Source organism: Pseudomonas sp. NPDC099000, assembly GCF_044759925.1.
In the GTDB taxonomy this organism is placed as follows: Bacteria; Pseudomonadota; Gammaproteobacteria; order Pseudomonadales; family Pseudomonadaceae; genus Aquipseudomonas.
Window position 1 is genome coordinate 55,948 of the sequence record NZ_JBIWAF010000016.1, and the last position, 54,568, is coordinate 110,515.

56 protein-coding genes, 2 tRNA genes and 2 pseudogenes (2 of these 60 running past the window's edge) are annotated in these 54,568 nt (G+C 58.4%); 30 read left to right on the forward strand and 30 right to left on the reverse strand.

Annotated elements, in window-relative coordinates:
• The 6 genes in view from ACIQV9_RS18815 to rfbB are tightly spaced (at most 36 nt apart) and all read right to left on the reverse strand, a layout consistent with a single transcriptional unit that may run on beyond the window.
• On the reverse strand, positions 1–183 hold the beginning of the coding sequence (locus ACIQV9_RS18815) for a sigma-54-dependent transcriptional regulator (RefSeq protein ID WP_403104393.1). Its footprint begins 1,212 nt before the window's first position; only the first 183 of its 1,395 coding nucleotides appear in the window; its start codon is at positions 181–183; the stop codon falls past the left edge of the window.
• Positions 180–1,988 (reverse strand): ATP-binding protein, encoded by a 1,809-nt coding sequence (locus tag ACIQV9_RS18820; RefSeq protein WP_403104395.1) that lies wholly within the window; start codon positions 1,986–1,988, stop codon positions 180–182. Before ACIQV9_RS18820 ends, ACIQV9_RS18815 begins: the two co-directional genes overlap by 4 nt.
• A 36-nt stretch (positions 1,989–2,024) precedes the next feature.
• Positions 2,025–2,894 (reverse strand): dTDP-4-dehydrorhamnose reductase, encoded by an 870-nt coding sequence (rfbD, locus tag ACIQV9_RS18825; RefSeq protein ID WP_403104397.1) that lies wholly within the window; start codon positions 2,892–2,894, stop codon positions 2,025–2,027.
• Positions 2,891–3,436: a dTDP-4-dehydrorhamnose 3,5-epimerase gene (gene rfbC, locus ACIQV9_RS18830; RefSeq protein WP_403104399.1), complete on the reverse strand. Its 546-nt coding sequence runs from the start codon at positions 3,434–3,436 to the stop codon at positions 2,891–2,893. The genes rfbD and rfbC overlap by 4 nt, the downstream gene beginning before the upstream one ends.
• A complete protein-coding gene (gene rfbA, locus ACIQV9_RS18835; protein WP_109627386.1) occupies positions 3,433–4,308 on the reverse strand; it encodes a glucose-1-phosphate thymidylyltransferase RfbA in 876 nt (291 codons plus the stop codon). Before rfbA ends, rfbC begins: the two co-directional genes overlap by 4 nt.
• The gene (gene rfbB, locus ACIQV9_RS18840) at positions 4,305–5,387 is read right to left on the reverse strand and encodes a dTDP-glucose 4,6-dehydratase (RefSeq protein WP_403104401.1); all 1,083 of its coding nucleotides are present in this window, start codon (positions 5,385–5,387) and stop codon (positions 4,305–4,307) included. Before rfbB ends, rfbA begins: the two co-directional genes overlap by 4 nt.
• Positions 5,388–5,562: 175 nt before the next feature.
• Between rfbB and ACIQV9_RS18845 the strand changes: the two genes are divergently transcribed.
• The 4 genes from ACIQV9_RS18845 to ACIQV9_RS18860 all read left to right on the forward strand — a co-directional run bounded on the left by ACIQV9_RS18845 (position 5,563) and on the right by ACIQV9_RS18860 (position 11,236).
• Positions 5,563–8,475, forward strand: coding sequence for an aminotransferase (locus ACIQV9_RS18845; RefSeq protein ID WP_403104403.1), 2,913 nt, complete (start codon positions 5,563–5,565; stop codon positions 8,473–8,475).
• 313 nt (positions 8,476–8,788) lie between these two features.
• On the forward strand, positions 8,789–9,667 hold the full coding sequence (aguB, locus tag ACIQV9_RS18850) for an N-carbamoylputrescine amidase (protein WP_403104405.1): 879 nt from the start codon (positions 8,789–8,791) through the stop codon (positions 9,665–9,667).
• Positions 9,668–9,671: 4 nt separating this feature from the next.
• Entirely contained in the window at positions 9,672–10,778 is a 1,107-nt protein-coding gene (aguA, locus tag ACIQV9_RS18855; protein ID WP_403104407.1) for an agmatine deiminase, read from the forward strand.
• 245 nt (positions 10,779–11,023) lie between these two features.
• Positions 11,024–11,236 (forward strand): hypothetical protein, encoded by a 213-nt coding sequence (locus tag ACIQV9_RS18860; RefSeq protein ID WP_094469623.1) that lies wholly within the window; start codon positions 11,024–11,026, stop codon positions 11,234–11,236.
• A gap of 206 nt (positions 11,237–11,442) precedes the next feature.
• Here the strand turns inward: ACIQV9_RS18860 and ACIQV9_RS18865 are convergent, their stop codons facing one another.
• Positions 11,443–13,536: a TonB-dependent receptor gene (locus tag ACIQV9_RS18865; protein WP_403104409.1), complete on the reverse strand. Its 2,094-nt coding sequence runs from the start codon at positions 13,534–13,536 to the stop codon at positions 11,443–11,445.
• A gap of 243 nt (positions 13,537–13,779) precedes the next feature.
• On the opposite strand from ACIQV9_RS18865, the gene ACIQV9_RS18870 reads away from it, so the two are divergent.
• The 6 genes from ACIQV9_RS18870 (at position 13,780) to ACIQV9_RS18895 (ending at position 18,364) form a co-directional block, all read left to right on the forward strand.
• Positions 13,780–14,394: a DsbA family protein gene (locus ACIQV9_RS18870; RefSeq protein WP_403104411.1), complete on the forward strand. Its 615-nt coding sequence runs from the start codon at positions 13,780–13,782 to the stop codon at positions 14,392–14,394.
• Between the two features lie 232 nt (positions 14,395–14,626).
• Positions 14,627–15,913 (forward strand): OprD family porin, encoded by a 1,287-nt coding sequence (locus ACIQV9_RS18875; RefSeq protein ID WP_403104413.1) that lies wholly within the window; start codon positions 14,627–14,629, stop codon positions 15,911–15,913.
• A gap of 232 nt (positions 15,914–16,145) precedes the next feature.
• Positions 16,146–16,895 (forward strand): 2OG-Fe dioxygenase family protein, encoded by a 750-nt coding sequence (locus ACIQV9_RS18880; protein WP_403104414.1) that lies wholly within the window; start codon positions 16,146–16,148, stop codon positions 16,893–16,895.
• A gap of 46 nt (positions 16,896–16,941) precedes the next feature.
• Positions 16,942–17,355, forward strand: coding sequence for a GNAT family N-acetyltransferase (locus ACIQV9_RS18885; protein WP_403104506.1), 414 nt, complete (start codon positions 16,942–16,944; stop codon positions 17,353–17,355).
• Positions 17,352–18,068 carry an AzlC family ABC transporter permease gene (locus ACIQV9_RS18890; protein WP_403104416.1) on the forward strand — a complete coding sequence of 239 codons (717 nt, stop codon included), beginning with the start codon at positions 17,352–17,354 and terminating at the stop codon, positions 18,066–18,068. The genes ACIQV9_RS18885 and ACIQV9_RS18890 overlap by 4 nt, the downstream gene beginning before the upstream one ends.
• Positions 18,047–18,364, forward strand: a complete 318-nt coding sequence (locus ACIQV9_RS18895) for an AzlD domain-containing protein (protein WP_403104418.1) — start codon at positions 18,047–18,049, stop codon at positions 18,362–18,364. The genes ACIQV9_RS18890 and ACIQV9_RS18895 overlap by 22 nt, the downstream gene beginning before the upstream one ends.
• Here ACIQV9_RS18895 and ACIQV9_RS18900 read toward each other — a convergent pair.
• Together ACIQV9_RS18900 and ACIQV9_RS18905 are read right to left on the reverse strand one after the other, a co-directional pair.
• Complete coding sequence (locus ACIQV9_RS18900; RefSeq protein WP_042932449.1) at positions 18,281–19,207, reverse strand: LysR family transcriptional regulator; 927 nt, start codon at positions 19,205–19,207, stop codon at positions 18,281–18,283. The two genes, ACIQV9_RS18895 and ACIQV9_RS18900, sit on opposite strands and share 84 nt — an antisense overlap.
• Positions 19,208–19,717: 510 nt before the next feature.
• Complete coding sequence (locus ACIQV9_RS18905) at positions 19,718–19,924, reverse strand: hypothetical protein (protein WP_403104421.1); 207 nt, start codon at positions 19,922–19,924, stop codon at positions 19,718–19,720.
• A gap of 68 nt (positions 19,925–19,992) precedes the next feature.
• Between ACIQV9_RS18905 and ACIQV9_RS18910 the strand changes: the two genes are divergently transcribed.
• From ACIQV9_RS18910 to ACIQV9_RS18925, 4 genes are read left to right on the forward strand one after another with little or no spacing between them, the layout of a single operon-like run.
• Positions 19,993–21,006, forward strand: coding sequence for a 2-keto-3-deoxygluconate permease (locus ACIQV9_RS18910; RefSeq protein WP_077747522.1), 1,014 nt, complete (start codon positions 19,993–19,995; stop codon positions 21,004–21,006).
• Entirely contained in the window at positions 21,003–22,295 is a 1,293-nt protein-coding gene (locus ACIQV9_RS18915) for a four-carbon acid sugar kinase family protein (RefSeq protein ID WP_403104424.1), read from the forward strand. The genes ACIQV9_RS18910 and ACIQV9_RS18915 overlap by 4 nt, the downstream gene beginning before the upstream one ends.
• A 5-nt stretch (positions 22,296–22,300) precedes the next feature.
• A complete protein-coding gene (gene pdxA, locus ACIQV9_RS18920; protein WP_403104425.1) occupies positions 22,301–23,302 on the forward strand; it encodes a 4-hydroxythreonine-4-phosphate dehydrogenase PdxA in 1,002 nt (333 codons plus the stop codon).
• A 55-nt stretch (positions 23,303–23,357) separates the two neighbouring features.
• Positions 23,358–24,137 carry a DeoR/GlpR family DNA-binding transcription regulator gene (locus ACIQV9_RS18925; RefSeq protein WP_403104427.1) on the forward strand — a complete coding sequence of 260 codons (780 nt, stop codon included), beginning with the start codon at positions 23,358–23,360 and terminating at the stop codon, positions 24,135–24,137.
• 151 nt (positions 24,138–24,288) lie between these two features.
• Here ACIQV9_RS18925 and ACIQV9_RS18930 read toward each other — a convergent pair whose 3' ends face one another.
• Positions 24,289–24,582: a DUF3077 domain-containing protein gene (locus ACIQV9_RS18930; protein WP_403104428.1), complete on the reverse strand. Its 294-nt coding sequence runs from the start codon at positions 24,580–24,582 to the stop codon at positions 24,289–24,291.
• Between the two features lie 777 nt (positions 24,583–25,359).
• Here ACIQV9_RS18930 and ACIQV9_RS18935 point away from each other — a divergent pair.
• Positions 25,360–25,707, forward strand: coding sequence for a type II toxin-antitoxin system RelE/ParE family toxin (locus ACIQV9_RS18935; RefSeq protein ID WP_403104430.1), 348 nt, complete (start codon positions 25,360–25,362; stop codon positions 25,705–25,707).
• Here the strand turns inward: ACIQV9_RS18935 and ACIQV9_RS18940 are convergent.
• Entirely contained in the window at positions 25,704–26,027 is a 324-nt protein-coding gene (locus tag ACIQV9_RS18940) for a helix-turn-helix domain-containing protein (RefSeq protein WP_403104432.1), read from the reverse strand. The two genes, ACIQV9_RS18935 and ACIQV9_RS18940, sit on opposite strands and share 4 nt — an antisense overlap.
• 222 nt (positions 26,028–26,249) lie before the next feature.
• Between ACIQV9_RS18940 and ACIQV9_RS18945 the strand changes: the two genes are divergently transcribed.
• The 3 genes from ACIQV9_RS18945 to ACIQV9_RS18955 are packed head-to-tail and all read left to right on the forward strand — an operon-like array spanning position 26,250 to position 27,878.
• Positions 26,250–26,471 (forward strand): 4-oxalocrotonate tautomerase family protein, encoded by a 222-nt coding sequence (locus tag ACIQV9_RS18945; protein ID WP_077747530.1) that lies wholly within the window; start codon positions 26,250–26,252, stop codon positions 26,469–26,471.
• Positions 26,468–27,124: a DsbA family oxidoreductase gene (locus tag ACIQV9_RS18950; protein WP_403104434.1), complete on the forward strand. Its 657-nt coding sequence runs from the start codon at positions 26,468–26,470 to the stop codon at positions 27,122–27,124. The genes ACIQV9_RS18945 and ACIQV9_RS18950 overlap by 4 nt, the downstream gene beginning before the upstream one ends.
• Positions 27,125–27,167: 43 nt before the next feature.
• A complete protein-coding gene (locus ACIQV9_RS18955) occupies positions 27,168–27,878 on the forward strand; it encodes an SDR family NAD(P)-dependent oxidoreductase (RefSeq protein WP_403104436.1) in 711 nt (236 codons plus the stop codon).
• 151 nt (positions 27,879–28,029) lie between these two features.
• Here the strand turns inward: ACIQV9_RS18955 and ACIQV9_RS18960 are convergent, their stop codons facing one another.
• Together ACIQV9_RS18960 and ACIQV9_RS18965 are read right to left on the reverse strand one after the other, a co-directional pair.
• Entirely contained in the window at positions 28,030–28,242 is a 213-nt protein-coding gene (locus tag ACIQV9_RS18960; protein ID WP_403104438.1) for a hypothetical protein, read from the reverse strand.
• 559 nt (positions 28,243–28,801) lie between these two features.
• The gene (locus tag ACIQV9_RS18965; RefSeq protein ID WP_403104440.1) at positions 28,802–29,701 is read right to left on the reverse strand and encodes a LysR substrate-binding domain-containing protein; all 900 of its coding nucleotides are present in this window, start codon (positions 29,699–29,701) and stop codon (positions 28,802–28,804) included.
• 157 nt (positions 29,702–29,858) lie between these two features.
• Here ACIQV9_RS18965 and ACIQV9_RS18970 point away from each other — a divergent pair, with 157 nt between their 5' ends.
• The 3 genes and pseudogenes from ACIQV9_RS18970 to ACIQV9_RS18980 all read left to right on the forward strand — a co-directional run bounded on the left by ACIQV9_RS18970 (position 29,859) and on the right by ACIQV9_RS18980 (position 32,412).
• The gene (locus ACIQV9_RS18970; RefSeq protein ID WP_403104442.1) at positions 29,859–31,418 is read left to right on the forward strand and encodes an MFS transporter; all 1,560 of its coding nucleotides are present in this window, start codon (positions 29,859–29,861) and stop codon (positions 31,416–31,418) included.
• Positions 31,415–31,654: pseudogene (locus tag ACIQV9_RS18975) on the forward strand (LLM class flavin-dependent oxidoreductase); the annotation flags it as partial. The gene ACIQV9_RS18970 and the pseudogene ACIQV9_RS18975, both read left to right, overlap by 4 nt.
• Positions 31,655–31,770: 116 nt before the next feature.
• Entirely contained in the window at positions 31,771–32,412 is a 642-nt protein-coding gene (locus ACIQV9_RS18980) for a BRCT domain-containing protein (RefSeq protein ID WP_403104444.1), read from the forward strand.
• 178 nt (positions 32,413–32,590) lie between these two features.
• Here ACIQV9_RS18980 and ACIQV9_RS18985 read toward each other — a convergent pair.
• The 7 genes from ACIQV9_RS18985 to ACIQV9_RS19015 form a co-directional block, all read right to left on the reverse strand.
• A tRNA-Thr gene (locus ACIQV9_RS18985) sits at positions 32,591–32,666 on the reverse strand.
• Positions 32,667–32,744: 78 nt separating this feature from the next.
• The gene (locus tag ACIQV9_RS18990) at positions 32,745–33,569 is read right to left on the reverse strand and encodes an FkbM family methyltransferase (RefSeq protein ID WP_403104446.1); all 825 of its coding nucleotides are present in this window, start codon (positions 33,567–33,569) and stop codon (positions 32,745–32,747) included.
• Positions 33,570–33,913: 344 nt separating this feature from the next.
• A complete protein-coding gene (locus ACIQV9_RS18995) occupies positions 33,914–35,143 on the reverse strand; it encodes a methyltransferase (RefSeq protein ID WP_403104448.1) in 1,230 nt (409 codons plus the stop codon).
• A complete protein-coding gene (locus ACIQV9_RS19000; protein ID WP_008024975.1) occupies positions 35,124–35,813 on the reverse strand; it encodes an ABC transporter permease in 690 nt (229 codons plus the stop codon). The genes ACIQV9_RS18995 and ACIQV9_RS19000 overlap by 20 nt, the downstream gene beginning before the upstream one ends.
• Entirely contained in the window at positions 35,810–36,505 is a 696-nt protein-coding gene (locus ACIQV9_RS19005; protein WP_059406395.1) for an ABC transporter permease, read from the reverse strand. The genes ACIQV9_RS19000 and ACIQV9_RS19005 overlap by 4 nt, the downstream gene beginning before the upstream one ends.
• Before the next feature lie 78 nt (positions 36,506–36,583).
• Positions 36,584–37,330 (reverse strand): ABC transporter substrate-binding protein, encoded by a 747-nt coding sequence (locus ACIQV9_RS19010; protein ID WP_403104451.1) that lies wholly within the window; start codon positions 37,328–37,330, stop codon positions 36,584–36,586.
• 13 nt (positions 37,331–37,343) lie between these two features.
• Positions 37,344–38,117 (reverse strand): ABC transporter ATP-binding protein, encoded by a 774-nt coding sequence (locus ACIQV9_RS19015; protein ID WP_027922189.1) that lies wholly within the window; start codon positions 38,115–38,117, stop codon positions 37,344–37,346.
• Positions 38,118–38,670: 553 nt separating this feature from the next.
• Between ACIQV9_RS19015 and gabP the strand changes: the two genes are divergently transcribed.
• Together gabP and ACIQV9_RS19025 are read left to right on the forward strand one after the other, a co-directional pair.
• Positions 38,671–40,062 carry a GABA permease gene (gene gabP / locus ACIQV9_RS19020; protein WP_403104453.1) on the forward strand — a complete coding sequence of 464 codons (1,392 nt, stop codon included), beginning with the start codon at positions 38,671–38,673 and terminating at the stop codon, positions 40,060–40,062.
• A gap of 357 nt (positions 40,063–40,419) precedes the next feature.
• Entirely contained in the window at positions 40,420–40,746 is a 327-nt protein-coding gene (locus ACIQV9_RS19025) for a hypothetical protein (RefSeq protein WP_403104455.1), read from the forward strand.
• Positions 40,747–40,824: 78 nt separating this feature from the next.
• Here the strand turns inward: ACIQV9_RS19025 and ACIQV9_RS19030 are convergent, their stop codons facing one another.
• The 4 genes and pseudogenes from ACIQV9_RS19030 to ACIQV9_RS19045 form a co-directional block, all read right to left on the reverse strand.
• The gene (locus ACIQV9_RS19030; RefSeq protein WP_403104457.1) at positions 40,825–41,277 is read right to left on the reverse strand and encodes a hypothetical protein; all 453 of its coding nucleotides are present in this window, start codon (positions 41,275–41,277) and stop codon (positions 40,825–40,827) included.
• A 5-nt stretch (positions 41,278–41,282) separates the two neighbouring features.
• The gene (locus ACIQV9_RS19035; protein ID WP_403104458.1) at positions 41,283–41,699 is read right to left on the reverse strand and encodes a hypothetical protein; all 417 of its coding nucleotides are present in this window, start codon (positions 41,697–41,699) and stop codon (positions 41,283–41,285) included.
• Positions 41,700–41,737: 38 nt separating this feature from the next.
• Entirely contained in the window at positions 41,738–42,712 is a 975-nt protein-coding gene (locus ACIQV9_RS19040; protein ID WP_403104460.1) for an alpha/beta fold hydrolase, read from the reverse strand.
• A gap of 69 nt (positions 42,713–42,781) precedes the next feature.
• Positions 42,782–43,838 (reverse strand): annotated as a pseudogene (locus ACIQV9_RS19045) (YhcG family protein).
• A 264-nt stretch (positions 43,839–44,102) separates the two neighbouring features.
• Here ACIQV9_RS19045 and ACIQV9_RS19050 point away from each other — a divergent pair.
• Positions 44,103–44,552 (forward strand): carboxypeptidase regulatory-like domain-containing protein, encoded by a 450-nt coding sequence (locus tag ACIQV9_RS19050; RefSeq protein ID WP_403104462.1) that lies wholly within the window; start codon positions 44,103–44,105, stop codon positions 44,550–44,552.
• A 37-nt stretch (positions 44,553–44,589) separates the two neighbouring features.
• On the opposite strand, the gene ACIQV9_RS19055 is transcribed toward ACIQV9_RS19050, so the two are convergent.
• From ACIQV9_RS19055 to ACIQV9_RS19080, 6 genes are all read right to left on the reverse strand, one after another.
• On the reverse strand, positions 44,590–45,051 hold the full coding sequence (locus tag ACIQV9_RS19055) for a DUF4234 domain-containing protein (RefSeq protein ID WP_403104464.1): 462 nt from the start codon (positions 45,049–45,051) through the stop codon (positions 44,590–44,592).
• A 326-nt stretch (positions 45,052–45,377) separates the two neighbouring features.
• Positions 45,378–45,453 (reverse strand) — tRNA-Phe (locus tag ACIQV9_RS19060).
• A 103-nt stretch (positions 45,454–45,556) separates the two neighbouring features.
• The gene (locus tag ACIQV9_RS19065; protein WP_403104466.1) at positions 45,557–45,829 is read right to left on the reverse strand and encodes an oxidative damage protection protein; all 273 of its coding nucleotides are present in this window, start codon (positions 45,827–45,829) and stop codon (positions 45,557–45,559) included.
• The gene (mutY, locus tag ACIQV9_RS19070) at positions 45,826–46,893 is read right to left on the reverse strand and encodes an A/G-specific adenine glycosylase (protein ID WP_403104467.1); all 1,068 of its coding nucleotides are present in this window, start codon (positions 46,891–46,893) and stop codon (positions 45,826–45,828) included. Before mutY ends, ACIQV9_RS19065 begins: the two co-directional genes overlap by 4 nt.
• Positions 46,890–49,109, reverse strand: a complete 2,220-nt coding sequence (locus tag ACIQV9_RS19075) for an AsmA family protein (RefSeq protein WP_403104469.1) — start codon at positions 49,107–49,109, stop codon at positions 46,890–46,892. Before ACIQV9_RS19075 ends, mutY begins: the two co-directional genes overlap by 4 nt.
• Positions 49,110–49,187: 78 nt before the next feature.
• Positions 49,188–49,592 (reverse strand): acetyl-CoA sensor PanZ family protein, encoded by a 405-nt coding sequence (locus ACIQV9_RS19080; protein WP_403104471.1) that lies wholly within the window; start codon positions 49,590–49,592, stop codon positions 49,188–49,190.
• Positions 49,593–49,815: 223 nt separating this feature from the next.
• Between ACIQV9_RS19080 and ACIQV9_RS19085 the strand changes: the two genes are divergently transcribed.
• From ACIQV9_RS19085 to hisF, 6 genes are all read left to right on the forward strand, one after another.
• Positions 49,816–51,480, forward strand: coding sequence for an OFA family MFS transporter (locus tag ACIQV9_RS19085; protein ID WP_403104473.1), 1,665 nt, complete (start codon positions 49,816–49,818; stop codon positions 51,478–51,480).
• 262 nt (positions 51,481–51,742) lie between these two features.
• Complete coding sequence (hisB, locus tag ACIQV9_RS19090) at positions 51,743–52,336, forward strand: imidazoleglycerol-phosphate dehydratase HisB (RefSeq protein ID WP_003218037.1); 594 nt, start codon at positions 51,743–51,745, stop codon at positions 52,334–52,336.
• Complete coding sequence (gene hisH / locus ACIQV9_RS19095) at positions 52,336–52,974, forward strand: imidazole glycerol phosphate synthase subunit HisH (protein ID WP_403104475.1); 639 nt, start codon at positions 52,336–52,338, stop codon at positions 52,972–52,974. The genes hisB and hisH overlap by 1 nt, the downstream gene beginning before the upstream one ends.
• Positions 52,975–53,235 carry a DUF2164 domain-containing protein gene (locus ACIQV9_RS19100; protein ID WP_403104477.1) on the forward strand — a complete coding sequence of 87 codons (261 nt, stop codon included), beginning with the start codon at positions 52,975–52,977 and terminating at the stop codon, positions 53,233–53,235.
• Between the two features lie 42 nt (positions 53,236–53,277).
• Positions 53,278–54,015, forward strand: coding sequence for a 1-(5-phosphoribosyl)-5-[(5-phosphoribosylamino)methylideneamino]imidazole-4-carboxamide isomerase (gene hisA / locus ACIQV9_RS19105; protein WP_010464588.1), 738 nt, complete (start codon positions 53,278–53,280; stop codon positions 54,013–54,015).
• A 9-nt stretch (positions 54,016–54,024) separates the two neighbouring features.
• Positions 54,025–54,568 carry the 5' portion of an imidazole glycerol phosphate synthase subunit HisF gene (gene hisF, locus ACIQV9_RS19110; protein ID WP_007972752.1) on the forward strand. It continues 227 nt past the right edge of the window, so only the first 544 of its 771 coding nucleotides appear in the window; it begins with the start codon at positions 54,025–54,027; its stop codon lies off the right edge, out of view.

Consider the following 54,568-nt stretch of genomic DNA (forward strand, 5'->3'; position numbering starts at 1 on the left):
CGGCATGCGGATGTCGCTGACCACCACGCCGGGCCAGTCGCGCTCCAGTTGCCCGGCCAGGCCTTTGGCTTCGGCCAGTGGCAGAATTTTAAGGCCCGCCAGGTCCAGCGTCTGGCTCAAGGCCTGACGCAGGTGGGGATCGTCGTCGATCAGCACGACCTGGACACGGTTATCGATGGTCATGCACTTCGGTCCTCGGACGGTTGCAGGCTCACGCCCGGTGCGCCTGCGCGCAGTTTCAGGGTAATCAGAGCGCCGCCTTCCTTGTGATTGGAGAACGACAGTTCACCACCGAAGGCACGCATCAGGGTTTCGCAAATCGCCAGCCCCAGGCCAAGCCCCTGGGTGCGGGTCTTGGTGGTGTAGAAGGGCTCGCTGGCGCGACCAAGGGCTTCCATGCAAAAGCCGGGGCCGTTGTCGCGAATGTACAGAATGACGCCGTCCGCAGTGGATTGGGCACTCAACCAGAGTTTACGCGGCGGGCCTTTTTCGGTCAGCGCGTCGAGGGCGTTGGCCAACAGGTTGCCGAGCACCTGACGCAGACGGGTTTCCCCGGCCTCGACCCATAACGTGGCCGCCGGCAAATCGCGGATCAGCTCGACTTCCATGCTGCGCCGACGCTTGGCCAGCAACGCCAGCGCGTCATCCAGCGCCGGTTGCAGGGCGACGCTTTCCGGTGCATGGCGATCGCGCCGGGCGAAGGCGCGCAGATGAGCAATGATCGACGCCATGCGCCCGGTCAGTTCACTTATCAGCTTGAGGTTGCCGCGGGCATCGTCGGTGCGCTGATGATCGAGCAGCACTTCGGCGTTTTCCGCGTAGCTGCGAATGGCGGCGAGCGGTTGATTCAATTCGTGGCTGATGCTCGCCGACATCGTCCCCAGCGCTGACAACTTGCCGGCCTGCACCAGATCGTCCTGAGCGCGCACCAGTTCCTGCTGGGCGTGTTCGCGCTCCAGCACTTCCTGTTTCAGTCGACGGTTGAGGCCTTCGAGGTCGCTGGTCCGCTCGGCGACCCGGCCTTCCAGTTCGCGCCGGGCCTTGGCTTCGAAGGCGATGCGTTCGAGGTAATGGCGGCGGCGCTGCATCATCAGGCCGAGCAGCAACATCAAGACCAGCAACGTCGCGCCGCCAATGGCGACGACGGTGCGCACCGGGCGGTCGATCAGGGTGCGTGGGGCGAGAATACTGACGTTCCAGCCGGTTTCGGCGATCTGCTGGGTTTGGGTCAGCCAGGCGTTGGGGTTGAGCTTCAACGGTTTCGGATCGCGGGTCGGGTACGGTTGGATCGCGGTGATCGCTTTGCGTTCTTCTTCGCTCAAGGGCCGGGTCGAGCGGAATCGCCACTCAGGACGCGACGTGAGGATGACCACGCCGTTATGGTCGGTCAGCAGCAGTTGTTCCGGGGTTTTGCCCCACAGGCTTTCGGTGTGGTCCAGGTCGACCTTGACCACCAGCACGCCGATGATTTTTTCGCCGTTGCGCACGGCGGCGGCGAAGAAATAGCCACGTTTGGCTGACGTGGTGCCTAAGCCGAAAAAGCGCCCGAGCCGCCCGGCCATGGCTTCGCTGAAATACGGACGGAAGGAAAAATTGCGGCCGACGAAACTGTCGTGTTTGTCCCAGTTCGACGCCGCGAGGGTCTTGCCCGTGGTGTCCATCAGGTACATGACTTCGGCGCCGGTCTGGGCGCTGATGTTTTTCAGCAGGCGATTGGCATTGCCTTGGGTGACGCTGTCGTCCGGCGCCCCGAGCACCGCGCGCAGGGCCGGCAGGTCGCCGAGGATCTGTGGCAGTACTTCATAGCGGTGCAGCGTGCCCAGCAGGTTGGCGACGTACAGGTCGAGGGTCTGACGATTCTGCCCGGCCAGTTCGCTGCGGTAATAACGCTCGGCCAGATGCTCCAGCGGCCACAGCAACGGCGCCAGGCACAGCGCAAGTAGTGCGAGGCTGCGCCAGCGGGGTCTGCGGGGGAGGGTCGGAGTCATGAGCATCGGGCGCCTGTGGGTACAGGCGCATTATGCCTAGGCTTGCTCGGCAAGACACTCGCGCAGCGCGGTTTGCCAGTCAGGCTGACTGACGCCCCATTCGCGTTGCAGGCGACTGCAATCCAGGCGCGAGTTCAGCGGCCGGGCGGCCGGTGTCGGATAGTCGCTGGAAGGGATCGGCAGCAGGTTGGCGCAAGGCTTGCCCTGTTCCCGCAGCGCTTCGCCGATGGCCTGGGCGAAACCGAACCAGGAAGTCTCACCCTGAGCGGTCAGGTGATAAGTGCCCCAGGCACCGGCGTGTCCCGCTTGCCAGCGTTCGATCAGTGCGACAGTGCTGGCAGCGATGGTGCCGGCCCAGGTGGGCGCGCCGATCTGGTCAGCGACAATGCGCATTTGCGGCTTTTCTTGCAGCAGGCGTTGCATGGTCAGCAGGAAATTACGGCCGTGGGTCGAATAAACCCAACTGGTCCGCAGGATCAGATGCTGGCCTTGTACAGCGGTAATCGCTTGCTCGCCGGCCAGCTTACTGTTGCCATAAACGCCGAGCGGGTTGGGCACGTCGGCTTCGTTGTACGGCTCGGCTTTGCTGCCGTCGAACACATAATCGGTGGAGTAGTGAATCAGCGGGATTCCCAGCGCCAGCGCCTCTTCGGCCAGGATGCCCGGGCCGGTCGCGTTGATGGCAAACGCCAGTTCCGGCTCGCTTTCAGCTTGATCGACCGCAGTATGAGCGGCTGCGTTGATGATCAGGTCCGGGCGAACTCTTTGCACTTGCTGACGAATTTGCTGCGGCTGAGCCAGATCGAGCTGATCGCGACCCAATACCACCCACTCGCCAACAGCGCCCAAGCGGCGCTGCAACTCACGCGAAACCTGACCGTGCTGACCGCTGATAAGAATTCTCATGGAAACAGATCAGCCTCTTTCAAGCTTTTGCCATTTTGATCCTTGGCCGACAGCTTGGGCGCTTCCTCCAGTTGCCAGTCGATGGCCAGGGTCGGATCGTCCCAGCGAATGCAACGCTCGGCGGACGGCGTGTAATAGTCAGTGGTCTTGTAGAGAAATTCGGCAAAATCGCTGAGCACCACAAACCCATGGGCAAACCCTTCCGGCACCCAGAGTTGGCGATGGTTTTCTGCGGACAGGCGCACGGCTTCCCACTGACCGAAATTCGGCGAGCTGCGACGGATGTCCACCGCGACGTCGAGCACCTCACCGGCGGTTACCCGCACCAGTTTCCCCTGGGTATTTTCCAGCTGATAGTGCAGGCCGCGCAGCACACCTTTCTGTGAGCGGGAATGATTGTCCTGAACAAACTGCGTGTTCAGGCCTGTCGCTTCCTCAAACGCCTTGGCATTGAAGCTTTCGTAGAAAAAACCGCGCTCGTCACCGAACACCTTGGGTTCGATGATCAGCACGCCGGGTAGAGTGGTTTCAATCACATTCATTGTTCTTCCCCGGCCAGTTTGAACAGGTACTGGCCATAGCCGGTCTTGCCGAAATAGCTGGCGCGCTCCAGCAGCTGTTCGCGGTTGATCCAGCCATTTTCGTAGGCGATTTCTTCGAGGCAGGCGACTTTCAGGCCTTGGCGGTGCTCGATGGTCTGCACGTACTGCGAGGCTTCGAGCAGGCTGTCGTGGGTGCCGGTGTCGAGCCAGGCGAAACCGCGGCCGAAGCGTTCGACCTGCAGATCACCGCGTTGCAGATAGGCATTGTTAACGTCGGTGATCTCCAGCTCTCCGCGTGGCGAAGGCTTCACCGCTTTGGCGATCTCGATCACATCGTTGTCATAGAAATACAGGCCGGTCACGGCATAACTGGATTTCGGTTTTTTCGGCTTCTCTTCGATCGACAGGGCACGGCCTTCGCTGTCGAAATCAATCACGCCGAAGCGCTCAGGATCCTTGACCCAATAGCCGAACACGGTGGCGCCGGAAGGGCGTATGGCGGCGTTTTTCAGTTGGTCGCCAAAGTGCTGACCATGGAAGATGTTGTCGCCGAGGATCAGGCACACCGGGTCGTCGCCAATGAACTCTTCACCAATCAGGAACGCCTGGGCCAAACCGTCCGGCGACGGCTGCTCGGCGTAGCTGAAGTTGACGCCGAACTGACTGCCGTCCCCCAGCAGGTTGCGGTACTGCGGCAGATCCTGTGGCGTGGAAATCAGCAAAATGTCTTTGATGCCGGCCAGCATCAGGACCGAGATCGGGTAGTAGATCATCGGTTTGTCGTACACCGGCAACAGCTGTTTGGAGACGCCGAGCGTGATCGGGTGCAGACGCGTACCGGAGCCGCCGGCCAAAACGATACCTTTCATCATGCGAGCAGCTCCTTGGTATTGATGGCGCCCAGGCGTTCGCCCTGATAGCTGCCGTCCTGAACGCGACGGCACCACTCCAGGTTATCGAGGTACCACTGAACGGTTTTGCGCAGGCCGGTTTCGAAGGTTTCTTCGGGCACCCAGCCCAGTTCGCGCTCGATCTTGCTCGCGTCGATGGCGTAGCGCAGGTCGTGGCCCGGCCGGTCCTGGACGAAGGTAATGAGGTCGGCGAAGTGCGCCACACCGTCAGGCTTGTTCGGCGCCAGCTCTTCGAGCAGCGCGCAGATGCCACGCACCACGTCGATGTTCTTCTGTTCGTTGTGACCGCCGATGTTGTAGGTCTCGCCAACCACACCTTCGGTGACCACTTTGAGCAGCGCCCGAGCGTGATCTTCGACGAACAGCCAGTCGCGCACTTGCAGGCCGTTACCGTAGACAGGCAGATGCTTGCCGGCCAGGGCGTTGAGGATCACCAGCGGGATCAGTTTTTCCGGGAAGTGGAACGGCCCGTAGTTGTTCGAGCAATTGGTCAGCAACACCGGCAGGCCGTAGGTGCGTTGCCAGGCGCGCACCAGATGGTCGGACGCCGCTTTGCTCGCGGAATACGGCGAGCTCGGCGCGTAAGGCGTGGTTTCGGTGAACAGATCATCAACGCCGTGCAGGTCGCCGTAGACCTCATCGGTGGAGATGTGATGGAAGCGGAAGGCGCTTTTTTCCGGCTCAGCCAGGGTGTGCCAGTAGGCGCGAGTGGCCTCGAGCAGGCTGTAGGTGCCGACGATATTGGTCTGAATGAAATCCGATGGACCGTCGATGGAACGGTCGACATGGGATTCCGCCGCCAGGTGCATGATCGCGTGCGGCTGGAAACGTGCCAGTACCGCGCTCACGGCGGCCTGGTCGACGATATCGGCCTGGACGAACTCGTAGCGGGTGTCGGTGGCAATACTGGTCAGCGACTCGAGATTGCCGGCGTAGGTCAGTTTGTCCAGGTTGAGCACTTCATGCTCAGTGTGCCGAATCAGGTGGCGAATCAGGGCAGAGCCAATGAAACCGGCACCGCCGGTGATGAGAATACGCATGTTGGCCAGCCTTTTTCTGTAAGACGATAAAGCGAATGAGCATAGCTTGTCGGCAGGAGCAGGGCGGTGCAAGAGGGTTGTCGGTCGTATTTGGCATTTGCCGCGCCGTCGGGGGTTGATTATCGACCGATGCAGTGGCGATATAAGCGCCTAATAAAATTTCAGGGGTCGTTGTATGCCGCTCGCCACGTTGATTCACCGCGCCAGTTTGCCCAGCCCGCAAGTCTCTGCGGAGCAAGCGCTAGAGCTGCTGGAGGGGCATTACGGGTTGAGCGGCAGGTTGCAGGCTCTCGGTAGTCAGCAGGACCTCAACTTTCGGGTCGACAGCGGCCGGGGGCGTTTCGTCCTGAAAATCTGCCGTGGCGACTATTCGGCGCTGGAGCTGCAAGCCCAGCATGCCGGGCTCAAGCAGTTGGGTGAACACTCCGGCGTGCAAGTGCCGCGAGTGATTCCCTCCCTGAGCGGTGCAGACCTGCTCACGCTGGAAGTCGGTGGTCAGGCCGTACATGTGCGCTTGCTCGATTACATCGAAGGCCAGTCGCTGACGCACCTCGATCATTTGCCCGGTTCGGTGGTGGCTGGTTTCGGTCGGCTCTGCGGCGAAATGGACCTGGCGTTGGCCGCTTTCGAGCATCCGGGCCTTGAGCGCACGCTGCAGTGGGACGCCCGCCACGCCAGCGCGCTGATTGGCCATTTGCTGCCGGTGATCAAGGATGATGCGCAACGCAAATTGATCGCCGAGGCGGCGGAGCGGGCCGAGCGCCATTTGCAGCCGCTGGTGGACAAGCTGCCGGTGCAGGCAATTCACATGGACATCACGGACGACAACGTGGTCTGGCAGCGCGACTCGCAACGCCAATGGCAGTTGCAGGGCGTGATCGATTTCGGCGACCTGATCCGTACCTGGCGCATTACCGATCTGTCGGTCACCTGCGCGGCCTTGCTGCATCACGCCGATGGCGACCCTTTTTATATCTTGCCGGCGGTCCAGGCTTATCACGCCATCAATCCGCTAACCCATGAAGAACTGCTGGCGCTGTGGCCGATGATCGTCGCGCGCGCGGCGGTGCTGGTGCTCAGTGGCGAACAGCAAGTCAGCATCGATCCGGGCAATGATTACAGCCGCGACAACCTGACCCACGAGTGGGAGATTTTCCGCGTGGCCACGTCGCTGCCGCTGGAATTGATGGAAGCGGCGATCCTGACGTCGGTCGGCCAGACGCTGCCGAGCATTGGCAGCGAAGGTTTCGCGCCGTTGCTGCCGAGCCTGGTGGGGCGTGATTTTGCCTTGATCGATCTGGGCGTGCTGAGCCCGCATTTTGAGGCGGGTAACTGGGAGCAAGAGGGGATTGATCAGCGTTTGCTGACTGAGGCCGCAGCGGCTCACGGATTGGCGGCCAGTCGTTACGGTCAATACCGGCTGTCCCGTACTCGTCCAGATAGCTCAGGCGAACCCGACACTTGCCCGTTGCACGTGGAGTTGCGCGTGCCGCACGGCACAGCGGTCGAGTCGCCGTTTGCCGGCGTGGTGCATCAGCCGGCGGCGGGTGTGCTGCAACTGGACGGCCCGCAACTGAGCGTGCGGTTGTGGGGCATGACGCCGTCGCTGCACACCGGCGCGGCGCTGGTCAAAGGTCAGGTGCTGGGGGCGGTCAGCGGGCCGTTGATTGTGCAGTTGTGCCGAGGCACTTCGTTCGATGCGCCTTTGTTTTGCACGCCGTCTCGCGCTGCGGCCTGGCAAGCGTTGTGTCCTTCACCGGCGGCGTTGCTGGGGCTGGCTTGTGACGCCGAAGAGGAGCTCGATTCGCAGACGTTGCTGGCGCGCCGCGATGCCAGTTTCGCGCGCACGCAGAAGCACTATTACGTCGATCCGCCACGCATCGAGCGCGGCTGGCGCAATCACCTGATCGACATGCAGGGCCGCTCCTACCTCGACATGCTCAACAATGTCGCAGTGCTTGGTCACGGGCATCCGCGCATGGCGGCGGTGGCCAGCCGCCAGTGGTCGTTGCTCAATACCAACTCGCGCTTCAACTACGCCGCGGTGGCCGAGTTTTCCGAACGCTTGCTGAAGTTGTCGCCGGAAGGCATGGACCGGGTGTTTCTGGTCAACAGCGGCAGCGAGGCCAATGACTTGGCGATCCGCCTGGCATGGGCCTACAGCGGCGGTCGCGACATGCTCAGCGTGCTGGAGGCTTATCACGGCTGGACGGTGGGCGCGGACGCGGTCTCGACCTCGATTGCCGATAACCCGAAAGCCTTGAGCAGCCGCCCGGATTGGGTGCATCCGGTGATCGCGCCGAATACCTATCGCGGCGAATTCCGTGGCCCGGGCAGCGCGCCGGACTACGTGCGCAGCGTCGAACACAACCTGGCGAAAATCGCTGAGCAGAAACGCCAGTTGGCCGGTTTCATCTGCGAGCCGGTGTACGGCAATGCCGGCGGGATCTCGCTGCCACCGGGTTATCTGAAACAGGTTTATGCGCTGGTTCGCGCGCAGGGCGGTGTGTGTATCGCTGACGAAGTGCAGGTCGGCTACGGGCGCATGGGTCACTTCTTCTGGGGCTTCGAAGAGCAGGGCGTGGTGCCGGACATCATCACCATGGCCAAGGGCATGGGCAACGGCCAGCCGTTGGGTGCGGTCATCACCCGTCGGGAAATCGCCGAAGCGCTGGAAGCCGAGGGTTACTTCTTCTCGTCGGCGGGTGGCAGTCCTGTCAGTTGCCAGATCGGCATGGCGGTGCTGGATGTGATGGAGGAAGAAAAGCTCTGGGAAAACGCTCAGGTGGTGGGTGGGTATTTCAAGGAGCGGCTTGAAGCGCTGATCGATATTCATCCGTTGGTGGGCGCGGTGCATGGTTCCGGCTTCTATCTGGGGGTCGAATTGATTCGCGACCGTGAAACCCTGGAGCCGGCGACCGAGGAAACCACGGCGCTGTGTGACCGGTTGCGCGAGTTGGGGATTTTCATGCAGCCGACGGGGGATTATCTGAACGTGCTCAAGATCAAACCGCCGATGGTGACCTCGCGCCGGAGTGTGGATTTCTTTGTCGACATGCTGGCGAAGGTGTTGGATGAAGGGTTGTAAGGCTTGAGATCGCCTTCGCGGGCAAGCCACGCTCCCACAGGTCCGCGTCATACGCAGGGTTCGCGTACGACACGAAATCTGTGGGAGCGGGCTTGCCCGCGAAAGGGGCATCATGAATACCGACAAAACATCGATTATTATCGGTTTTAAGTGCGTAAAAATAGACAGGTGGAAGATTAATCGCTTCTAAAGCCGATTTTTATCGGCTATAAAGTCGCCACTGCCCACGGCGTGATTCATCGCGCCCGTGCTTCCCGTTTCTGTCATCGGTCGATCCCACGCTCGACCCACAGCACTTGCCCGGAGATGATTCATGAGCCGTATCGTTACCGTCGCCGCCACCCAGATGGCCTGTTCCTGGGACCTTGAAGCCAACCTCGAGACCGCAGAGAAACTGGTCCGTGAGGCTGCAGCCAAAGGCGCACAGATCATCCTGATCCAGGAACTGTTCGAGGCGCCGTACTTCTGCCAGAAACCGAACCCGGATTACCTGCAACTGGCCACGACGGTCGAAGACAACGTCGCCATCAAGCATTTCCAGAAAGTCGCCAAAGAACTGCAAGTGGTCCTGCCAATCAGCTTCTACGAACTGGCCGGTCGTGCGCGTTTCAACAGCATCGCGATCATCGATGCCGATGGCAGCAACCTCGGGATTTATCGTAAAAGCCACATCCCGGACGGCCCGGGTTACCACGAAAAGTATTACTTCAACCCGGGCGATACCGGTTTCAAAGTCTGGAACACCCGGTACGCGAAAATCGGCGTGGGCATCTGCTGGGACCAGTGGTTCCCGGAGTGCGCCCGCAGCATGGCGCTACTCGGAGCGGAAATCCTGTTCTACCCGACCGCCATCGGCAGCGAGCCGCACGACAAAACCATTTCCTCCCGTGACCACTGGCAGCGCGTGCAACAGGGCCATGCCGGCGCCAACCTGATGCCAGTGATCGCCAGCAACCGCATCGGCAATGAAGAACAGGACGGCTACGACATCACGTTCTATGGCTCATCGTTCATTGCCAACCAGTTCGGTGAGAAGGTCCAGGAACTCGACAAGACCGAAGAAGGCGTGCTGGTTCACAGCTTCGACCTCGACGAACTGGAGAACATTCGCAGTGCGTGGGGTTCGTTCCGTGATCGTCGCCCGAACCTATACAATGCGATCAAAACCCTCGACGGTTCCCTGGAGTCCTGATCGCATGACCACTTTAAACAGCACCCCGCGCGCCGACGGCTTCTACATGCCCGCCGAGTGGGCGCCACAAACCCAGACCTGGATGATCTGGCCCGAGCGCCCGGACAACTGGCGCCTGGGCGGCAAACCCGCACAAGCCGCGCACGTGGCCGTGGCCAAAGCCATCGCCCGTTTCGAACCGGTGACCGTGGCGGTCTCCGCCGGCCAATACGAAAACGCCCGTGCCCGCCTCGACGTGCCGAATATTCGTGTGGTCGAAATGTCCAGCGACGACGCTTGGGTTCGCGACACCGGCCCGACATTCGTCATCAATAACAGTGGCGAAGTCCGTGGTGTGAACTGGGACTTCAACTCGTGGGGCGGTTTCGATGGCGGTTTGTACTCGCCGTGGAACCGCGATTCGCAGGTGGGCGGCAAGATCCTCGAGATCGAGCGCAGCCAACGCTACCGCACCGAGGGTTTTGTGCTCGAGGGCGGTTCGATTCACGTCGATGGCGAAGGCACCCTGATCACCACCGAAGAATGCCTGCTCAACCGCAATCGCAACCCGCACCTTAACCGTGCAGACATCGAAGCGGTGCTCAGCGCCCATCTGGCGGTGGATAAAATCATCTGGCTGCCGGACGGTCTGTTCAACGACGAAACCGATGGCCATGTGGATAACTTCTGCTGCTATGTGCGTCCGGGTGAAGTTTTGCTGGCCTGGACCGATGATCCGCAGGACCCGAACTACCCGCGCTGCCAGGCGGCAATCAAAGTTCTGGAAAGCAGCACCGATGCCAAAGGTCGCCCATTCACGGTCCACAAGATGCCGATCCCGGGGCCGTTGTATGCGACCGAGGAAGAGTGCGCTGGCGTGGATCCGGTGGACGGGACTCAGGAACGTAATCCGACCGTCCGTCTGGCCGGTTCCTACGTGAACTTCCTGATCGTCAACGGCGGGATTATCGCGCCCAGTTTCGACGATCCGCTGGACGGTCCGGCGAAAGAGATTTTGCAGGCACTGTTCCCGCAGCACGAAGTGGTGATGGTGCCGGGCCGCGAACTGTTACTGGGGGGCGGCAATATCCACTGCCTTACCCAACAACAGCCGGCGCCGCACAAGGAGTGAGTGGGGTTGTAACAGCCTGAACCGGTTGAAAAACCACTGAGGCAAAGATTTCGCCCCGCCGTTCATCAAGAAGCCCGCAGCCCGAAAGGACTGCGGGCTTCTTTGTATCCGCTTGTCGACACTTGAGAAATATTGGCACAGCTCTTGTATCTGGTATGGGGTGAAACAGGGAGGGGGAGGACTTCGATGTTCTGTCATAAACCTTGGATAAGTTAGCCGCTCACAAACCGGGAGAGAGCGCCGAAATGAACGCGGAAGTGAACGTAGTGAGCGAGCGGGCATTGCATCCCCTGGCAGTCAATAGCGAATCGCTCCAGGTTCTTGCGCACTGGTTGAAGTCCAATGGAACGCGTCAGATCAGAGAACCTGATCCGCGCCGGATGATGATCGAGCGTTACCCCGCTGGTTTATTCAGCGAGGCGGAACTGGAAGCGTTGTGGGATGTGATGGAAGGATAAGAAGAAAAAACAAAGGATTGATAAAAGCGCTGCCGGGAGGGCGGCGCTTTTTTATGGGCGATGGATTTGTAAGCTACACCCCGACCATTGTAGGAGCGAGCCTGCTCGCGATGGCGGCCTGGCAGTCACATTAAAGTTGACTGACCCGCCGCCATCGCGAGCAGGCTCGCTCCTACAGGTGATTGGTGTGAACACATCAGCAGTGTTTAGAAGCTGTAGGTTCCGGTCACCACCAGGCTACGCGGTTCGCCGGGTTGAATCTGCGCGGCGCTGGTGGCCGACGAGTAATAGGTCTTGTCGCTGATGTTGTTCAGCGCTGCGCGCAAGTCCCAATCCTTCTGCCGGAACCCGGCCAGTGCATCCCAACGGCCATAACCTGGCAGCACAACGGTGTTGAGGTTATCGGCATAACGCTGACCTACCAGGGTCAACCCGGTTTCCGCATACCAGCCCATCTCCGGCTTCCAGGTCAGGAACAGACTGCCGTTGTGCTTGGCAACGTTGCTGATGCGTTTGCCTTCAAAGCCGTTGTTGTCCTTCTCGACCGTCGCGTCCTGCACGCCCACGCCACCGCGCACATACCAGTTGCCAGCGATTTTGCCGGTGCCGGTCAGCTCGATCCCGCGGGAGCGTTGCAGGCCCGAAAGCAAGGTGATGGTCGGGTTGAGCGGATCGCTGGTGCGGCGGTTGTAGAGTTCCAGTTCGTAAATTGCCAGGGTGGTGCTCAGGCGGTCGTCGAGCCAGTCGCTCTTCACCCCGATTTCCTTCTGCTTGGTCAGCTCCGGGCTCAAGTCGTTGCTGTTACCGGCAGTGCCCGGCGTGATGCCGATCAAGCCGCCGCCCACTGGCGAGAACGTCTTGGTCCAGGAGGCATAGAAGGAATGATTCTGCAGCGGCGTCCAGACCAGGCCTACACGCGGGCTGGTGCTGTGGCTGTCACGGTCTTCGGAGATGTTGCGCAGCTTGTTGGTCGATTCGATGTCGAAGGTGTCGTAGCGCAGACCGGCCAGCAGTTGCCATTGATCGTTCAGGCGCAGTTGATCCTGCACGTACACCGCACGGCTTTCGACTTCGGTGTGGTTGTCGCTGGACACCTGCATGCGCCCGGTATGACGCAGATCGCGATTCGGGTTGTACAGGTCCAGCGCCGGAACCGGTGAGCTGCCCGGCCCGGAAGTGGCCGCGTTGTACAAGGTCGGGTCGCGGCGCTGGCTGCCGATCTCGATGCCGGTCAGCAGGCGATGCTCCAGACCGAAGGTGTCGAAACCGCCTTCCAGTTCGACGTTGTTGTACACGTTGCGGGTGGTCAGGTCTTGCTGCCAATGCTGGCGCGTGACCTTGTTGGTGGCCGGGGTGTAACCGGTCAGGTACGTGTTGTCGAAATCGCTGTCGAGCTTGAACACGCCCAGGGTGTGCCGCAGCTGCCAGTTGTCGCTGAGTTCATAGCTGAGTTTCGAGCGCAGGGATTGCGACTTGTCGTCGATGAAATCGTGCTCGCTGCCGTAGGTCGTATCGCGTCCTACGTCTGCCGGGCGCCCGTTCACCCCAGGAATACCGCGATCCGGCGTGCGGTTGTATCGGCTGTATTCGTACTGCACCAGCCAGTTCAGGTCCGGCGTCAGTTGCCAGTTCATCGACGGCGCGAACAGTTGGCGGTTGCCGCTGACGCCATCACGAAAGCTGTTCTGATCCATGTTGCCCATGTTCAGGCGCAGGCTGATGTTTTCGGACGGATCGGTGCTGAGGTCGGCATAAAGGCTACGCAAGTCATCGCTGCCGCCCTGGGCTTCGATGGTCGAACGACGGCCGAACTCGGGCAGTTTGCTGACCCGGTTGACGATCCCGCCCTGGCTGCCACGGCCATATAGAACGGCCGCCGGGCCCTTGAGGACTTCGATGCGCTCGATGTTGTGCAAGTCGCGCACGTATTGGCTGTCGTCACGAATGCCATCGAGGTAGAAGTCGTTGCTGGCGTCGAAACCGCGAATGCGCAGGCTGTCGAAACGGGTGTCGGCACCGCTGCTGACGTTGGGGATGCCGCTCAGCGCAGTGCCCAGATCATTGGTGCCGTAATCCGAGACATTCGAGGTTTTAATCGAGTCGATGGCTTGGGGCACGTAGCGTACCGGTGTCGCGGTGCGGGTTGCGGTGCTGGTTTCCTTCACTCGCGGGTCGTCGGCTTCGGCTTCGGCACTGATCGAGGTTTCAGGTAATACGGTGGTCGCGGCGCAGGTGAAACCGGCAGACAGAAAAGCAGAAAGCCCAAGGGTGACGGGCGTAAGGCGGAAGGGGGCAGGCATCTGAAGCGCATCCGAAAGGGTGGAAGAATTCGAGGGTGCGAATGGTAATGCTTGTTATTTACTTTCGTTAATTATTCTTGAAAAGTTCCTTTGTTTGATTGTTTCGATTTGTGTCGAGATTGCTACAGAGGCTTGCCGAGGCCATTCGACCGATTCATGAAACAGACTGAAAGCCATTCCAGCGTTTTTCCGCAACGGTCCGAGGATTAGTCTGCCGGCATCAAATTTTCCTGATGGCCCCCTATGATCCTTCATTACATTTACGACCCTTTGTGCGGCTGGTGCTACGGCGCCAAACCGCTGGTGCAAGCCGCTCAAGGCGTGTTGCCGGTGATCATCCACGGTGGCGGCATGATGAGCGGCGCCAACCGCCAAGCCGTATCGCCACAACTGCGCAACTACGTGATGCCCCACGACCGGCGCATCGCCGAATACACCGGCCAACCCTTCGGCGAAGCGTATTTCGAAGGTTTGCTACGCGACGAAACGGCAGTGTTCGATTCCGCCCCGCCCATCGCTGCGGTGTTGGCCGCCGAACACATCGCCGGCCGTGGGCTTGAGTTACTGGGGCGTTTGCAAACCGCTCATTACGTGGAAGGGCGGCGCATTGCCGATGAAGCGGTTTTATTTGGACTGGCAAAAGACATTGCTCTTGAATCTGATGCCTTCGCGTCAGCCTTCAGAAACACCGACACTGATCGTCACATCAAGGACAGTCGCGCATTGCTGGCCCGTTTCGGTGGTCAGGGTTTTCCGACCCTGGCGTTGGAGCAAAATGGCCAGTTCACCGTGGTAGATATCAGTCCTTGGCTTGGAAAGCCGGAGGCATTCGCGTCCTGGCTTGTTCAGTCCGCTTAGATGTTTTTCGCCTATGGATAGACGATTCATCAAATTGACACAGGCTTCTGGGCGCGGCTACGATCGCGCCCAACGCCTGTGGCTAACCGCCATGACTCAACAAAATAATAAAAAGGCCCGCCACTTTTCTCGTGGGCGGGCCTTTTTGTTTTGGGGTGAAAAAAGAGTGCGATAGCGCCGTTTCAGCCGTTCGACACAGCGCGTATCAACCGGTAATAAGGAAAAGAACAAAATGTTGAATAAGCGAATCAGCCTGATCGCTCTGGGGATGTTGAGCGCTACACAGGCCATGGCTAACGACCAGGCCGAATCCAAGGGATTTGTTGAAGACAGCAGCCTCAAAGTGCTGCTGCGCAACGCCTACATCAATCGTGATTACAAAGACGGCAACCCGGACAAAGCCGAATGGGGCCAAGCGGCCATTGGTACCTTCTCGTCCGGTTTCACCCAAGGCACCATCGGTGTCGGTGTGGATGCATTCGGTCTGTACGCACTGCGTCTGGATGGCGGCAAGGGTCGCACCGGGGCACAAGGCATCGACTTCTTTAAAAAGGGCGACAGCGGTAACGCGGCTGACGACCTGTCCAAGGGCGGCGCAGCAGTCAAATTCCGTCTCTCCAGCACCACGCTGACCTACGGCGACCAGATGCCGGCCCTGCCGGTGCTGAGCTACGACAACGTGCGCCTGCTTCCAGAAAGCTACACCGGCACCTTGATCACCTCCAAGGAGATCAAAGGCCTGGAGCTGAACGCCGGTCGCTTCACCGCCGAGTCGCGCAAAAGCGCTGAAGGCCGTGACAGTGGTGGCCTGAAGTCGATCAACGTGTTGGGCGGTAGCTATCAGTTCACCGAGCAATTCAAGGCTGCGCTGTACGCATCCGACGTTGAAGACGTGCTGAAGAAGCAATACGTGAACGCCAACTACGTGTTCCCGATCGACAAGGATCAGTCCCTGACCCTTGACTTCAACGGCTATCGCACCAAGCTGGACGATTCCTACGTCCGCCAAACCGGTGCCACCGGCGACGACAACAAGATCTGGAGCCTGGCAGCGACCTTCGCCACCGGCCCGCATTCGCTCACTCTCGCTCACCAGCGCAGCACCGGCGACAGCAACCTGGGCTACGCCTACGGCGGCTATCAGAAGGGTCAAGGTCGTGTCGGCGACGGTGGCAACACCATCTACCTGGCGAACTCCTACTGGTCCGACTTCAACGCCGAAGACGAGCGCAGCTGGCAGCTGGGCTACGGTCTGGACTTCAGCACCTTCGGTATTCCGGGGCTGAGCTACAACTTCGCTTACGTGCGCGGTGACAACATCACCACGTCCACCAGCGAAGGCGGCACCGAGCGTGAAATCTTCAACCAGTTCAAGTACGTCGTGCAAACCGGCCCGGCCAAAGACCTGAGCGTGAAACTGCGCAGCTCGATCCTGCGCGTTTCGCAGAAATCCAGCGAGTACAACGTCAGCGGCAACGAAGTGCGTGTGTTCGTGGATTACCCGATCAACATCTTCTGATGATCGATTGAGTGTTCGACACTCGATAAAAAACCCCGACTGGCTCGGGGTTTTTTTTCGCCTGAGAACCTTCGAAAAACGCATAAAACGGCCTTTTTCGATCATGAAAAGTCGAATTGAAGCAACGTCCTGCCCCGTTTCAAGTAGCGCTTGATATGCCTCAAATTCTTTCTCATGGACGTAAATCCTGTGCTCTCTAGATTAGGCTGCTAAATGCACGGAGATTTTGAAAATGATCGTTTTGAACAAAGAAGTAGGTGAGTTTCTACGGCGTGACAAATATGCCAACGTCCGGGGTGCTGACTTCAATCTTTTCGGTCATTTCAACGATTTCGTCAGATTGACCAGAAGTTGGGAAAACATGGAGCCAGACAGTTACTACGGTCAGGCTGAGGCGGGTATGCGCTATCGTCGCTACAGCGATTTCGAGTACAACCCGGTCACGCGCGACCTGAAGCAGCTGGAACACCGCGCGTATGTTCAGTCCAAGGCGAACAACAGTTACGTTGGCGGGATGGTTCGGCACTTCCAGGACTTCTCTGATGAAATCATCAGTTCGCCGGTGATGCGCAGCCTGATCGACACCGACTTCGAAGTGTACAAAAACGTCTTGCCACCTGAGTTGCACGACGAAATCTGGCAGTGCCAGATTCATCAGATCCGCATCGAGATCAAGCCTGGCAAACAACTGGAAATCACCCCGGAAGGTATTCACTGCGACGGTTATCCGTTCAGCGGCGTGCACTTCTGGGGACGCAATAACGTTGAAGGGGCAGAGAGCCGTTTGTACGAAGCTCAAAATCAAGAGCAAGTGGCGTCGACGACTTATCAAGAAATCCTCGACACCACCTACTTTCTCGATCGCGACATGCGTCACTACGTGACACCGGCACGCAATACCCATTCTCACGACATGGCGTACCGGCAGATTCTGGCGATCTCTTTCTCGCGGCCCGGGACCGCTTTCGACATTGTTCGCTGAACAGTACAACGCCGTGATCAGCCTCGCCGAGTGCCCTGCACCGGTGATGCTGAGGCGTACGACAGCCAAGGATGCACAGCGCCTGGAGCGCTTCTTTCGGCAATTCGATGAAGTGTCTTTCTGTGAATGGCAGGACGCCAAATGCCTGCGCGGTGTGCTGGTGCAGAAGACCACCACCGCGTTTATCGCGCTGGACGTCAGTGGCGAAATCGTCGGCGCGGTGTTGGGCGGAATGCTCGGCAGTCGCGGCACGATCAACCACCTCGCAGTGAGCCCGGATTACCGCAGCCAGGGCGTCGGTCAACGCCTGGTTGAAGCGGCATCTTCAGACATGAAACGTGTGGGCGTGCTGCGGATGTTCCTGTTTGTCGACGATGCTAACCTTGCCGGCCAGCGCTTCTGGAGTGCCCAGGGTTTTTGCGAACCGCGCGGCGAAAGAACATTTGAGAGGGACCTATGAATGAGACGTCCAGCAGTCAGCCGCTGATGGTCGAGCCGCACGCTTCGCGCACCTTCGCCGAAGCCAGCCCGGTGGTTGCGGGTTACTTCACGGTGTCGTTTGTGTTCGGTTTGATGGCGGTCAATGCCGGTTTGCCCGTGTGGCTGCCGGTCGCCATGTGCCTGTTCGTTTATGCCGGCGCTTCGCAGTTCGCTGCCCTGGCGCTGATTTCCAGCGGCGCTTCGCTCACCACCATCATCCTCACCACATTTCTGATCAACGCACGGCATATGCTGATGTCGGTCTACATGGCCAAGGCGTTGCAGGCGATGGGTCTCAGTCGAATGGAACGCTGGTGTTACGCGGGCGGGCTGACCGATGAGTCGTTTGCCTTTCACAGCGTCAAACTGGGCAAAGGCTCGCCAGTCAACGTGCGTTACCTGATCGGTTTCAATCTGTATTGCCACACCTCGTGGGTGCTCGGCGGTTTGCTGGGGGCGATTTGCGCGCAGTACGCGGCGCACTTGATCCAGTATCAGCTCGACTATGCGCTGACCGCGATGATGCTCTACGTGCTGGTGTCGCTGTGCAACACGCGTAACAAACTTATCGCCGCACTGGCCGCCGTCGCCTGCATGGGCGCGCTGAGCCTGGTCGGCAGCTCGCCCTTCAACGTCTTCATCGCCACATTCGTGGGCTGCGGGGTGGGCGTATGCCTGACCAAACGTTCCTGATCCTGGTGGTCGCGCTGATGATGGCCGTGACCTTCCTGCCGCGTGCATTGCCGCTGCAAGTGAACACTGACCATTGGCCGCCCTTCGTCGCCCGGGCGCTGGAATACTTGCCGGTGGCGATCGTCGCTGCAATCAGCCTTACGCCGTTGTTGATCAAGGATCAGCACGTGCAGCTCGATCGCCCGGAATTTTATGCCGCGATTCCGACGTTGTTATGTGCGTATTTCAGCAAAAACCTCTTTCTCTCCGTTGCGATGGGAACGGCTGCGTACATTGCGCTCGGCTCGTTCATGTAGCGGGAGGTCGACCACATCGTGCAAGGCCTGCCCCGACAACTCCGGATTATTGATCGCCAACCGCACTTCGAGGGCGTCCTCGAAGCCGGGGAAAATCGTCAGGCCATTCCGCTGGGCCGCATCCCGCGAGACCATTCCGAGGCCGTCCATCTGCGTGATCAACGACAACGTCAGGGTTTCGCTGCACGAATACACCATCCGCTTGCCCGACTCGTAATTGCCCAGACCGGCGTCGAGAAAGCGCAAAAAGCTGTGGGAATACGGACAATCGTCCGCCGGACGCACCTGAAACTTATTGCCGAGCAACACCAGCGGATCATGTTCCTGACCGCAATGCGCACCCACCACCTGCACCTGGACCTCGGGCAGGATGATGCTGGGCAACCCCGGTTTCTGCGGACCGATCAGCACGGCCAGGTCGAAGTCCTCATTCTTCAACTTGCTGAGGTTTTCCATCGACTCGGCGTAGCTGAATTCCAGCTGATAGTCGGGAAACACCTCAATCAGGCGTCCGATCATTCGCCGATTGAAGTCAGCCGACAGCGTCGTGTTCAGCGCCACCTTGAGCGTGCGCTGCCCAGGCACCTTCAATGCCGCGACTTTTTCTTCCAGTTGCCGCGTGGCAACCAACACCTTGTCCATGTAAGGCGTGAGCTCCGTGCCTTGCGTGGTCAGGGTCAATCCCTTGTTGGAGCGACGAAATAACCTAAAACCGAACTGTTCTTCGACCTTGTTCAACTGCGCGGCCAACGCCTGCACCGTTAAACAGGAATGCTCTGCCGCCGCCGACAAAGAGCCGGTCTGAACAATGCGCATCAGGTTGCGTAGGGTTCTGCTATCCATTGGGTAATGCCCTCTAAAGTGGGCTGGCTATTGTTGAGTACCTGGCCGCCGGTTGGGCGATACGTGCTGGCTATAATCCTGCACATGAACACGCTTGTCCCGAGTTTAGTAGCGAAATGATGCTGCGTCCGATGGCTGGAGGCTTACATAGAGTCGAGGTTTTTTGGGGAGGGGTGGGTGATTAGGGTCAAAAAAATGCTCGGACCGGGAGGTTTGGGCATTTTTTTTGTTGAAACTCACTGCGTTGTGGGGTTTTTTCATGCGAAAGAAGCACGAGAATTTCGCCAGCAGTTCGACTCGATTGAGGACATGCAGAGGTGAAAGCGAAACGGGAGGCAAAGCCCTGACTGGTCGGGGCTTTTTTTCGCCAATAAAAAAGCAGCCTGAGAGGCTAATGCCAGTTAATTAGGTCGTAACGCGATCGGTAGCAGCTGTCGCAGCCTGCGTCCGGCTGCGCAGCAGTCGTAAAATCAGACAATGGGTGTTTCAGGAAGACGGCAAATTCAGGTTTTACGACTGCTGCGCAGCCGGACGCAGGCTTCGCCAGCTGCTACAAAATTGCATTGCGGCGGAAATTGCTTTCAATGGGCGTTGTGCCAGCGAGGGCATGTCATTCCGAGGTTTTTTTCCTCCACAAATGATCAAAACGATCATTTGAATGATTGGTTTGCGCAAATAAGGCCGATAACCTAAGATAATTTTGACTGGCTCAATCATCAAATGATCGATCCAGTCAGTTTCGAGGTGATAAACGTCTTACCAAACAATTATAAAAGGAGACCCTCGTGGCCCAAATTCCTATCAAGCGCACCATTGAACGCATCCCTGGCGGCATGATGATTGTCCCGCTGCTGATCGGTTCGCTGGTGGCTACATTCCTTCCCGACACACCAAAGTTTTTCGGCTCCTTCACCAATGCGCTGTTCACTGGGGCGTTACCCATCCTCGCGGTGTTCTACGTTTGCATGGGCGCGAGCATCAATATCAAGGCCACACCTTATCTGCTGAAGAAGGGCGGCACGCTGCTCATCACGAAAGTCGGCATCGCCGTGCTGATCGGCATTGTGCTCGGGCATTTCCTGGGCGAGCAGCCGATTTCATCTGGCCTCTTCGCCGGTATATCGACATTGGCAGTCGTTGCCGCAATGAACGACACCAACGGCGGCCTGTACATGGCGCTGATGGGTCAATACGGTCGCTCCGAAGACGTTGGCGCCTACTCGGTCATGTCCCTGGAGTCTGGACCGTTTCTGACAATGGTCACCCTGGGAATCGCCGGCCTGTCGGCGTTCCCTTGGCCGACGCTGGTGGGCAGCATCCTGCCACTGGCCCTCGGCATGCTGTTGGGCAATCTCGACCGTGACATGCGCGACTTTCTGGCCAAGGCTGTTCCGGTGATGATCCCGTTCTTCGCCCTGGCCCTCGGCGCCAGCCTGGATTTGCATAACGTTTGGCAGGCCGGTTTGTTGGGTCTCGGCATGGGCGTTGCGGTGGTCGTTCTGACCGGCATTCCGCTGTTCTTCGCCGATCGCTTGACCGGTGGCACGGGCGTCGCGGGTGTTGCCGCAGCCACCACCGCCGGGAATGCCGCCGCTGTCCCTGCACTGATTGCAGCCGCCAATCCGGTGTATGCCGAAGCAGCCAAGAGCGCGACCATTCTTGTAGCCGCCTGCGTCGTAGTCACTGCGATTCTCGCGCCGCTGCTCACCGCCGCCGTCGCCAAACGCGTGCAGCAGCGCAACCCGGTCGTCATACCCGAGCCGGGGATCGAACCTCAAAAGCAGGAGGCGTTGCGATGAGGATTCTGATCATCGCAGACGATCTGTCGGGCGCGGCGGATTGCGCCATTGGCTTTGCGAGCGTGGGGATGCAAACGGTCGTCACGCTCGACCCCTTGAATGACAAGGCCGACGCTCAGGTGATCGCCGCCGATACGGACACTCGGCGCCTCTCGCCGGCGCAGGCCGCCGAGCGTACCGTCGCCGCGTTCAAGGCACTGCATCAACCCGGGCAGCGGCTGTACAAGAAAATCGACTCGACGCTGCGCGGCAACATGGCGGCCGAAGTCGCCGCCCTGCAACCGTTGGCCGGCCTGGCCATCGTCGCCCCGGCGTTCCCCGCCACCGGGCGAACGTTGCGCGGCGGTCGGGTGTTCGTGAACGGCCAGCCGCTGGAAACCACCGATACCTGGAAACTGGAAAACGCCGACCGTCCGGCCGATGTCGAAGCAATGCTCGTTGCCGCTGGCCTGAGCACCGCGAAGCTCGACCTCGACACCTTGCGTGGCAACGAAAAAGCCCTCGAGCGGCACATTGCTGAGATTGTCGGCAATGGCACGCAGGCGTTGATCGTCGATGCGCAAACCGAAGACGACCTGCTGACCCTCGCTCGCCTGACCGCCTCGATGGAACAGCCGCTGTTCTGGATCGGTTCGGGCGGCTTGGCGCGGGAAATCGCCAGTCTTCCTGCCAGCCTTTCTGATAGCTCCGAAGTACGTTTCACGGCCATCGAACCCGATGCCCTCGAAAAAAGTCAGGCGCCGATTCTGATACTCGTCGGCAGCCTCTCCGGCGTCTGCGAGCGACAGTGCGCTTTGCTCAAAGAACGTGGCGGCGTCAGCGAATTGGTCGTCCCGCCCGAGGTCCTTCGCCAAGGCACAACTCATGGCGATTGGGCACTCTGGCAATCGCGCATCGGCGAGCAACTGGACGGCTGGAGTGACCTGCTGCTGCGCATCGGTCGCGATGAAGCGTTCGATCCCCAAGAGGGCGCGCAACTCTCGACCATGCTCGCCGTGCTGGTAGAGCCGCATTTCGCCAAGGTCGGCGGCCTGATCGCCACGGGCGGCGAGACGGCCCGGGCCATATTGACCACCGTCGGCATCGACAGTCTGCAACTGCTGACCGAAATCGAAGCCGGCGTCGCCTTCGCCCGCCCGACCGTTTCCCGCCAGGGCCATCGTCCCGGCATCGTTACCAAAGCCGGCGCGTTCGGCACCGACAACGCCTTGTATGCGGCATGGCAACACCTGAGCGACAGCGCCGATCGCTCCCCGCCCCAACGCACACGAATCCAAGGACTCGAATGAACACTATGAGCAACTACCTCCCCATCATCGGCATCACCATGGGCGACGCCACCGGCGTCGGCCCGGAGATCATCGTCAAGAGCCTGACTCACGACATCGTCTACCAACAATGCCGGCCGCTGGTGATCGGCGATGCCCGCCGTCTCGAACAGGCCAACGTCATCGTCGGCGGCAGCGCCAAAGTGCGCCGCATCGAGACCGCCGCCCAGGCCTTGTACGAGGCCGGCACCATTGACTGCATCGATCTCGACCTGATTCCCGACGACCTGCCGTTCGGCGAACTGTCGTCGATCGCCGGTGACGCCGCCTATCAATACATCGCCCGCGCGGTGCAACTCGCCGAGGCCAAGCAGATTGATGCGATCTGCACCGCGCCGCTGAACAAGGAAGCGCTGCACGCCGGCGGCCACAAGTACCCCGGCCACACCGAAATGCTCGCGCACCTGACCAACGTCGATGAAGTGTCGATGATGCTGGTCGCGCCGCAACTGCGGGTGATCCACGTCACGACCCACATCGGCATCATCGATGCGATCCGCAAGATCGAACCGGGGCTGGTCCAGCGCACCATCGAGCGCGGCAATGACACGCTGATCAAGGCCGGCATCGCCAAACCGCGAATCGGCGTGTGCGGGATCAATCCCCATGCCGGTGAAAACGGTTTGTTCGGTTATGGCGAAGAGGAAGAAAAAATCATCCCTGCGGTGAAGCTGCTGCAGGAACGCGGCCTCGACGTCACTGGCCCGCTGCCCGCCGACACGCTGTTCTTTCGCGCCGGCCGCGGCGACTTTGATCTCGTGGTGGCGATGTATCACGACCAAGGCCACGGCCCGGTCAAAGTGCTGGGACTTGAAGCGGGCGTAAACGTGACCGTCGGCCTCGACGTAATCCGTACCTCGGTCGACCACGGCACGGCTTTCGACATCGCCGGCAAGGGCATTGCCGACGAACGCAGCCTGCTCGAAGCGCTACGCCAGGGTGCGGAGCTTGCCACGCGACGGGGATGAGCCGCGCGGGCGCTGTCGTGTAAGATCGACCACCGTCCCCACAACGAGACCCGCCATGAAAGCCTCCGAACGCCACCGCGCCATCCTCGATCTTGTTCGCATTGGCGATGCCAACGTCGAGCAATTGAGCGCGGCGCTCGGGGTCTCGGAAGCGACGGTGCGACGCGACCTGACCATGCTTGCCAAACAGCGGCACCTGGTGCGGACCTATGGCGGCGCCACTTCGGTTGTCGGCGTTCACGAGCCGGAAGCCTCGCTCGAAGAACGCAAGACGTCTCAATGGGAGCAAAAAGATGCCATCGCCCAGGCTGCGGCGGCCCACGTTCAGGACGGCGATACCGTGTTGCTTGATGGCGGCACCACCTGTGCCGCGCTGGCCCATCATTTGTGTTCGCGACAAGACGTGCATGTGGTGACCAACAACCTGCTCGCCGTGATGACCTTGGCCAATGCGCCGGGTGTGCGGTTGACGTTGATCGGTGGCGACCTGCGCGGTTCGAGCATGAGCACGTTGGGGCCGCTGGCGGAACTGACGTTGAGCCGGTTGAGTGTCGACAAGGCCTTTCTGGGTGCGGATGGTGTGGTCGCGGAGTTTGGTTTGTGTGAGGCGAGTGCGCAGCAGGCTTATTTGAAGGAATGCATCATCAAACGGGCGGCGCAGATTGTTGTCCTCGCGGACACTGACAAGTTGGGGCGCGCCCGACAGCAGCACTGGACGCCGATTGAGCGGGAGTGGCGGTTGATCACTGGCTCAACTGCGGATGAAGCTGCGCTTGCGCCGTTTTATGCGCTGAAGCAGATCACTGTGGAAACCGTGAGAGTCGATAACGCTTAAGGTTGTGAACGTTTTTGTGCAAAAGACCCAATTTATGATCGTTTTTATGCACGTGGATTCGTTTTTGCGCAAAAGGCATATGCCAACGCCCTCTCATTGATGCAAAAAGCCCCGATTGATTCGGGGCTTTTTTTGCGTGCGATTTAGATCATCACGATACGACGTTACTGGCTCGGTTGTTACATGGCGCGTCTAGCACCTTCACCACATCATCAATGATCGCCTTACTCATATCCTGCAAGTAATGCGATGCCCAGGCGTGGCGATCGGTGTCTCTAACCATGGCTGCGTCTGATGCGAGTAGCTTGGCGACGTGGAGCAGGTCGGAGGCGTGGGAGAGGGCTGCGATGACCGGGACGCCTGCGTTGATGCGGAACAGCGGTTGGTTGGCGTGGTAGGAGAAAGGGGTGAGGCCGATAGTTTTCACGTCTTGGGGGTTGGTCATTGAGCACCTCCGGTTTTTGGACGGTGGTGGGTGGTGACCGGTGTGGCAGAGATAGAGGTTTTGAACGGATCAATAGCGTGCATTTGCAATACTCCAAAATCAAAGTAGAGCTGCCGCGTTCGTTCTCAGGCGAATGGGTGGCAGCTGTGCGCAGGCTGAGAAACCGGTATGCACGACCCGGCAGACCCGAAGGTCTCCCACGCACAGCCGCCATTGCACGGAAATGCAGGCACAAAAAAACGCCGGCAATCGTGATTTAGGGCGCTGGTGCGCGCGCATATTACCCGGGTTCTCAGGCCCGGTCGCTGAATTGGCAGCGACGATCTGAAGGTATCTTGAGGGAGAGGGATGCGCAATCGTGGCCAGGTGGTGGCGTGGTTTGAAGGTTTTAGTGATTTTTATGGCTGAGCAATAATTATTGCTCAGCCATAATTTCCATAATTTGAAGAAGGCCTGCTGAGGCGGACGTTGAATTGGATCAGTTTCAAAAAGATTTGCTGGAATCTGTACGCGAAATGAATGAGAGCGGAGCCTTCCTATCGCTGAGGCTAGGCTGTCAATGCCGGAGCGTTTTGACTCGCTCATGTCGTTGCCAGCGACACGTCCTCATAACGTGTCGCAGAAACTGAAAAAATGCGACACGTAGCAAAACGGACTACATCAAAAGGGGGTGAGTCCTACGGAAAAAGAGGCCTGCGATAACTACTAAACAGCATCTCTTCAATCGTCTACTGGACGTTGAGAAGGCATCGACTGTTTCAGGTAGGAATCCATCATTTGAAGAGATTTGCTTTTGTAAGTGAAGCCGCGACTCGTGAGTACAGGGACTTGCCGGGCTGGGTTCAGGATGAGTTCGGGAAAGACCTGATGCGTGTGCAGTACGGCGGGGATCCAGAGCTGGCAATAAAGCAGCTGAGTTCAATCGGGGCGGGGGCGATTGAGTTGATTATCAATGGTAGCCCGGCATATCGATGCATCTACATCGCGAAGTATGCGGACACCATTTTCGTCCTTCATTCGTTCGTGAAAACGACGAATCGAACTGATCGTCACGCATTGGCTGTTGCGGAAGATCGGTTAAAGGAGCTCAAAAGAGAGCTTCGAAAAATGGGATGTATTGTCTAGCAGGCGTGAGCTTGTGAAATGACGATTTGAGGTAACGCGCCGACATCGTTGGATGGCAAGGTAAAAGTGGTGCGAAAGCCGAGTTTGTCCAGCATGTCCATCATTGCATCGATCGTAAATTTCTCGATCTTGCCAGTGGTGAGCTCTGAAACGCGTGATTGGGTGACGTTCAACCTAGCTGCGGCCTCACTCTGTTTGAGGCCCAGTTTTTTGATGCAGTCAGTGATGAAGATCGACAGCTCCATTTTCAGAGCCATTTTGCTAGCGACCTCCTCGTCATGCGTGACATGGAACGGGCTGTCGAAGAATTGAATTGCCATGAGCATTCACCTTTTCGGCTGATATCTAAAATTTACGATAAATGGAGGTTAGCGACTCATCATTTTTGATGCAAACTTTTTTTGTACTTGCACCAGCGCACCCATTACACCAAGTAACTAATGATGTTCCCGCCCCCACCTTTATCCCCTCCAGCTAACTCCATACATTGAGCTCCAACGCCGACCCATTCATTCCGAAGGGAAGGTCACTGGAGAGTCCTCATGCCTTTCGTAAGCGTACGCATCACCCGCGATGGCGTTACCTCTGAGCAGAAAGCTCAGGTGATCGCCGAAATCACTGAAACCCTGGAGCGTGTCCTGAAGAAGGATCCGCACCTGACCCACATCGTGATCGAAGAAGTCGATACCGATAACTGGGGCTACGCCGGCATCACCACCACCCAGTACCGAAAGCAGCTGGCTGAGGCGGAGGACAAGTCATGACCGCGTCCGTCTCCATCGATTTCATCTCCGACGTGGTGTGCCCGTGGTGCGCGTTGGGTGCGACGGCGCTGGAGCTGGCGATCGAGAACGTGGCCGGTGAGATTTCAGTGGAGCTGACCTACAAGCCCTTCGAGTTGAATCCGGACATGCCGGCAGTCGGCGAAAAAGCGGTCGAGCATTTGATGCGCAAATATGGACGGACCGCCGAGGACGTCGCCGCTGGTAAAGCGATGCAGATCGAACGGGGCGCGGCCCTGGGTTTCAAGTTCGATCTGGAGAAGCGCACTCACTTCTACAACACGTTTGATGCACATCGGCTGCTGTTGTGGGCGTTGCAGGAAGGGCGGCAGGTCGCTCTCAAGAAAATCCTGCTCCGTGCTTACTTCACCGACGGCCAGAACCCGAGCGATCGCGAGACGCTGGTTCGTGTGGCGGCTGAAGCAGGACTGGATGCGGCGGCTGCGCAAGAGGTGTTGGAGTCCGGCGCGTTTGCCAAAGAAGTGCGTGAGCTTGAAGCGTTTTACCGCCAGCACGGCATTAATTCGGTTCCGGCCATGGTGCTGAACGGTCGCCACCTGGTGTCCGGTTCGCAGTCGGTCGAGTACTACGAACAGATGTTGAGACAAATGGCCAAGGCCCCCGCCGAAGCCTGATTACTTACTTTTTCAAACCATCATTTATTAGTAGAGGTTCATCATGAGCAATTCGAAAAAAGTCATCGTTATCACTGGCGCATCCCAAGGCCTCGGCGCCGGCATGGTCAAAGCCTTCCGCGATCTGGACTACAAAGTCGTCGCCACTTCGCGTTCGATCAAACCGTCCACCGACCCGGACATCCTCACCGTGGCCGGCGACATCGGCGACCCGGCCGTCGCGCAGCAAGTGATCCGTGAAGCCGTCGCACGCTTTGGCCGCATCGACACCCTGGTCAACAACGCCGGGATCTTCGTCGCCAAGCCGTTCACTGCTTACACCCCTGAAGACTACGCTGCAGTGCTGTCGGTCAACCTGAATGGCTTCTTCTACATCACCCAACTCGCGATCACCGAGATGGAAAAACACGGCAAAGGCCACGTCGTCAGCATCACCACCAGCCTGACCGACCACGCGATTGACGGTGTGCCGTCGGTACTGGCTTCGCTGACTAAAGGTGGTTTAAACGCAGCGACCAAGTCTCTGGCCATTGAGTACGCCAAGCGTGGGATTCGGGTGAACGCGGTTTCTCCGGGCATCATCAAGACTCCGATGCATGGTGAAGAAACCCATGAAGCGCTGGGCAATCTGCATCCAGTCGGCCACATGGGCGAAATCAGCGACATCGCTCAAGCGGTTGTGTATCTGGACAACGCCAACTTTGTCACCGGCGAGATTCTGCACGTTGATGGTGGGCAGAGCGCTGGTCACTAAGAGCTGGCTTTTCAAACGCCAGAAACAACAAAGCCCTCGTATTTCTACGGGGGCTTTGTTTTTTTGGTGTCGGCACCAGATCTGAAAAATAGATCTGAGAATCATCTGGCCGGTCCCCCCACCTCTCGTAAGTGGCGAGTGATCCCATTCGCTACAGACAGGAAAGCTCCACATCTTCTTCGTCGGGGACTTCGTCCGTAACAATTACTCGTGCGTGCGCGCTGTGCTCGTCCTCCATACGCAAGCCGAAGTAGCGGGTATCGTTGGCGTCCCAAAATGCCTCTATCTGCGCCATGAGTGCATGTTCAAGCAGCACCTCGGCGCTGCGCTCCAAGATGATCGAGTAACGTCGTTCGGTGTTCATTACAAAGGAGCTCGCAACGGCGGAGTGAAGTGGCAGGTTGTGCATTAGCACTGATGCCATTATGCCGCCTCACTGATTTTCGACCTTGACCGCTCATCGTTTCGGGGAGATATGTAGATGCACGGTAGCAGAATTGGATGCATCGATTCCGCACGCAAGTGTTTTGGAAAAGCAGCCTTTGTCTTGGTCATTAGATCGTCGTTGGGTTTGACGGCCTCATCGCGAGCAAGCTCGCTCCCTCGAGTTCCTGCGTGGACAAAAAAGTGCTCGTTCCAGAAACAACAAAGCCCCTGCATTTCTGCAGGGGCTTTGTTTTGTATGGTGCGGCACCAAGAGTCGAATGGATATTTAACTATTTGCCATTAATGATTTTTCTGAAGGTAAATATTCTTTTCTACCTCTAAAACTACCCTTTACTTCTAGATAAGGAAGGTCCTCTCGCTCTTGGCCTAGCTGATGAGCTTGGCAAAGGGGCAGGACTGTCAAGTGGTGTGATTGTGACATCCTAGGCTAGGGTCGTTGCTGCGAGGTGAGCTGCGTCGGCGAGCAGATAAACGAACTATCCATGCAGGTCACTAGTAAATAGCTGACTGTGCATAAAATCTATGAATACCCGTAGTCTTAGAGAAAGGTGTTTGCTCGAGGGCCACAGAAGCCTGAACACCCCGGTGTGAACCGTATAGTCTGCTAACACCTGAACCAGTTCGCCGTTTTTGATGGACTTAGAAGTCATGAAGTCAGGTAGGCAAGCAATTCCCAAACCTGAACGAGCCACATCGACAATCACTTCAGTCGTGTTGCATACCATAGTCTGAGGTAGCTCGAAATCCGGCTCTCCAGTCTCAATGCGTAGCGGCCAAGGTTCAACCTTCCCAGTCGAAGGAAACTTGTGCAACAAACATGAGTGCGTAGCGAGTTCTGCTGGCCGTTTGGGTACACCGTACTGTGCGAGATAGTCCGGAGACGCCACAATCTGGAGCTGAAAGCCCCCCAGCCTTTTAGAAATCAACCGAGAGTCACTAGGCTCGCCTGTTCGCAACACAGCATCAAAGCCCTCCTCAATAACGTCGACCATTCGATCAGAAAAATCAATGTCGAGTTCTATTTCGGGGTAAGTGCGCATGAATTGAATGATTGCTGGCATCACTAGACCGCTGACTAGAGGCAAGCTAATTCGCAATTTGCCCCTCGGTTGTTCACGGGCATTGCTTAGCTCCATTTCTGCGGCTTCAAGCTCCGAAAGTATCCGTCGGCACCGCTCAAGAAACAGTGACCCTTCTAACGTCAGGGCAATACTGCGGGTGTTGCGCTGGAATAGGCGTACACCGAGTTTCTCCTCCAGCCGACCAATACTTTTACCGACGCCAGAAGAGGAAATACCTAGTCGTTTCCCTGCTTCTGTAAAGCTTCGAGTCTCAGCCACCAATACGAATAGTGAAATGCTGCCAAGCGATTCCAAGGGCTGCCCTCACTGCGGACACCAGCGTCCGATATGTTCGGATTATAGGCCTGTTTTTGTTTGCGGACGCAAGCCCTAACCTCTTGTCGGCCGATCACCGCGGACAACCGTGCGCTGAGGACCAACACCTCCGCACACCAATCAGGGAAACATTCAGATGAATTCAACACGCAGCGTTCAGGCGGCTCCCCAGTTTTTGAAGTGGATACAGTTATTCGCAGCTTGCCTGACAGGCGTTCTCATCCCGCTTTGCTTCACCGGGCCGGCAGTTGTCCTCTCTTCCATCAGCGCTGCCATGGGCGGATCTGCTGTCGAACTCAGCTGGGTCGTCAATGCATATATCCTGACTTATGGCAGCGCCATGATGGCGGCAGGGAGTCTGACGGATATCTATGGACGCAAGCGGGTATGGCTGATTGGTCTAGTAATCTTTGTGTTGTCTACCATTGCTATTCCCTTCTCTTCCACTGTTTTGCAGATTGATGTCCTACGGCTTGTACAGGGGTTGGGCGGAGCAGCTGCTTTCGCCGGCGCCATGTCGTCTCTAGCCCAGGTATTCCACGGTTCTGAACGCACCAAGGTTTTCAGTCTCCTTGGGACGACTTTCGGCATTGGATTAGCTTTCGGCCCATTGGCAGCGGGGCTACTGGTCGACTCCGCAGGCTGGAAATGGACGTTCCACGCTACGGCATTGATAGGCGTAGCGGGTTTCGTACTTGTCTGCGTGAGCGCGACTGATTCTAAAGACCCGGCTAACAATGGTATGGACTGGCCCGGTGCTCTCAGCTTCACGCCCGCACTAACCTTGTTTACCTATGGCATTCTCCTCGCGCCTGAGGATGGTTGGGCCAGCCCAATCGTTTTGGGAAGTGTCGCCGGCGCGATCTTGCTGTTCATGATATTCGTGCTGATAGAGCGCCGAACCAGTAGTCCTATGCTCGACCTTTCGTTGTTCAAGCAATCCAAGTTTGTTGGTGTGCAGATTCTTGCAGCGAGCCCTGCATTCTTTTTTGTCGTCCTCATCATCATGCTCCCAGCGCGATTCATCGGAGTCGATGGGCTTAGTGCTTTGCAGACCGGACAAATGATGATCGCACTGGCCGCACCGTTGTTGCTTGTGCCGTTTCTGGCTGCTCAGCTCGCGCGACACTACACCTCAGGGATGCTCTCGGCGATCGGGCTGATGCTGGTGGCTGTCGGACTGTTTTGGCTAGGCGTCGTGCTAGATAGCGGAGTCAGTAATGCGGTAATGCCTATGGCGCTGATCGGCATCGGCATTGGCCTGCCTTGGGGTTTGATGGATGGCATGGCCGTTAGCGTGGTTGAAAAAGAACGCGCGGGAATGGCCACAGGGATTTTTAACGCAGTTCGCGTTTCCGCCGACGGTATAGCCATCGCCGTCGCCGGGGCGTTGCTGGCGACGTTCATTCAATGGGGGCTATTCGACGCCGCCACGAATTTTGCACCACATCAGATTATGGAGGCATCCAGCCGGGCTGCGCTCGGCGATCTGCAGAACGCCGGCAACCAACTACCAGGGCAGTCAGAGCTTTTGCGCCACGAGTACGCGAACGCGTTTCGTCATCTGCTTTTCATCTTGGGCGCTGGCAGCGTGCTCACGGCAGTGGCTGTGTTCGCAACGCTCGGTCGAGTTAGCGCGCATGATCATCAACCAGTAGAAGCAGTCCGTCCCGTGATCGTGGGTGACCGCGAGTGATCGGGCGGATACGAACGAGCAGCGATTCCAATGAAGCTCACCCTGCGTTTTCCCGAGTGTTCGCACCAGGCCATCTTACGTTTGGCCTAATCGCGCCGCTGGAGGGATATCCCAACCTCATGGCTCCGACTATGCAAGATCATGTTGACTTGGCCCGACAAGCTGACGTCGCTGGTTTCTCAGCGATCTGGCTACGCGACGTGCCTCTGCTGGATCCGGAGTTTGAGGGGAAAGGGGACGGATCTATTTCCGGAATAAAGAGAGTGTTCGCGCAGCGGTGCTAGCTTTAAGCAGAATATTTACCCGCTAATACTTCGTTATTGAGCCGGACCTATGCCAAGGAAAACCCGTAATGGATCTACACCATGAGTTCGAGAACAGTAAATTCTTCCACTGCGCCCGTATCGATCGACGCGCCGCCGATGCCTTGGTGGGGTTGGCCGCAGGGATTACGGCGGACGGTGCCGTGAACATCACGGAAGCGGTTTTTCTAAAACAATGGCTGGAAAACAATCTCGCGCATCTGAACGATCCGGTGATCAATCTGCTGTATTCGCGTTTGGCGTGCATGCTTCAGGACAATGCTTTAGACATGGATGAGTCTTTGGAGCTGCTGAACATTCTGCGTAGTTTTTCTGGAGTGGGCATTGAGAGACCGGAAGTCGACGGTGCTGTTGCCGTGACCCCTACGGACCTTCCCTTCAATTCACCGATCCCTGATTTGGTGTGGGATGGCCGGACGTTTGTATTTACGGGTGTCATGGCTTTTGGGCCGCGAAAGGAATGTCAGGCGCTGGTCGAAGAACGAGGTGGTTTGATTGGAGGCGGTGTGAGAAAGAAGGTGCACTACCTGGTGGTCGGTAGTGTGGGTAATGAGCAGTGGCGCCACAGTACTTATGGAACGAAGATCATGAAGGCAGTGGAGTTGCGAGAGGCAGGAGCTTCGATTGCCATTGTGGGTGAGGATCATTGGCAAAGGATGCTGTTTGGTTGAGGTTGCTTCGTTTTTTCGAAGCCTTGGGCAACGCAGCCCTTTGTCTGGGTCAGTAGATCGTCGTTGGGTCTGACGGCCTCATCGCGAGCAGGCTCGCGCGGGTTCCAGAGTGTGGACAAAAAGTGGACGTTCCAGAAACAACAAAGCCCCTGCATTTCTGCAGGGGCTTTGTTTTGTATGGTGCCGGCACCAGGAGTCGAACCCGGGACCTACTGATTACAAGTCAGTTGCTCTACCAACTGAGCTATACCGGCGTGTTAGGGCGACGATTATAGCGATTGGGTTGGTTCTGTAAACCCCTGAATTCAGACTATTTTTGCGCAGGCTTCAGGTCAGGCGCGGAGCAGGGTTTTCTTGAGTTTCTGAAGGGCTTTCCAGGTGCGGCTGTTTTGCATTGCGCGCAGCTGCGCTTCGGCCTGTTCGGCGCGTTGCAGAGCGGCGGCGAGCTGGTGTTCGGCGTCGCTGACGGGGTGGCTGAAGTTGTGGCCTTTGCAGAACTGGAACTCGTCCAGGTTGCAGGGCGGGATGTCGAAGGCGGGTTTGAGGTTCAGGTGTTCGTTGGCGAGGTAGTAGGTGTTGATGCCGTCGAACAGGATCGACTGATAGCCGGCGTCGGTGACGAGGGTTTCCCAGGCCTGGTCGCGGTCCCATGGGGTTTCGATGAGGATGACCCATGGCCGCCATTGGGTGAAGTCCATGCCGCGCAGGACGGTTTCTTCGTGGCCTTCGACGTCGATTTTCAGGAAGTGGATCGCGCGGCCCTGGGCGTGTGCTTCGCAGATGGAGGTCAGGGTGCGGGATTTGACGGTTTGGCTGCGCACGTCCATGCCGGCGTCTTTGTGCATTTGCGCCATGGCAGGGTCGAGGGTGGAGAGGCCGGTGCCGGCGATGCCGTAGAAGGTCAGGTCGTCGGCGGTTTCGCCGGCGACGCATTGCAGGTTGGTGTCTTTGGGGCGTTCCTGGCACAGGGCGTCGTAATAATTGGGCATCGGTTCGACGTTGATGCCGGTCCAGCCACGGTCATAGAAAGCTTTGGTCACGGAGTCGTGGGTGGGGTGGTTGGCGCCGACGTCGATGTAGAAACCGTTTTCAACGGTTTTAAGGGCGCGCCACAGGCGTATGTCTTCGAAATTCTGTGCGTAAGAAATGAACGTCACTGTGGCTTCCTGTCGGTCAGAGATTTCTTGTTCGTGAGCGCACTGTTGGCGCTCTTGTCTGCCTGTATAACAAGGGTGGTCGCGGCACGCAATTTTCCGCCGAACGCGACCGGGTTTCGGCGGTTATGTCCTTTTCGTCGGATGCTTATGCACAACGAGCTCACTCGGAAGTGGCGCTCATGACTTATTTGTGGACCCGTTCTCATTTGTGCGCAAATGCCTGTTTTTCTCGGTTTTTTATCAGGTGTACGAAAATTGAACAGTAGCGTTTCACCCCTGAAACAGCTGCTTATATTGGATCCACGATAATTTCATCAACAGAGTTATCCACAGGCTGTGGCTTTTTATGGACGTTCCGCCAGCAGCAGGAAATTGCGCGGCGTGAGCGGGGTTTCGCAGAAGGTGCCAAGGCGAACGGTGTAACCCTGATCGGCGAGGAAAAGTGCCCGATCGAGTACCAGCCAAAGCTCCAGCGGGCGTCGGAAAAGGCCGCGCAGTAACTCCAGATTGCGCACTTCGGTGAGTCGCTGCCAGCCTGCGGCTTCGAGTGCTGACCAATCTTGCGGGCCGATTGTGGATAACTCTTTCAATGCGGCCAAATGATGGCAGTAGTCGGCGAAGGATTTATCCAGCCAGGCACTCGGTAGGGAAGGGGTTGGCAGGTAGTCGTCAACGCCGCGCAGTTGCCTTTGCAGCAGGTCGAAACCGAGGCGCCGAGCCATGGAAGTGTCGCGCTGGCGTCGGACGCGAGCACCGGCGGTGACGGTTTCGCTCATCGGCAGCGAGAGATCGTCGAGGGAGAGTTGTAGGTCGGATCGCAAACCGGCCGAGGAAAGTGGCTGGTACGCAGTAAGACTGATCCGGTTATAGCAGCAGGGCGCGATGGCCATTTGTTGGCAGCGTGCCGCACTGGCGAGCTGCATCAACCGAACATGCAGATCCCCGCAGGCGTGCAGCGCAACGGGCGTGTGGTCGGGACTCAAGAAAGACGCAGCGTCAGCCGCGAGCACATCCTGTTCGACATGCAGCGCATGCAAGTGATGACGTTGGCTGAGTGTCTGGCCGCTGGCAACCAGCGCCGGGTCGTATTCCAGACACGTCAGTTGTTGCCCGGGTTGCAGCAAACGCCGACCCAAGTGACCCTTGCCCGAACACCAATCCAGCCAATGCTTCGGCGGCGAGGTAAATAACAAGCGACTGGCAAATGCCTCAATCTGCTGCCACTTGCGCCCCGGCACGTCGACATTCAATCGATGCCCGGCCGCCTCCATCACATGCGCCGACAACTCACTCACCGAACTCAACTCAAGGGACAGCGCCGCCAACGAAGCAAATGGCTCCGGCGCATCCAGCAAACATGGTTGGTTATGACTGTTTTCTGCATCTTCAAGCGATCGCCCGCGTAGCCAAAGTGCCAACTCGGGGTAGGACGCTTCCCAAGGAAGCAGCAGATGAGTAAACGGACGAGGTTTCCACAACGCCTGATGCTTTATCAGAAAGGCATCCAGCGCCGTGAAACGGGCGAGCAAGGCGTCGCCCGTCAGCACGTGGGAATCAACGCCCTTGGCAGGCATCGACGCGCAGCCAGCGCTCCAGCAGCTTGAAGCCGCGAACCAGCACGTAAGCCATCAGCAGATAGAACATGCCTGCGGCGAAGAAGATCTCCACCGGCAGGTAGGTCCGGGCAATGATCGTGCGGGCCATGCCGGTCAGTTCCAGCAGGGTCACGGTGCTGGCCAGGGCGCTGGCCTTAAGCATCAGGATCACTTCGTTGCTGTAGGCGGGCAGGCCGATGCGCGCCGCACGGGGCAGGATGATGTAGAACAGCGCTTTGGCCCGGGACATGCCCAGCGCCCGCGCCGCTTCGATCTCGCCCGGCGGAATCGCCTGAATTGCACCGCGCAGGATTTCGGCGATATAGGCCGCCGTGTGCAGGGTCATGGTCGCCGTGGCACACCAGAACGGATCGCGCAGGTACGGCCACATCGAGCTGTTACGGACCGCATCGAACTGCGCCAGGCCGTAGTAGACCAGGAACAGCTGAACCAGCAACGGCGTGCCACGGAAAAAGAAGATGTAGCCGTAGGGAAATGCCCGCACCCACCACAGGCGCGATGAGCGAGCGATGCCCAGTGGAATCGCCAGTAGCAACCCGGCGATCACGGCGATGGCCACCAGTTCCAGGGTCAGTGTCGCGCCTTGGGCCAGTTTCGGCAGCCACTTGATGATGACTTCCCAGTTCATTGGGTGCTCCTCGCGAAGCCGCGAGCGGCGCGTTTTTCCATGAAGTGCATACCGGTCATGGCCAGAATGGTCAGACCCAGGTACATGAACGCGGCCACCATATAGAAGGTGAACGGTTGCTTGGACACGGTCACGCCGATCTGCGCGTGACGCATGATTTCTTCCAGGCCGATCACCGACACCAGCGCGGTATCCTTCATCAGGATCATGAACAGGTTGCCCAGGCCCGGCAGGGCGATGCGCCACATCTGCGGCATGATCAACCGGGTGAAGATGCGGAACTTCGACAAGCCAAGGGCCACGCCGGCTTCACGGTGACCTTTGGGAATCGCCAGGATCGCACCACGAAACACTTCCGTAGCGTAGGCGCCGAAGCACAGCCCCAGCGCAATCACGCCAGCGGCGAAGGCGTTGAGTTCGAGGTCGGGGTTGCCGAAAAACTCGCCCAGGGCACGCATCAGGTTGACCGTACCAAAGTAGATCAACAGCACCCAGAGCAATTCCGGGATGCCGCGCACCAGGGTCGAATAAGTGCCGCCAAGCCATTGCAACGGCTTGTACGGGGAAGTCTTGGCCAAGGCGCCGAGCAGACCGAGCACCAGCCCCAGGCACAGGGCCGAGAGTGCCAGTTTTACAGTCATCAGCGCGCCAGCGGCGAGCGCCGGGCCGAATCCGTAGAGATCGATAGTCATGGATTTCTTTTCAATGTGCAGCAGGCAATGCCAGGGACTGGCGCCGTTAAAGAACGGCGCCAGTCAGGCAAGTCAGAATCAATAGATGCTGAACGGGAAGTACTTGTCGTTGATCTTCTTGTAAGTGCCGTCTTCGACGATTTCTTTCAGGGCAAGGTTCAGCCTCGCGCGGATCGTGTCGCCTTTACGTACAGCGATACCGATCTTGTCGCTTTCTTCCACCGGGTCACCCTTGAACTCGTAAGGGCGGCCGGCGTCGCTTTTCAGCCACTCGTAGTTGACGTACTTATCCGCCAGGATGCCGTCCAGACGACCGGAAGTCAGGTCGAGGTAAGCGTTTTCCTGGGTGTCGTAGAGTTTGACTTCAACGCCTTCCATGTTGTCCTCCATCCAGGTGCCGGCGAGGGTCGCACGTTGTGCGCCGATCACTTTGCCTTGCAGGGAAGCCTTGTCGGTTTTGAAGTCGACGTCTTTCTTGGCAATGAACTGCAGCTTGTTCGAGTAGTACGGGTCGGTGAAGTCCACCGCTTGCTTGCGCTCGTCGGTGATCGACATCGAGGAGATCAGGAAATCGAACTTCTTGGCGTTCAGGGCCGGGATGATGCCGTCCCAGTCGGACGTGACCACGGTGCATTCGACTTTCATCTTGGCGCACAGGGCGTCGCCGATTTCTTTGTCGAAGCCGACGACATTGCCACTGGCATCTTTGTTGTTGAACGGCGGGTAGGCCGCTTCGATGCCCATCTTCAAGGTTTCGGCAGCGGCACCGGCGCTGAAGGCCAGGGTGACGGCAGCCGCCAGAAAGATTTTTTTGTAGTTCTGCATGCGGGTAGCTCCGTTAGCGGTTGCTGGACATGAATTGTTTGCAGCGCGCCGAAAGCGGGTTGTCGAACACCTGCTGTGGCGATCCTTGCTCTTCTACCAGGCCCTGGTGGAGGAACACCACTTCGCTGGAGACCTGACGGGCGAAACCCATTTCATGGGTGACCAGCAGCATGGTGCGGCCTTCTTCGGCCAGTGCGCGGATGACATTAAGTACTTCCTGTACCATTTCCGGGTCAAGGGCGGAGGTGGGTTCGTCGAACAGGATCACCTTGGGCTGCATGGCCAGCGTGCGAGCGATGGCCGCGCGTTGTTGCTGGCCGCCGGACAGTTGCGCCGGGTAGGCGTGGCGCTTGTCGGCGATGCCGACCTTGGCCAGCAGGGCTTCGGCGACCTCGATGGCTTCGGCTTTGCTCTGGCCGAGCACTCGGCGCGGGGCCTCGATGATGTTGTCGAGCACGCTCATGTGCGGCCACAGATTAAAGTTTTGAAACACAAAACCAATCTCGCTGCGCAGGCGGTTGATCTGCTTGCCGTCGGCTGCGACCAGTTCGCCGTTCTTGGCGGCCTTGAGCTTGAGTTCTTCGCCGGCCACCAGGATTTGTCCCTGATGCGGGTTTTCCAGCAGGTTGATGCAACGCAGGAAGGTGGACTTGCCGGAACCGGAAGAACCCAGGATCGAGATCACGTCGCCGTCGCGGGCGGTCAGCGAGATGCCTTTGAGCACCTCAAGCTGTCCGTAGCGTTTGTGCAAGTTGCGGATTTCAAGCGCGGGCGTGGCCTCAGCCATGTGCGTTCCTCATAATGTTTCGCTCCTGCTGTTGGTTGGCCTTCCTGGCGAGGCGGCCAAGCTAGCATAGCGTTCGAATGGCAGCCAACAGCGCTACGGGCGGTAAACGGGTGGTATGTGGCAGGTTGTCGCATCGGTACAGCAGACTGTCGCGCTGCTATCAACCGAACAGCCGTTTGAACCAGCTGCCACGCGGGTGCCGCGTAAAAAAGGGCGCGATGTTGCCAGCTTTGATGGGGTGTTGGAAGCGCTAACCGGCTAAACGTTCCTGATCTGCACTTTTATTGTGCGTCAACGCATTTTCGGGTGTGTTTCTGGTGCGCTGTTTCGTTCTCAAAGTGGGTCGCAGGGTAACGCTCTGGCGAATTGCCATTAATCTCAATGACTTGCGATGACTGTCCGGTCACGCCACAGGCTCCATGCTTGAGGAGCTTGAAACATTTTGGCGCAATTATTGCGTGCAGAATCCGGAACGCCCCGTTGGTTTCTTTTTACGAGAAGGAGCTCCTGACGGGATGGATGCACACCGCTTTCCCTTACAAAGGTAGTTTCAATGAGCAGTACCCCAAGCTCCAATGGCCTCGAACAGGGGCTCAAACCGCGTCATGTGACCATGCTGTCGATCGCCGGGGTTATCGGCGCCGGCCTGTTCGTCGGCTCCGGCCACGCCATTGCCGCCGCAGGCCCAGCCGTGCTGTTGGCCTACGCTGCCGCCGGTGCCCTGGTGGTGCTGGTCATGCGCATGCTTGGCGAAATGGCCGTCGCATCGCCAGATACAGGCTCCTTCTCGACCTACGCCGATCGCGCGATCGGTCACTGGGCCGGTTTCACCATCGGCTGGTTGTACTGGTGGTTCTGGGTGTTGGTGATTCCGCTGGAGGCCAACGCCGCCGCGACCATCCTGCATGCCTGGTTCCCCAACGTGGCGATCTGGGTCTTCACTTTGGTCATTACTTTGCTGCTGACAGTGACCAACCTGTTCAGCGTGAAGAACTACGGAGAATTCGAATTCTGGTTCGCGCTGGTCAAAGTCATCGCGATCATCGGTTTCATCGCTCTTGGCATCATGGCGATCTTCGGCTTCCTGCCGAACAGCCAGGTCAGCGGCGTTTCGCATCTTTTCGATACCCAGGGCTTCCTGCCAAACGGCATGGGCGCGGTACTGGGCGCCATTCTGACCACCATGTTTTCCTTCATGGGTACCGAGATCGTGACCATCGCGGCCGCGGAATCGAAGAACCCTGGCCAGCAAATCTCCAAGGCCACCAACTCGGTGATCTGGCGGATCGGCTTGTTCTACCTTGTGTCGATCTTCATCGTCGTGGCCCTGGTGCCATGGAACGACCCGGTACTGGCCGCTGTCGGTTCCTACCAGACCGTGCTTGAGCGCATGGGTATCCCGAATGCCAAGCTGATCGTCGACATCGTGGTACTGGTTGCCGTGACCAGCTGCTTGAACTCGGCGCTCTACACCGCATCGCGCATGATGTTCTCCCTGGGCAAGCGTGGCGATGCGCCGGCCGTTTCCCAGCGCACCAACAAAAGCGGCACACCGTACTGGGCCGTCATGTTGTCCACTGGAGCAGCGTTCCTCGCCGTGTTCGCGAACTACGTGGCCCCGGCTGCGGTGTTCGAATTCCTGCTGGCCAGTTCCGGCGCCATCGCGCTGCTGGTGTACCTGGTGATCGCGATTTCGCAGCTGCGTATGCGCAAACAGCGTATGGCTCGCGGTGAAAAAATCGCCTTCAGCATGTGGCTGTTCCCGGTCCTGACCTACGCGGTGATCATCTTCATCGTTGCAGCCCTGACTATCATGCTGTTCCAGGAAGCCCACCGCGTGGAGATCCTCGCCACCGGTCTGCTGAGCTTGTTGGTCGTGGCTGCGGGCTTGTTTGTGGCGCGTCGTCGTCGCAACGAGAAGCTGATCGCAGCGGTAGCGCGCTGAGAGTCTTGACTCAAGACAAACGCTGTTAAAGCACAGAAACGACCGCCATCAGAAATGATCGCGGTCGTTTTTGCTTTCATTCAGATGAATTATCGAGCGGCTATCTGATGGACAGGATGATGGCCAGATAGTAGCCTTCTCGCCGAATGTGTATCTCGCTGTTGCGGGATGCGATGGAGTTTCAGGACACGGATTGTTCGACGCCCCCAGCCTTTCTGGCTAAAGCCCCGACCCTTTCTTGCCTGCTCCCTCATCTGACGAGTCACAGATGCATTTGCGTGTGCTTGCCGTTTAAAAGAGCTGCATGGAGATAGCCCGGCCATCCAGCCAACCCATTGGGGCATCAAGGAGACAGGCATGGCGTTTACATCGGTTGTGTTCAAAAACCCTAACACCGGTGCCATGAAAGAAGCGCCAATCGGCTTCTCGTGGACCGTATTTTTCTTTGGCTTTTTTCCGGCCTTGTTCCGTGGTGATTTCAAGTGGGCTGCGATCATGTTCGTGGTGGCCTGCTTCACGTTCAGCCTCAGCAACCTGGTGTTTATGTTCATCTACAACAAGCTGTACGTGCAGGACCTGATCGGTGCCGGTTTCAAGGCTCAATCCATCGCCAAAGGTGATCTGAGCTATGCCAGCGCCAAGATCGGTATTGAAATTCCGCGCCTGGAAGGTGTTTCTGCCTGATTGTTGTTAGTCAGGTTTGAAAAAAACGGCCGCTGTCAGTGATGACAAGCGGCCGTTTTTGCATTCAAGGGCGAGTGTTTATTCGCTCTTTTCTTCCTGCGCATCCAGCGACTGACGATAGCTGTCCAGCGCATCGCCAAAATCAGTGATGAACTGCGGATCGGTCAGCCACGCCTGTGCGGCATCGCGGTCCATGCCGTCGGCCCACATGCGGTAGTCGATCAGCATGTCGGCGGCGAGGTGAGTGGCGGCCATGGCTTCGTTGTCGGCGTTTTCCATGTCCAGCAGTTCTGGGTGGTCGCTGATAACTCCGGCGAGGTCCGACAGCAGGGTCAGCAGCATGTCGTTGCGGCTAATGGCTTCGGCGTCGCGCATTTTGCTGAACATCGCCAGGGTGTATTCCGGGATCGGCTCGCCGATTTCACCCAGGTCATCGTCCAGCGCGGCGGGTTTGCGGCCATGGATGTTGATTTGTCTGGCTTTGATCTTGGCGCGTTTGGCGCGTTTCTGTTGCTTGTTCAGGGATGCCATTAAATTCAGTTCGCTTTCTGTTGGGTTTGGACCGCAATGACGTCGGACGCCGCGACGTAGTCAGCCTGGAAGGCCGGTGATTCGATCCACGCCAGTGCGCCGGCTTCATCGGCCTCGGTGGACCATTGGCGATATTCGATCAGCGCCGCGAGGATGAAATCCATCGCACCTTCTTCGCCTTCCTGCTCGTACACCAGTTCCAGCAGCGGGTCTTCGAGGAAGGCCACGCACATCGCTTGCTGGCTGGTTTTTTCCGCGTCGATCATTTTCTTGAACAGTTCGGTCAAATCCACCGATTCGAAGTCGATGCGATCGTCGTTCGGGTCTAGTTCGACCGGCGCGGCAGCCCGTTGGGTGCGGTTCTGCTTGGCCTTGGCTTTGGCGCGGGAGGCGCGTTTGTTCTGCTTGTTGGCGGATGCCATGGGTGTCGTTCCGTCATTCGGTGAGAGGGGCGGGTCAATCAGTTGCGTGGCACTCGCCGCCCGGGTGTATCGGGGGCCAGTTCGCCGGTCTGCAACCAGGACAATGCAATGGGCCATAGTGTGGCTTGGTATGCGCTGCGAAAAAAGGCGAAATGTCCGACTTCTTCTTCGCCGATGTCTTCGGGGGCGATTCGCAGGTGGGTGTTTGTACTGCCGGTGAAGTAGCCGAGCAGACGTTCAATGGCCGCGATCGTACCGTAAGGATCGTCGCTGATGCTGATGGCCAACGTTTTTGCGGTAACTGATGCAAAGGGAAGCTGGCCGGTTTTCGCGTGGATGACGCGACCACTGGGCCGCGTTTCGTAGCGCGCAGTGGGCGTGCTCCAGTCGCGAACCACTGCGGCTGGCGTGTCCTCCAGCCAGCCGAGACGCTTGCCGGGGAAGTAGCCGTAAAGCAGGGTCATCAACGGCATCACCACATGCCACTTGCCGAACATCCGCCAGCGATGGGCGGGCGCATAGTCGCGCCAGTAAGCGAATTGCGCGCCGACCGTCACCAAGTGCCGAATCAAATGCCCGGACGCTCCCAGACCCGCTGCACAGCCTCCAAAGCTGTGGCCGACAACGTCGATGGGTTGGCCGGGGAATTCGCGCTGCGCGCGCTTGAGCATCGCCTCAAAATCCAGCGCGCCCCAATCGGACCATGACGCCACCAGCCCTTTCAACGACGTTGGCCGAGACTCGCCGATGCCGCGGTAGTCATAGGTGATGACATCGAAATCGTTGGCGAACAGGAAGTCGGCAAAGCGCGAATAGTGCCGGCAACGAACCGAGGTGGCCGCGTTGATGATGACGACCGGGCGCGCGGTGTCCTGAGAGGCGTGCCGCCAAGTGAAGCCGCCGAGGATGAAGCCGTCTGCGGCGGGTTCCTTGAACGATTCGCCAGCAGTGTCGGTGGTCAGCGACAATTCGATTTGAGTCGGCGCCAGTGAAGGCATGTCCTGCAAATTCATCGGCTTTGGACCTTTGCGGGTAGTTGCCAACGATAGTCTTCGAACGGCTTGTGAACAATCCATCTGTGTTTATAGGCGGATTTGATCGAGCAGGCGCTCTTCTATTGCCGCCCGTTCCCGGTCCAGCTCAGCGCGAAGTTCGTCTTCGCTTGGCAGCACTAGTTTGTACTTGCTGGCGAACAGTTGTTCGTTCCCCTGTAATACTGAGTAGCACCACTGACTCGTTTTTTTGAGCGCAAAGAATGATGCCAACGGTCGGTCCGTCTGTATCTTTGCGCTTCAGGTCGTCGTACATGCGTACATACATGTCCATCTGTCCGACATCCTGATGGGTTAATTCGCCGCGCTTCAGGTCGAAGATGACAAAGCAATTGAGCAAGTAGTTGTAGAACACCAGATCGATATAGAAGTCTCTGCCTTCGGTGCTTATTCGTTGTTGTCGCGCGATAAAGGCAAAACCTTTTCCCAGCTCAAGCAGGAAGCCCTGAAGTTGCTCGATGAGTGCTTGTTCAAGTTCGGTCTCCAGTATCACTCCGGTATCGGGCAAACCAAGAAACTCCAGCATCACGGGATCTCTAACGAACTCCCTGGGATTGTCGTTCATCGCGTGGATGTTCGTAATGGCTTCTGTCAAGACGGCAGACTTGTCCCGACTCATAAGCAGGCGTTCGTAGTAGAGGGTGCTGATCTGGCGCTCCAGGGCGCGGCTTGACCAGTTTTGGTTGGCGGCTTCGTCCATGTACCACTTGCGTGCCATGTCACTGTCGACTCGTAGCAGCCTGCGGTAGTGGGTCCAACTCAATTCGAGACGCAGTGCGTCTCGAATTGGAAACGCCTGATAAAACAGTCGCATTTTCCGTAAGTTGGTTTCATCGAACCCCTTCCCAAACTCCGATGTCAGCACCATAGCCAGCGTTGCGAGCAATTGCTTCCCATATGCCGCCCGCCTAGCCCCCTCCTGCTCAAACTCGACAATATACCTTCCGATCTGCCAGCAGGTTTGCACCTGAACGGTATCGACCGCTCGCAACACCTTCTGGCGTGCCTGACGTATCAATTCCCCAAGGTTGCCCACCAGAGAGGCGAGTTGTGGATCTTGAGTGTTTTCGGTTTTGACGATGCTCATGAAGTCTTCCGCGGCTGGAGGAACAGGCGAAAGAGGATGGCAAGAGAAGGCCGGGTGGCGATGCAGGGCGCGGCTGGGATATTCGCAGGAAATGCCGGATTCGTTTTGCAGGATCGTGCCGATGGCTGCGCGTGTTTGAGGAATACAGGGCGTAGTCCATTTCGCGGTGAGCCCAAGATCCAATCAATCTAAAACTTGGCCGGCACCCGGGAAATCAAAAATGAGATACCGAGAGGGGTTTTGTAAAAACCGGGAGTCGCCATCATGAAATTCGTCCATGCATTCATGTTGTCCGTCGTTGCCGTTGGCGTACTTATGTTTCCAGCGATGTTGAGTGCGGCCAATCTTGAGCCTGTCGACAGTTCAGGCGTGCAGATTCAGCGGCAGGAACAGAACGGTATTACTTATTTGTCCGGCGGTATTGGCGAGGATGAAGCGAAGGCCATTCAGCAATCGACTGGCTACAACCTGCACATGACCTTTTCCGTTGGGTCGGAGGGCAAGTATGTACCCGATGTTGAATTGGTTATTCAGAGTGCTCAAGGGCAATCAGTGCTGATACTCACTCAGGCAGGGCCTCTGGTTTATGTCCAGTTACCTGCTGGCAAGTACACTGTGGTCGCCACCCGTAACGGTGAGGCAAAGCGCGACACGACAGATGTCGGAAGCGCTGGCGTGCGTAATCTGGTGTTCAACTGGAAGGGTGATGAGTGACGGTGGCAGTCCTTCGAGACTGCCCCTCGTCAGTTGATCAGGCTTGCGTCGTCTGGCCGCGCAGGATCAGTTGTTTGCGCTGCTCTTCAGGCAAGTTGTTGATGCAGTAATTCACGTAGAAAATGTTCAGGAAGAAGGTATAGAACCCGTTCATGCGCAGGTCGATTTTGTGCTCGTTGAGGGCGTATTCCGACAGCGCGTTTTTTGCCTTGAAGGCCCACACGATGTACAGCGCGTTCAATGCGATCAGCAGAATGCCGGAAAGCGAGTCGAACAACACGTCGCCCAGGTTCGACAACGCGCCGCTCCAGCCAAGGCAGACGGCGACCCAAATAACGTAAGTGTCGTCGACCACTTTCATTTTCGTCGTTTCGTTGATCTTCTGGTTGCTCTTGTACAACCACAACAGCAAGTAGATCCCGGCGGTCGCAATCGACAGCAGGACCATGTTCAAGGTTTTGGTGTTGATCTTGTCTTTCAGTTCATTGATGTCGGACATAACTGTTCCATGTTCAGGGCTGTCGAGAAGGGGGCGTGCCTGGAAAGCTGTCATCGAGCAGGGGGAGGGCAGTGTTTTGCGGGGAGGGGTGAAAAGCACGCACTCCTTGCGCTGTCTCTATCCTGTATCGACTGATTCGGATGCGGGGGCATCGGGATCAATGTTGGCTTTATTCCATGTACGCGCAAAATCATAGCGCGGTGCCATCATCGACCCGAGTGCTAAAGAGTGATTGTTTCTCCGGCACCTGCGCTGCGGTGGACTGTCGTTATCAAATCGCAGACATAAAAAAACCCTGAATCTTGCGATTCAGGGTTTTCGGTATTTGGTGCCCAGAGACGGAATCGAACCGCCGACACGGGGATTTTCAATCCCCTGCTCTACCGACTGAGCTATCTGGGCAACGGGGCGCATTAAACTGGTTTTTCAGGGGGTCGTCAAGAAAGTTTTCAAAAAAATTTTAATTATTACCGTCGCTTACGTTCCGACCCTCGAAAAAGCGGGATTATTCAGCCGGCGGAACGTAGCCGTCAGCCTTGGCGTATTCCTCGCCGGAAAAGAACTTGTCCATCTCGCCCTGAAGATATTTGCGGTCTTCGGCGTTCATCATGTTCAGGCGTTTTTCGTTGATCAGCAGAGTCTGGTGATTTTGCCAGTCGGTCCAGGCTTTGGCCGAGACGTGGTCAAATATGTCCTGACCTTTTGCGCCTGGAAATGGAGCGCGCTCCAGGGCGGGCAATTCTTCTTTGTACTTGCGGCACATGATGGTGCGGGTCATGACGACTCTCCTGCGTTCAATACGGCGGCCGCGCGTTCGAGCAAGGTTTTGACCGGGGCGGCAAGGCCCAGGCGCGGCGGGGTGGCGAGGTTATACCAGAGCCAGTCGGCCTCGGCCACGTGATGGCCGGCCTCCTGGACCTGAACCAGCCAGGGTTCGATGGACAACTGAAAATGACTGAAGGTGTGGACCAGGCTCGGCAGCGCTTGTTGGCTGCCCAGCTCCAGCGAGTGCTGCGTGGCCAAATGTTGCAGGTCGTCGAGGTCGTCGAGTTCCGGCAGGCTCCAGAGACCGCCCCACAAGCCCGTGGAAGGCCGGCGGTAAAGCAGAATCGCGCCTTCGCCGTTGGCGAGCATCGGCATCAGCGTACGCTTCTGCGGCACGGTCTTGCGCGGTTTGGGGATCGGGTAGCGGGTTTCCAGGCCGAGCATGTGCGCTTCGCAGCCCTTTTCCAGCGGGCACAGCAGGCAGCTCGGTTTGCTGCGGGTACAGAGCGTGGCGCCCAGATCCATCATCGCCTGGGTGTAGGCGTTGACCCGATCATGCGGCGTGAAGCGCTCAGCGTTCGCCCACAGCTGTTTGGCAACCTTTGGCTCGCCCGGATAACCCTCTTGCGCCGTAAACCGCGCCAGCACCCGCTTGACGTTGCCATCGAGAATCGGCGCCCGCAGGCCCATGCTCAGGCTGGCAATGGCGCCCGCCGTGGACAGGCCGATGCCAGGCAGCTCAACCAGCTTTTCCACATCCCGCGGAAACTCGCCGCCGTACTCGGCAACGACAATCTTCGCGCTCTTCTGCAAATTGCGCGCGCGGGTGTAGTAACCGAGCCCAGTCCACAGATGCAGCACTTCGTCTTCCGGCGCGGCGGCCAGGGCCTCGACTGTCGGCAGTGAGGCCATGAAGCGGTCGAAGTAATTCAGCACGGTGCTGACCTGGGTCTGCTGCAACATGATTTCCGAGACCCACACCCGATAGGGCGTGATGCCCTGTTGCCAGGGCAAATCGTGGCGGCCGTGGCGGTCGTACCAATCCAGCACCGCCGATGAAAACTGCTCGGCTCTCATCGTTTGAATAGCCCCTTCAACGCGTCTTTCAGTTCCGGGCTAACCTTATCGCCAAGTTTCTCGTCGATTTTTTCGCTGAGCTTGTCACCGGCCAGTTTGGTGGCGACCTGGCCCATGCGTTCATTATCCAGGCGGCAAGCCTTGGCGCCCAGTTCCAGCGGTCCACGGCAGCGCAGTGGCCATACGATGCCGACGAACTTCTCGCCGACCTGGCAAGCCGGGTCCGGCATGTCGCTCTTGTCGCCTTCGACAATGATGCCGACACGGTAATCCATGCCTAGCACCCGCAGGTCGACGTCGCCGTCACCGTTGACGGTCATGCCCGGGATGCGCACTTTCAGGTCCGGGTTGCTGGCCACGCCGTTGCGGAAGGTCAGGTTGCCCTTGAGCTCCTGGAACGGTGTGTCCTTGCCCCGTGGCTCGCCGCTCAGGGATTTGCGGTTCAGGGTGGCGATGCCTTTGCACAGCTGTTGCTCAAGATTGGCATTGAGCAGCACGCCGTTATTGATGACGAAGCTGGCGTTGCCGTTGAGGCTGTCGATCAGTGCTTGCTGGCTATTGCCGCTGCCGGTCAATGCACTGTTGAGCGTCACCAGGCCTTTGACCGGTGGATTCTTCCCTTGGCTTTCGAGGATTTTTTCCACCGGCACTTTGGTGATGCGCGTCTGCATGTTCAGCGCCGGCACTGGCTGGCGCAGGTCCAGGGTGCCCTTGGCTTCAAAGTTGCCGTCGTACAGGTCGCCGCGCAGGTTCTCCAGGGTCAGCAGGCCGCCCTGACCGGTGGCCTTGAGTGCTGCGTTCTGGATCGGCATTTTGTCGAGGGTCAACTGGCCAAAGGTCAGGTCAGCGTCCACGTCGAGTTTGCTCAGGCGTTCTACCGGCAGCAGGCGTTCGGTGCTCCACGCGGTTTTGGTCGGTGCTGGCGGCAACGGTGTGCTGCCGGCGCCCGCCATGGCATCGGCTTCGGTGCTGGCGACCTCAGCCTGACGCACTTGCGTCGCGCTACTGGCTTCGGCGGATTTGGGTGGCAGGTAACGGTCGACGTTGAAGGTGTCAGCCTTGAGGGTTGCGCGCAACGATTGTTTGGCGAAGTCTTCGACGGCGATGCGGCCGCTGAAGGTGCTGTCGTCGACTTTCAGGTTGATGTTGTCGAGCGACACGCTTGTCGGTGTGCCCGCTACACGGCTGGCCAGCTCGACCTTGCTCAGGCTGCCTTCGGCCATGGCCGGGAGTTTCTGGCCGATGCTGTCGACGAATTTCGCCAGGTCGAACTGGGCGATCGAAAGGCCGCCGCTGATTTGCGGCGTCTTGTCGAGGTCGTTGACCTTCAGTTCGCCCAGTGCGCGTAGTTGGTTGGCGGAGATCTTGATGCCGGTCCATTCGGCGACATTCGCGGCTTTATCCAGCAGCAACTGGCCTTGGGCGGCGAAGGTCATGGTCTTGCCTTGCAGCGGATCGCCGGCGACTTCGCCGGAGAGTTTCATGTCTTCGAGTTTGTAGCGCTGCAGTGCGCGCTCGAAACGCAACTCGCCATTGAGCTCGGTGCGTACCCGCAAGACCGGCTGGTTGGTGCCGAGAAACGCGGTGAGTTTGATCGGAATATTGGTCGAGTCGTGAACCGGGCCGGTACTCAGCTGGATGCTTTCTGCGCTGAACTGCTTGCCGGTCTTCTCGTCGTTATATTCAACGCGGGCGTTGTTGACCGTCAGGCTGTCGATGTCCAGGCGAATCGGCTGGGCCGGTTTCTCCGCCTGGGCGGTGGTGTCTGGCGCAGGTGCCGGTTCGCCAGGAGTGGCCGGGTTGGTCGGCGCCGGGGCCTTGCCGATGTCTTCCCAGTTGCCGTGGCCGTCCTTGTCGCGGTTCAGGCGCAGGTTCAGGCCTTCGACGCGCACGTCACTCATCTGCACTTCGCGGCGCAGCAGCGGCAACACGCGCACTGACAGACCAAGCATCTGCAAGTCGGCGAACGGCTCGGTGGGTTTGGCCAGGGTCGCGACACTGGCGTCGTGCAATTCCAGGCCAAGCCACGGGAACAGGCTCCAGCCGATATCGCCATTGAGCGTCAGCTCGATGTGGGCCTTGTTGCGCGCAATCTGGCGAATCTCGTCTTTATAGTCGTTGGGATCGAAGAGGTGGGTCAGGGCAAAGCCCAGCGCCACAATGATCAGCAACAGCCCGAGAAGCACCAGACCCAGGATTTTGCCGAACGCTTTCATGGGCGAGTCCTTGTAGTTAGTCGAATTCGAAATTTAGCCGGGGAGTATAGCGCTCCGAAGCGGACGACCGGTCAGCGATCACGCCGGCAATACATCCAGCGGCACTTTCAGCTTGGCGGCCAGTGCCTGAGCTTCGAGATGCCCGGCAGGTGCCAGCAGACGCAATGTCACGCCCGATTGCGACGCCATTTTCTGCGCTTCGTTTACCAGGCGCTCGGCAACGCCACGACGACGGGTAATTTTTCGCACGCATATTTGGGACAAGTGCCAAACATCAGAGTGCCTCTGCAAACGAGCTGCTCCAAGCAACCGATCATTGAAGCGACCAGCGATCAACGAACCGTCGCCCAGGCAGCCTTCGATCAGCTGCAAATCCCCTGAAAACGGGGCGAACAGCCAGTCCGGGGCGTCGCGATAAATTTTTTGCAGGTCTTGCTGATCCTGATAAGTGGCTTCGTGCAGCAGCTCGATTTTGATCGGCATGGCAGTTCCTTCAGTGGTACGAGAACAGATGACTTACAAAAGGTGATATCACTTTGGTTTTTCTGTCACGTACAGATGGTAACCTTTGCCGGTTCGTCCGTCCTTCTGCGACGCGATGTCGCACCAAAACGGAGCTTCGCCCTGAAAAAGACAGTCATGCGTGCGCATAAGGCTGGGGGCGAAGAGTGGCTGGCGAACCATACTAATAATTGGGGGATACACAATGACCACGAGCATCACGGCGGACGGCTTCAAAGCCGATCAGCCCGGGTTCCTGTCCAAGGAACGCATCATCGCCAAGCCCGGTTTCAACCGTTGGCTGGTACCACCGGCCGCTTTGGCCATCCACCTTTGCATCGGCATGGCCTACGGCTTTTCGGTGTTCTGGCTGCCGCTGTCCAAAGCACTGGGCGTGACCAAGGCAGTGGCCTGCGCACCGGACATGAGCTTCATTTCGCAAGTTTTCTCCTCGCAATGCGACTGGCCGATCTCGATGCTCGGCTGGATCTACACCCTGTTCTTCATCTTCCTCGGCTGCTCGGCAGCGATCTGGGGCGGCTGGCTGGAACACGCCGGTCCTCGCAAGGCAGGCGTTGTGTCGGCGCTGTGCTGGTGTGGTGGTCTGCTGATTTCAGCGTTGGGGGTCTATACCCACCAGATCTGGCTCATGTGGATCGGCTCCGGGGTCATTGGCGGTATTGGCCTGGGGTTGGGTTACATTTCGCCGGTGTCGACCTTGATCAAGTGGTTCCCGGACAAGCGCGGCATGGCGACCGGCATGGCGATCATGGGCTTCGGCGGTGGTGCGATGGTCGGTGCTCCGTTGGCCGCAGCCTTGATGGGCCACTTCGCTTCGGCAGACAGCGTCGGCGTGTGGCAGAGCTTCCTGGTGATGGCCGCGATCTACTTCGTGTTCATGATCGGTGGCGCACTGTCCTACCGCGTTCCGCCAACCGGCTGGAAGCCTGAAGGCTGGACCGCTCCGGCGAAGAAAGCTTCGAACGCGATGATCACCCACCGTCACGTCCACGTGAACGTGGCGTGGAAAACCCCGCAATTCCGTCTGGTGTGGCTGGTGCTGTGCCTGAACGTGTCGGCGGGTATCGGCATCCTGGGTATGGCTTCGCCGCTATTGCAGGAAGTGTTCGGCGGTAAATTGATCGGTGTTGACTTGCCATTCGGTCAGCTGGACGCCGGGCAACTGGCTTCTATCGCGGCGATTGCTGCCGGTTTCACCGGTTTGCTGAGCCTGTTCAACATTGGTGGTCGGTTCTTCTGGGCTTCGTTCTCGGATTACCTGGGCCGTAAAAACACCTATTTCGTGTTCTTCGCCCTGGGCTTTGCCCTGTACGCGCTGATCCCGAACCTCGGTCACCTGGGCAACGTTGCGCTGTTCGTGGCGGCGTTCTGCATCATCCTGTCGATGTACGGCGGTGGTTTTGCGACGGTGCCGGCTTACCTCGCGGACCTGTTCGGTACGCAAATGGTCGGCGCGATCCACGGTCGTCTGCTGACGGCGTGGGCGGCGGCGGGCGTGTTGGGTCCGGTGTTGGTGAACTACATTCGTGAGTATCAGTTGAGCATCGGCGTTGAACGCGCCGCGGCTTACGACATCACGCTGTACATCCTCGCGGGCCTGCTGGTGCTGGGTTTCCTGTGCAACCTGATGGTTCGCCCGGTGGCCGACAAGTACTTCATGACCGACGCCGAACTGGCTGCCGAACAGGCGCTGGGCCACGACAAGGGTGCTGATGCCAGCACCGTGCTGGAGTGGAAAGCGGATGCGGGCACCAAGCCGTTGGCGGTTGCTGCGTGGCTGGTGGTGGGCATTCCGTTGGCGTGGGGTGTGTGGGTGACCCTGCAGAAGACGGCAGTGTTGTTCCACTAAGTAAACGCTGTACCCCTGTAGGAGTGAGCCTGCTCGCGATAGAGGTCTGACAGTCGACAGAAATGTTGAATGTGAGGGCCCCATCGCGAGCAGGCTCACTCCTACAGTTGTTTTAGGAAGTCCGAAATGAGTTGTATGGACATGTCTATCCCCGACAACACCGGGTTCTGTCCGTCAGTCATATCACCTCCCGTGTTTCTGTTTCGCGCCCGCGCCCCTATAATGGCTGCCTTTTTCGCCCAATGATTTTGCGGAGCTGGTGATGGCCGAACGTAAGGCGTCAGTCGAGCGCGACACTCTGGAAACCCAGATCAAAGCCTCGATCAACCTGGATGGCACCGGAAAGGCCCGATTTGATATCGGTGTTCCTTTTCTTGAGCACATGCTGGACCAGATCGCCCGTCACGGGCTGATCGACCTGGATATTGTCAGCAAGGGCGACCTGCATATCGACGACCACCACACCGTGGAAGACGTCGGTATCACCTTGGGTCAGGCCTTCGCCAAAGCCATTGGCGACAAAAAAGGCATCCGTCGCTACGGCCACGCCTACGTGCCGCTCGATGAAGCGCTGTCGCGCGTGGTGATCGACTTCTCCGGCCGTCCTGGCCTGCAGATGCATGTTCCCTACACCCGAGCCACCGTTGGCGGTTTCGACGTTGACCTGTTCCAGGAATTCTTCCAGGGCTTCGTCAACCATGCGCTGGTCAGCCTGCACATCGACAATCTGCGTGGCACCAACACTCACCACCAGATCGAAACCGTGTTCAAGGCTTTCGGCCGCGCCCTGCGCATGGCCGTAGAGCTTGATGACCGCATGGCCGGTCAGATGCCGTCGACCAAAGGCGTTCTGTAATGCAGACGGTTGCGGTTATCGATTACGGCATGGGCAACCTGCACTCGGTGGCCAAGGCCCTCGAGCACGTCGGTGCCGGCAAGGTCCTGATTACCAGCGATGCCGACGTGATTCGCGAAGCCGACCGGGTGGTTTTCCCCGGCGTCGGCGCGATTCGCGACTGCATGGCGGAGATCCGTCGCCTGGGCTTCGACTCGCTGGTGCGTGAAGTCAGCCAGGACCGTCCGTTCCTCGGCATTTGCGTGGGCATGCAAGCCTTGCTCGACAGCAGTGAAGAGAACGACGGTGTCGATTGCATCGGCCTGTTCCCGGGCGCGGTGAAGTTCTTCGGCAAGGACCTGCATGAAGACGGCGAACACCTGAAAGTCCCGCACATGGGCTGGAACGAAGTGAGGCAGACGGTGAGTCACCCGCTGTGGCACGACATTCCGGACCTGGCGCGTTTCTATTTCGTGCACAGCTACTACATCGCCGCCGGCAATGCGCGGCAGGTGGTGGGTGGCGGTCACTACGGTGTCGATTTCGCCGCGGCGCTGGCCGATGGCTCGCGTTTCGCCGTGCAGTTCCACCCGGAGAAGAGCCATACCCATGGCCTGCAATTGCTGCAGAACTTCGCTGCGTGGGATGGTCGCTGGTAAATGGCAGCCAAGAAAACGAAGCCGCCGATCCTGACCCTCACTCCCGAACAGGAGAACGAGGCCAATCACAAGATCAAACGCTTCATGGAGGATCGCTTCGAACTGGACCTGGGTTCGTTCGAAGCGGCTGAAATCCTTGAGCTGTTTACCCGTGAAATTGCGCCGCACTATTACAACAGGGCGATTTTCGATGTGCAGACGCACCTCAAAGAGAGGTTCGAAAGCATCGAAAGCGACTTGTGGGCGCTCGAGAAAAACTGATTTTCGAGCGAAGCTGAACAATCGAATTTGAAGGTTTGCCAGATGCTGATTATTCCCGCTATCGATCTCAAAGACGGTGCCTGTGTTCGTCTGCGCCAGGGCCGCATGGAAGATTCCACAGTGTTCTCCGATGACCCGGTGAGCATGGCTGCCAAGTGGGTGGAAGGCGGTTGCCGCCGTCTGCATCTGGTCGATCTGAACGGCGCCTTCGAAGGCCAGCCGGTCAACGGCGAAGTGGTCACCGCCATCGCCAAGCGCTACCCGAACCTGCCGATCCAGATCGGTGGCGGTATCCGTTCCCTGGAAACCATCGAGCACTACGTCAAAGCGGGCGTGAGCTACGTGATCATCGGCACCAAGGCCGTGAAAGATCCGGCTTTCGTGGCTGAAGCCTGCCGCGCGTTCCCGGGCAAGGTAATCGTTGGCCTGGACGCCAAAGACGGTTTCGTCGCCACTGACGGTTGGGCGGAAATCAGCACCATCCAGGTCATCGACCTGGCCAAGCAGTTCGAAGCCGACGGCGTGTCCGCGATCGTTTATACCGACATCGCCAAAGACGGCATGATGCAGGGCTGCAATGTACCGTTCACCGCTGCCCTGGCCGCTGCCACGCGCATTCCGGTCATCGCTTCCGGCGGTATTCACAACCTGGGTGACATCAAGTCGCTGCTCGACGCCAAGGCGCCAGGCATCATCGGCGCCATCACCGGCCGGGCGATCTACGAAGGCACCCTCGACGTCGCTGAAGCGCAAGCTTTCTGCGATTCGTACAAAGGCTGAGGACTGACCATGGCGCTGGCCAAACGCATCATCCCTTGCCTGGACGTGGATAACGGCCGGGTGGTCAAGGGCGTCAAGTTCGAGAACATTCGTGATGCCGGCGACCCGGTGGAAATCGCCCGTCGCTACGACGAGCAGGGTGCCGACGAGATTACCTTTCTCGACATCACCGCCAGCGTTGACGGCCGCGACACCACGCTGCACACCGTCGAGCGCATGGCCAGCCAGGTGTTCATCCCGCTGACCGTGGGCGGTGGTGTGCGTACCGTGCAGGACATTCGCAACCTGTTGAATGCCGGCGCGGACAAGGTGTCAATCAACACCGCAGCAGTGTTCAACCCGGAATTCGTCGGCGAAGCGGCGCAGCATTTCGGCTCGCAGTGCATCGTTGTCGCCATCGACGCCAAGAAAGTCTCCGGCCCGGGCGAAACCCCGCGCTGGGAAATCTTCACCCACGGCGGTCGCAAACCGACCGGCCTCGACGCTGTTGAATGGGCGAAGAAGATGGAAGGCCTGGGTGCCGGTGAAATCCTGCTGACCAGCATGGATCAGG

Excerpts from the sequence above, each read along its gene's own strand:
- ACIQV9_RS18820 (WP_403104395.1), bottom strand. The coding sequence starts at position 1,988 with ATGACTCCGACCCTCCCCCGCAGACCCCGCTGGCGCAGCCTCGCACTA.
- rfbD (WP_403104397.1), bottom strand. The coding sequence starts at position 2,894 with ATGAGAATTCTTATCAGCGGTCAGCACGGTCAGGTTTCGCGTGAGTTG.
- rfbC (WP_403104399.1), bottom strand. The coding sequence starts at position 3,436 with ATGAATGTGATTGAAACCACTCTACCCGGCGTGCTGATCATCGAACCC.
- rfbA (WP_109627386.1), bottom strand. The coding sequence starts at position 4,308 with ATGATGAAAGGTATCGTTTTGGCCGGCGGCTCCGGTACGCGTCTGCAC.
- rfbB (WP_403104401.1), bottom strand. The coding sequence starts at position 5,387 with ATGCGTATTCTCATCACCGGCGGTGCCGGTTTCATTGGCTCTGCCCTG.
- ACIQV9_RS18845 (WP_403104403.1), top strand. The coding sequence starts at position 5,563 with ATGCCGCTCGCCACGTTGATTCACCGCGCCAGTTTGCCCAGCCCGCAA.
- aguB (WP_403104405.1), top strand. The coding sequence starts at position 8,789 with ATGAGCCGTATCGTTACCGTCGCCGCCACCCAGATGGCCTGTTCCTGG.
- aguA (WP_403104407.1), top strand. The coding sequence starts at position 9,672 with ATGACCACTTTAAACAGCACCCCGCGCGCCGACGGCTTCTACATGCCC.
- ACIQV9_RS18860 (WP_094469623.1), top strand. The coding sequence starts at position 11,024 with ATGAACGCGGAAGTGAACGTAGTGAGCGAGCGGGCATTGCATCCCCTG.
- ACIQV9_RS18865 (WP_403104409.1), bottom strand. The coding sequence starts at position 13,536 with ATGCCTGCCCCCTTCCGCCTTACGCCCGTCACCCTTGGGCTTTCTGCT.
- ACIQV9_RS18870 (WP_403104411.1), top strand. The coding sequence starts at position 13,780 with ATGATCCTTCATTACATTTACGACCCTTTGTGCGGCTGGTGCTACGGC.
- ACIQV9_RS18875 (WP_403104413.1), top strand. The coding sequence starts at position 14,627 with ATGTTGAATAAGCGAATCAGCCTGATCGCTCTGGGGATGTTGAGCGCT.
- ACIQV9_RS18880 (WP_403104414.1), top strand. The coding sequence starts at position 16,146 with ATGATCGTTTTGAACAAAGAAGTAGGTGAGTTTCTACGGCGTGACAAA.
- ACIQV9_RS18885 (WP_403104506.1), top strand. The coding sequence starts at position 16,942 with ATGCTGAGGCGTACGACAGCCAAGGATGCACAGCGCCTGGAGCGCTTC.
- ACIQV9_RS18890 (WP_403104416.1), top strand. The coding sequence starts at position 17,352 with ATGAATGAGACGTCCAGCAGTCAGCCGCTGATGGTCGAGCCGCACGCT.
- ACIQV9_RS18895 (WP_403104418.1), top strand. The coding sequence starts at position 18,047 with ATGCCTGACCAAACGTTCCTGATCCTGGTGGTCGCGCTGATGATGGCC.
- ACIQV9_RS18900 (WP_042932449.1), bottom strand. The coding sequence starts at position 19,207 with ATGGATAGCAGAACCCTACGCAACCTGATGCGCATTGTTCAGACCGGC.
- ACIQV9_RS18905 (WP_403104421.1), bottom strand. The coding sequence starts at position 19,924 with ATGATTGAGCCAGTCAAAATTATCTTAGGTTATCGGCCTTATTTGCGC.
- ACIQV9_RS18915 (WP_403104424.1), top strand. The coding sequence starts at position 21,003 with ATGAGGATTCTGATCATCGCAGACGATCTGTCGGGCGCGGCGGATTGC.
- pdxA (WP_403104425.1), top strand. The coding sequence starts at position 22,301 with ATGAGCAACTACCTCCCCATCATCGGCATCACCATGGGCGACGCCACC.
- ACIQV9_RS18925 (WP_403104427.1), top strand. The coding sequence starts at position 23,358 with ATGAAAGCCTCCGAACGCCACCGCGCCATCCTCGATCTTGTTCGCATT.
- ACIQV9_RS18930 (WP_403104428.1), bottom strand. The coding sequence starts at position 24,582 with ATGACCAACCCCCAAGACGTGAAAACTATCGGCCTCACCCCTTTCTCC.
- ACIQV9_RS18940 (WP_403104432.1), bottom strand. The coding sequence starts at position 26,027 with ATGGCAATTCAATTCTTCGACAGCCCGTTCCATGTCACGCATGACGAG.
- ACIQV9_RS18945 (WP_077747530.1), top strand. The coding sequence starts at position 26,250 with ATGCCTTTCGTAAGCGTACGCATCACCCGCGATGGCGTTACCTCTGAG.
- ACIQV9_RS18950 (WP_403104434.1), top strand. The coding sequence starts at position 26,468 with ATGACCGCGTCCGTCTCCATCGATTTCATCTCCGACGTGGTGTGCCCG.
- ACIQV9_RS18955 (WP_403104436.1), top strand. The coding sequence starts at position 27,168 with ATGAGCAATTCGAAAAAAGTCATCGTTATCACTGGCGCATCCCAAGGC.
- ACIQV9_RS18960 (WP_403104438.1), bottom strand. The coding sequence starts at position 28,242 with ATGAACACCGAACGACGTTACTCGATCATCTTGGAGCGCAGCGCCGAG.
- ACIQV9_RS18970 (WP_403104442.1), top strand. The coding sequence starts at position 29,859 with ATGAATTCAACACGCAGCGTTCAGGCGGCTCCCCAGTTTTTGAAGTGG.
- ACIQV9_RS18980 (WP_403104444.1), top strand. The coding sequence starts at position 31,771 with ATGGATCTACACCATGAGTTCGAGAACAGTAAATTCTTCCACTGCGCC.
- ACIQV9_RS18995 (WP_403104448.1), bottom strand. The coding sequence starts at position 35,143 with ATGCCTGCCAAGGGCGTTGATTCCCACGTGCTGACGGGCGACGCCTTG.
- ACIQV9_RS19000 (WP_008024975.1), bottom strand. The coding sequence starts at position 35,813 with ATGAACTGGGAAGTCATCATCAAGTGGCTGCCGAAACTGGCCCAAGGC.
- ACIQV9_RS19005 (WP_059406395.1), bottom strand. The coding sequence starts at position 36,505 with ATGACTATCGATCTCTACGGATTCGGCCCGGCGCTCGCCGCTGGCGCG.
- ACIQV9_RS19010 (WP_403104451.1), bottom strand. The coding sequence starts at position 37,330 with ATGCAGAACTACAAAAAAATCTTTCTGGCGGCTGCCGTCACCCTGGCC.
- ACIQV9_RS19015 (WP_027922189.1), bottom strand. The coding sequence starts at position 38,117 with ATGGCTGAGGCCACGCCCGCGCTTGAAATCCGCAACTTGCACAAACGC.
- gabP (WP_403104453.1), top strand. The coding sequence starts at position 38,671 with ATGAGCAGTACCCCAAGCTCCAATGGCCTCGAACAGGGGCTCAAACCG.
- ACIQV9_RS19025 (WP_403104455.1), top strand. The coding sequence starts at position 40,420 with ATGGCGTTTACATCGGTTGTGTTCAAAAACCCTAACACCGGTGCCATG.
- ACIQV9_RS19030 (WP_403104457.1), bottom strand. The coding sequence starts at position 41,277 with ATGGCATCCCTGAACAAGCAACAGAAACGCGCCAAACGCGCCAAGATC.
- ACIQV9_RS19035 (WP_403104458.1), bottom strand. The coding sequence starts at position 41,699 with ATGGCATCCGCCAACAAGCAGAACAAACGCGCCTCCCGCGCCAAAGCC.
- ACIQV9_RS19040 (WP_403104460.1), bottom strand. The coding sequence starts at position 42,712 with ATGAATTTGCAGGACATGCCTTCACTGGCGCCGACTCAAATCGAATTG.
- ACIQV9_RS19050 (WP_403104462.1), top strand. The coding sequence starts at position 44,103 with ATGAAATTCGTCCATGCATTCATGTTGTCCGTCGTTGCCGTTGGCGTA.
- ACIQV9_RS19055 (WP_403104464.1), bottom strand. The coding sequence starts at position 45,051 with ATGTCCGACATCAATGAACTGAAAGACAAGATCAACACCAAAACCTTG.
- ACIQV9_RS19065 (WP_403104466.1), bottom strand. The coding sequence starts at position 45,829 with ATGACCCGCACCATCATGTGCCGCAAGTACAAAGAAGAATTGCCCGCC.
- mutY (WP_403104467.1), bottom strand. The coding sequence starts at position 46,893 with ATGAGAGCCGAGCAGTTTTCATCGGCGGTGCTGGATTGGTACGACCGC.
- ACIQV9_RS19075 (WP_403104469.1), bottom strand. The coding sequence starts at position 49,109 with ATGAAAGCGTTCGGCAAAATCCTGGGTCTGGTGCTTCTCGGGCTGTTG.
- ACIQV9_RS19080 (WP_403104471.1), bottom strand. The coding sequence starts at position 49,592 with ATGCCGATCAAAATCGAGCTGCTGCACGAAGCCACTTATCAGGATCAG.
- ACIQV9_RS19085 (WP_403104473.1), top strand. The coding sequence starts at position 49,816 with ATGACCACGAGCATCACGGCGGACGGCTTCAAAGCCGATCAGCCCGGG.
- hisB (WP_003218037.1), top strand. The coding sequence starts at position 51,743 with ATGGCCGAACGTAAGGCGTCAGTCGAGCGCGACACTCTGGAAACCCAG.
- hisH (WP_403104475.1), top strand. The coding sequence starts at position 52,336 with ATGCAGACGGTTGCGGTTATCGATTACGGCATGGGCAACCTGCACTCG.
- ACIQV9_RS19100 (WP_403104477.1), top strand. The coding sequence starts at position 52,975 with ATGGCAGCCAAGAAAACGAAGCCGCCGATCCTGACCCTCACTCCCGAA.
- hisA (WP_010464588.1), top strand. The coding sequence starts at position 53,278 with ATGCTGATTATTCCCGCTATCGATCTCAAAGACGGTGCCTGTGTTCGT.